Genomic DNA, 56113 nt, shown 5'->3' with positions numbered 1-56113 from the left:
CAGGCTCATCAACACGAACAAAATGTTACGGCGAACCATCAGGCCGACCAGGCCAAGGCAGAACAGGATGCCGGCGACCGCCAGACCATGCTCCAAGGGGATAGCAGGCATCGTCATTGCTCCTTGGCTTCGTTGCGGCCCAAGTGGAAGGCCGTGATGGCTGCGGCAAGCAGCAGCATCGAAGCCAGTTCGACCACCAGCAGGTACGGGCCGAACAGGCTGACGCCCACGGCTTTCGCATCCACGGTGGTGTGGCCGATGGCCTGGCCGCTCTGGTGAGCGAACAGCACATACAGCAGTTCACCCAGCAGCAGGGCTGCGAGGACAACCGGGCCGAGCCAGATGCCGGGCTTGAGCCAGACGCGTTCCTGGGCGACCGAAGCCGGCCCCAGGTTGAGCATCATCACCACAAACACGAACAGCACCATGATGGCGCCGGCATAGGCGATCACTTCCAGTACACCGGCGAACGGTGCGCCGAGGGCAAAGAAGGTCATGGCCACGGCGATCAGCGAAATGATCAGGTAGAGCAGGGCGTGCACGGGGTTGGTGTTGGTGATCACGCGAAGCGTGGACACCACTGCGATACCCGATGCGAAATAGAAAGCGAATTCCATCTTTCTTCCTTAAGGCAGCAAGCTCTTCACGTTGATCGGCTCGGCTTCGTTTTGTGCGGCGCCTTTTGGCTTACCGGCAACGGCCATACCTGCAACACGATAGAAGTTGTAATCAGGGTTTTTACCGGGACCAGAGATCAGCAGATCTTCTTTCTCGTACACCAGGTCCTGACGTTTGAACTCGGCCATCTCGAAATCCGGTGTGAGCTGGATCGCGGTGGTCGGGCAAGCTTCCTCGCACAGGCCGCAGAAAATGCAGCGCGAGAAGTTGATGCGGAAGAAGTCCGGGTACCAGCGACCGTCTTCGGTTTCAGCTTTCTGCAGGGAGATGCAACCTACCGGGCACGCCACGGCGCACAGGTTGCAGGCTACGCAACGCTCTTCGCCATCGGGGTCGCGGGTCAGTACGATGCGGCCGCGATAGCGCGGCGGCAGGTACACCGCCTCTTCCGGGTATTGCAGGGTGTCGCGTTTGCGAAAGCCGTGACCGAACACCATCACCAGGCTTCGCAACTGGGTACCGGTACCCTTAACGATGTCGCCAATATATTTGAACATGGGTCAAATCCTCACTGAACCGCGGCAGCCGGCGTGTTCAACAACACGACGGCAGCCGTCACCAGCAAATTGATCAGGGTCAGCGGCAGGCAGAATCTCCAGCTGAAATCCATCACCTGGTCATAGCGCGGGCGCGGAATCGAGGCGCGCAGCAGGATGAACAGCATGATGAAGAACGCGGTCTTCAGGAAGAACCAGAAGAAGGCCAACTGCGGCAGGATGCCGAACGGGCCGTGCCAGCCGCCGAAGAACAGCGTGACCAGCAGGGCCGAGATCAAGATGATGCCGATGTACTCACCGACGAAGAACATGCCCCATTTCATGCCGGCATATTCAATGTGGTAACCGTCGGCCAGTTCCTGTTCCGCTTCCGGCTGGTCGAAGGGGTGACGGTGAGTCACGGCCACGCCCGCGATGAAGAAGGTACAGAAGCCGAAGAACTGCGGAATGATGAACCACAGGTTCTGCGCCTGGTACTCGACGATGTCGCGCATGTTGAATGAGCCAACCTGCACCACGATGCCCATCAGTGCCAGGCCCATGAACACTTCATAGGAGACGGTTTGCGCCGAGGCGCGCAGGCTGCCGAGCAGGGCGAACTTGTTGTTGCTCGACCAACCGGCGAACAGCACCGCATACACCGACAAACCGGCCATGGCGAAGAAGAACAGCAGGCCAATGTTCAGGTCCGCCACGCCCCAGGTCGGGGTGATCGGGATGATCGCGAAGGCGATCAGCAAGGCGCTCATGGCCACGACCGGCGCGAGGGTGAAGATCACCTTGTCGGCGAACGGCGGGGTCCAGTCTTCCTTGAAGAACATTTTCAGCATGTCGGCGGCGATCTGGAACATGCCGAACGGGCCGACGCGGTTCGGACCGTAACGGTCCTGCCACCAGCCCAGCAGGCGACGTTCGACGAAGCTGAGCAGGGCGCCCGCGACGACCACGGCCAACAGGATCACGATGGCCTTGACCACCGAGATGATCACGTCGATCACTTCAGGAGTGAACCAAGTCATTGCGCTGCCTCCTGCAGACCGTCAACGGTGTGGCCAAAGATCGCTGGAGGAATCCCGGCGAGGCCTTTTGGCAGTGCAACCAGGCCGGCGCCCAGCTCGTCGTTGATGCGCAGCGGCAGACGCAGGGTCTGGCCGGCCACGCTCAGGCTGAGCAGGGCACCGTCGTTGACGCCCAGGCGGTCGGCTTCGGACTTGGCCAGCGACACGTAGGCTGCGGGGATGCGTTCTTGAACCGGCGCGGCCTTGGAAGAGGTTTCTTCGCTGCCGAACAGGTGGAAGAACGGCACGACCTGCCAGGTGCCCGGCGCCGGGTTGAACGGACGCGGTACCGCCGCGAACCAGTTCAGCGAATCGCCGCTGCTTTCGATCAGGCGGGTGCCCGGGTCGCCCGCGCGGATGTGACCACCGACTTCGTCCTGGAACTTGTTCCAGGCCTGCGGCGAGTTCCAGCCCGGCGACCAGGCAAACGGCACCTGCTGACGCGGTTCGGCCGAACCCGAGTAACCTTCCATGGAGAAGGCGAACGCGGTGTCGATGTCTTGCGGTGTACGCGGCTCATGCACGCTGATGTCGGCGCGCATGGCGGTGCGCCCGGAGTAGCGCAGCGGTTCACGGGCCAGTTTCAGGCCCTTGATGCGGAACGCGGCGGACGGTGCAGCGTCGACGATGCGTGCCAGTTGCGGCGCGCTCGCGGCGGTGGCGGCGGTGACGTGGTCGAGCTGGGTCCAGTCAATCGGCTGGTTCAGCAGGGTGGCGCGCAGGGCATGCAGCCAGCGCCAGCCTTCGTGCACCAGGATGCTGGCGTCCATGTACTTCGGATCGAACACCTGGAAGAAGCGCTGGGCGCGGCCTTCCTGGCTGACCAGGGTACCGTCGCCTTCGGCGAAGGTGGCGGCTGGCAGCACCAGGTCGGCACGCTCGCTGGTGGCGGTCTTCTGGTGGTCGGCAACGATCAAAACTTTGGCAGCGTCCAGCGCAGCGTCAACCTTGGCGGCAGCGGTGCGGGTGTACAGGTCGTTTTCCAGCACCACGATAGCGTCGGCATTGCCGTCGGTCACTGCTTGCAGCGCGGCATCCACGGACTCGCCACCGAGCATGGCCAGGCCGAGGCTGTTGGCTTCCGGCACGACCAAACTGATGGAGCCGTTCTTGTCGCGCAGTTTCAGGGCCTTGGCGATGTTGGCGGCGGCTTCGATCAGCGCCTTGGAACCCAGTGAGGTACCGGCAATGATCAACGGGCGCTTGGCCGCCAGCAGGGCGTCGGCGATGCGCTGGGCCAGTTCGACGGCTTCGCTGTCCAGGCCTTCGACGGCAGGCGCGCTGGCGTCGAGGGCGTGGGCCACGGCGAAACCGATACGGGCCAGGTCATCCGGTGCAGCGTGCACGCATTCTTCGGCAATATCGTCGAGCTTGGTTTCTGCCAGCGAGGCGATAAACAGCGGGTTCAGCGCGTGCTGGCCGATGTTTTTCACCGCCGCGTCGAGCCACGGCTGTACGCGCATGGCGTCGGCCATTTCTTCGGCCTTGCCTTTGACCGACTGGCGCAGCGACAGGGCGATGCGGGCGGCGGTCTGGGTCAGGTCTTCACCGAGCACGAAGATCGCATCGTGGTCTTCGATGTCGCGCATGTTCGGCACCGGCAGCGGGCTGTCGTTCAGCACCTGCAGGACCAGGCGGATGCGCTCCAGTTCACCGGCTTCGATGCCGCAGTAGAAGTGTTCGGCGCCGACCAGTTCGCGCAACGCGAAGTTGCTTTCGAGGCTGGCGCGGGGTGAACCGATACCGACGATATTACGCCCGCGCAACAGGTCGGCGGCTTTATCCAGCGCCGCGTCCAGGCTCAGCTTGGCGCCATCGGCCAGCAGCGGCTGGCGTGGGCGGTCTTCGCGGTTGACGTAGCCATAGCCGAAACGGCCACGGTCGCACAGGAAGTACTGGTTGACCGAACCGTTGAAGCGGTTTTCGATACGACGCAGTTCGCCGTAGCGCTCGCCCGGGGAGATGTTGCAACCGCTGGAGCAACCATGGCAGATGCTCGGCGCGAACTGCATGTCCCACTTGCGGTTGTAGCGCTCGGAGTGAGTCTTGTCGGTGAACACACCGGTCGGGCAGACCTCGGTGAGGTTGCCGGAGAATTCGCTCTCGAGCACGCCGTCTTCAACGCGACCGAAGTACACGTTGTCGTGGGCGCCGAATACGCCGAGGTCAGTGCCGCCGGCGTAGTCTTTATAGAAGCGCACGCAGCGGTAGCAGGCGATGCAGCGGTTCATCTCGTGGGAAATGAACGGGCCGAGGTCCTGGTTCTGGTGGGTACGCTTGGTGAAGCGATAGCGGCGCTCGTTGTGGCCGGTCATCACCGTCATGTCTTGCAGGTGGCAGTGACCGCCTTCCTCACAGACCGGGCAGTCGTGGGGGTGGTTGGTCATCAGCCATTCGACCACGCTGGCGCGGAACGCCTTGGATTCTTCATCGTCGATGGAGATCCAGGTGTTGTCGGTGGCTGGGGTCATGCAGGACATGACGATACGACCACGGGTGTCGTTCTCGTCGGTGTATTGCTTGACCGCACACTGGCGACAGGCACCGACGCTACCAAGCGCGGGGTGCCAGCAGAAATACGGGATGTCGAGGCCGAGTGACAGACATGCCTGTAACAGGTTGTCCGCCCCATCGACTTCGAGCGCTTTGCCGTCTACGTGGATAGTGGCCATGGTTCAAAGTTCTTCGTTGGCCCGTTGTCAGCGGGCGTGGCTAATGGAATCTTGTTATTCATGTGCATCAACACAGCCATCAAGGCGTCCGCACATGAGAAAAGCGAAGGGCACGGACCCTTCGCTTCTTTAAGCTCTACGCACCGACCATGGTCGGTGATACCACCTGAGTGAGTTCGCCCGCGCGGGTTGGCGCGATGCCGGCCTCGAATTCAGAGCGGAAGTATTTGATTGCGCTGCCCAATGGCTCCACGGCGCCCGGTGCGTGAGCACAGAAGGTCTTGCCTGGGCCGAGGAAACCGACCAGCCCGAGCAGGGTTTCGATGTCACCCTCGCGGCCTTCGCCGTTTTCCAGAGCCATCAGCAGCTTCACGCTCCACGGCAGGCCGTCGCGGCATGGCGTGCAGAAACCGCAGGATTCGCGGGCAAAGAACTGCTCCATGTTGCGCAGCAGCGAGACCATGTTCACGGTGTTGTCGACCGCCATGGCCAGGCCGGTGCCCATCCGGGTGCCCACCTTGCCGATGCCGCCGGCATACATCTGTGCGTCGAGGTGCTCGGGCAGCAGGAAGCCGGTGCCGGCGCCGCCTGGCTGCCAGGCTTTCAAGGTGTAGCCGTCGCGCATGCCGCCGGCGTAGTCCTCGAACAACTCGCGCGCGGTCACGCCGAACGGCAGTTCCCACAGGCCCGGGTTCTTGACCTTGCCGGAGAAGCCCATGAGCTTGGTGCCCATGTCTTCACTGCCTTCACGGGCCAACGATTTGTACCAGTCCACGCCGTCGGCGATGATCGCCGGCACGTTGCACAGGGTCTCGACGTTGTTCACACAGGTCGGCTTGCCCCACACGCCCACGGCGGCAGGGAAGGGTGGCTTGGAGCGCGGGTTGGCGCGGCGGCCTTCGAGGGAGTTGATCAGTGCGGTTTCTTCACCGCAGATATAACGCCCGGCGCCGGTGTGCACGAACAGTTCGAAGTCGAAACCCGAACCCAGGATGTTCTTGCCCAGCAGGCCCGCTGCCTTGGCTTCGGCCACGGCACGGTTGAGGTGCTTGGCGGCGGTGGTGTATTCGCCGCGCAGGAAGATATAACCCCGGTAGGTTTTCAGCGCGCGGGCGCTGATCAGCATGCCTTCGATCAGCAGATGGGGCAGTTGCTCCATCAGCATGCGGTCTTTCCAGGTGTTCGGCTCCATTTCATCCGCGTTGCACAAAAGGTAACGGATGTTGATGGATTCGTCTTTGGGCATCAGGCCCCACTTCACGCCGGTGGGGAAGCCTGCACCGCCGCGGCCCTTGAGGCCGGCGTCCTTCACGGTCTGGACGATATCGTCCTGGGCCATGTCGGCGAAGGCCTTGCGCGCGGCGGCGTAGCCGTTCTTGGCCTGATATTCGTCGAGCCATACCGGCTCACCGTCATCACGCAGGCGCCAGGTCAGCGGGTGGGTCTCGGCCGAACGCTTGATCAGGTTGGCCGGGCCGAAGGAAGTCAGGGTCATGGGTAGCCCTCGAGCAATTGGGTCACGCCAGCAGGCTGTACGTCACCGAATGTGTCGTCGTCGATCATCAACGCCGGCGCCTTGTCGCAGTTGCCCAGGCAGCACACCGGCAGCAGCGTGAAGCGGCCGTCGGCGGTGGTCTGGCCCAGGCCGATGCCCAGCTTGGCCTGGATTTCGCTGACCACGGACTCGTGGCCACCGATGTAGCAAACCATGCTGTCGCACACGCGAATGATGTGGCGGCCCACCGGCTGGCGGAAGATCTGGCTGTAGAACGTGGCCACGCCTTCAACGTCGCTGGCGGGGATGCCGAGGATCTCGCCGATGGCGTAGAGGGCGCCGTCCGGCACCCAGCCACGTTCCTTCTGGACGATCTTCAAGGCTTCGATCGACGCCGCGCGCGGGTCTTCGTAGTGATGCAGCTCGTGCTCGATGGCCGAGCGCTCGGTTTCACTCAGGGTGAAACGGTCTGTCTGGATAAGCGTGCTGTTCATGCTTAGCGGTCCACGTCGGCCATAACGAAATCGATACTACCCAGGTACGCAATCAAGTCCGCTACCATCTCGCCTTTGATCACCGAAGGGATCTGCTGCAAGTGCGGGAAGCTTGGGGTGCGAATCCGGGTGCGGTAGCTCATGGTGCCGCCATCGCTCGTCAGGTAATAACTGTTGATGCCCTTGGTCGCTTCAATCATCTGGAAGGACTCGTTGGCCGGCATCACCGGGCCCCACGAAACCTGCAGGAAGTGCGTGATCAGGGTCTCGATGTGCTGCAGCGTGCGCTCTTTGGGCGGCGGCGTGGTCAGCGGGTGATCCGCCTTGTACGGGCCGGCCGGCATGTTGCGCATGCACTGCTCGATGATCTTCAGGCTCTGGCGCATTTCTTCGACGCGCACGATGCAACGGTCGTAGGCGTCGCCATTGGCCGCCAGCGGCACTTCGAATTCGAAGTTCTGGTAGCCGGAGTACGGGCGCGCCTTGCGCAGGTCGAAGTCGCAACCGGTGGAACGCAGGCCGGCACCGGTGACGCCCCATTCCAGGGCCTCTTTGGTGTTGTATTGCGCGACGCCGATGGTACGGCCCTTGAGGATGCTGTTATCCAGGGCGGCCTTCTGGTACTCGTCCAGACGCTTGGGCATCCAGTCGATGAATTCCTTGACCAGGCGCTCCCAGCCGTTCGGCAGGTCGTGGGCCACGCCGCCGATGCGGTACCAGGCCGGGTGCAGGCGGAAACCGGTGACCGCTTCGATGACCTTGTAGGCGCGCTGACGGTCGGTGAAGGTAAAGAACACCGGGGTCATGGCGCCGACGTCCTGGATGTAGGTACCCAGGAACAGCAGGTGGCTGGTGATGCGGAAGAACTCGGCCATCATGATGCGGATGGTGTCGACGCGGTCCGGCACCTTGATACCGGCCAGCTTCTCGACCGAGAGCACGTACGGCAGGTTGTTCATCACGCCGCCGAGGTAGTCGATACGGTCGGTGTAGGGGATGAAGCTGTGCCAGGATTGACGCTCGGCCATCTTCTCGGCGCCACGGTGGTGGTAGCCGATGTCCGGGACGCAGTCGACGATTTCCTCGCCGTCCAGTTGCAGGATGATACGGAAGGCACCGTGGGCCGAAGGGTGGTTCGGGCCCAGGTTGAGGAACATGTAGTCCTCGTTGGTGCCGGAACGCTTCATGCCCCAGTCTTCCGGACGGAAGCGCGCGGCCTCTTCTTCAAGCTGCTGCTTGGCGAGGGTCAGGCTGAACGGGTCGAATTCGGTGGCGCGGGCAGGGTAGTCCTTGCGCAGCGGGTGACCTTCCCAGGTCGGCGGCATCATGATGCGCGTCAGGTGCGGGTGGCCCGGGAAGTCGATACCGAACATGTCCCAGACTTCACGCTCGTACCAGCTGGCGTTCGGCCAGATACCGGTCACGGTCGGGACGCTCAGGTCGCTCTCGCTCAGCGCGACCTTGATCATCACGTCGCTGTTACGTTCCAGCGACATCAAGTGGTAGAACACGGTGAAATCGGCGCCGCTCGGCAAGCCCTGGCGCTTGGTGCGCAGACGCTCGTCCACGCCATGCAGGTCATAGAGCATGACGTACGGCTTGGGCAGGTTGCGCAGGAAGCCCAGGACTTCGACAAGCCTGGCACGCGCCACCCACAGCACCGGCATACCGGTGCGTGTGGCCTGGGCGGTGAAGGCGTCAGGGCCAAAACGGTTATTGAGTTCGACAACCACATCCTGGTCGTCTGCCTTGTAAGGCGGGATATACAGAGCACTGCCTGTAGTCATGGTTTTTTATCGCTTTCGGTCAACGTAAAGAATGAAGCCAGGTTTTCGTTCTATAAAAAGAAGCGGGCTGGATCAGACTTCGTCGGGGCTGCGCAGGTTGGTGACTGCGATTCGCTGTTCGCGGCGCTGTTCCTTTTGGGACGGCATCTCGGCGCGGTACACGCCTTGATCGCCGACGACCCAGGACAGCGGGCGACGCTCCTTGCCAATCGATTCCTGCAACAGCATCAAGCCTTGCAGGAATGCTTCGGGACGGGGCGGGCAGCCAGGCACGTAGACGTCCACGGGCAGGAACTTGTCCACCCCTTGAACGACGGAGTAGATGTCGTACATGCCACCGGAGTTGGCGCACGAACCCATGGAGATCACCCATTTCGGTTCGAGCATTTGCTCATAGAGACGCTGGATGATCGGCGCCATCTTGATAAAGCAGGTACCGGCGATAACCATGAAATCCGCCTGGCGCGGCGATGCCCGGATAACCTCGGCGCCAAAGCGCGCGATGTCGTGGGGCGCCGTGAAGGCGGTGGTCATTTCCACGTAGCAGCACGAAAGGCCGAAGTTGTACGGCCACAGGGAGTTTTTACGCCCCCAGTTGACCGCGCCACTCAGCACGTCTTCCAGCTTGCCCATGTAGATGTTCTTGTGGACTTGGTCTTCTAACGGGTCGGAAACGGTTTCCCGTTCGCCGATGGGGTACTGCTCGTTAGGAGCATCCGGGTCGATCCTGGTGAGATTGTATTGCATCGCCAAAGCCTCATTGTTTCAGCTTCGCTTGCCGCTTGCGACGAGCTTCCGGAGCCCAGTCAAGGGCGCCCACTCGGAACAGGTAGACAAGACCTGCCAACAGAATTGCTATGAAAACGAGAGCTTCGACGAATCCGGTCCAGCCGCTTTCGCGGACGGACACAGACCAGGCAAAGAGAAAGAGGGCTTCGATATCGAAGATCACGAAGAGCATCGCGACCAGATAGAATTTGGCTGAGAGCCGCAAGCGGGCGCCACCTGTAGGTAGCATGCCGGACTCGAACGGTTCGTTTTTGCTGCGACCCCAGGCTTTTGACCCGAGGAGGCTGGAGACGCCGAGCATGAAGGCGCAAAGCCCCACAACACCGAGGAGGAAAATGGCAAAGCCCCAGTTGTGGGCCATGAGTCCTGTCGCGTCGGTCATGCTGGAAATCCTTAACAGAGAGCAAAGGTCTCTGAGCTCGAAAAAGTCACGATGCAGTGACGATATGTCGCACTGCAATCAATCGCGGTGATTTTATGGCTAAACACCGGGCAAGTAAAATTCCTGTGGCGAAATTATTCGGCGGAATAAGCACATAGTGCACCTTTATAGGGCTGTAGCCCTTACAGGGCGGGCATTAGCGGGCTTTTTATCAAATGTGTTTTGTTTAAGTGGTAACGAAGTTTTCTCATTCCAAATGATAATGAATATTGTTTGCGTGGGGTTTAAGCGAATGTTTCTCGTGTAGGGGGTAAGTTGCCGTTACTTGGTTGAGTGTCGCTTAGTTATGGGTGCGCATCTTTTAACTGATTTGATCCGGGCGGACACCGCTCTGGATCAATGTTTTTTGCAAAATCCCTTGTGGGAGGGGGCTTGCCCCCGATTGCCGGGTGTCAGTCAGCACATCGGTTGCTGGCCCCCCGCTATCGGGGGCAAGCCCCCTCCCACATGGGATTCGTGGTGCATCAGTAGATTATGTGCAGGCAAAAAAAACGCCCCGAACCAGTCGGGGCGTGATGGCTGTGCGGCACTGCGGTTAGGTCTTCCCTGGGGCCGCAGTGGCCGTGTACTCAGTCACTCAGTGGAACTGCTCTTCCTCGGTCGAACCGGTCAGCGCGGTCACGGACGAGGTGCCGCCCTGGATCACGGTGGTCATGTCGTCGAAGTAGCCGGTGCCCACTTCCTGCTGGTGCGCCACGAAGGTGTAGCCTTTGGCGGCGTCAGCGAATTCCTGCTCCTGCAGTTTCACGTAGGCGGTCATGTCGTTGCGGGCGTAGTCGTGCGCCAGGTTGAACATGCTGTGCCACATGTTGTGAATGCCGGCCAGGGTGATGAACTGGTGCTTGTAGCCCATGGCGGACAGTTCGCGCTGGAACTTGGCGATGGTCGCATCGTCCAGGTTCTTCTTCCAGTTGAAGGAAGGCGAGCAGTTGTAGGACAGCAGTTGGTCCGGGTATTCCTTCTTGATCGCTTCGGCGAAGCGACGCGCTTCGTCCAGGTCCGGCTTGGCGGTTTCGCACCAGATCAGGTCGGCGTACGGTGCGTAGGCCAGGCCACGGGCGATCGCCTGGTCGAGACCGGCGCGCACTTTATAGAAACCTTCCTGGGTGCGTTCGCCGGTGACGAACGGCTGGTCGTACGGGTCGCAGTCCGACGTCAGCAGGTCAGCGGCGTTGGCATCGGTGCGCGCCAGGATGATGGTTGGCGTACCGGCAACGTCAGCGGCCAAGCGTGCGGCGGTCAGCTTCTGTACGGCTTCCTGGGTCGGAACCAGCACCTTGCCACCCATGTGGCCGCATTTTTTCACCGAGGCCAGTTGGTCTTCGAAGTGCACGCCGGCGGCGCCTGCCTCGATCATGCTCTTCATCAGCTCGTAGGCGTTGAGTACGCCGCCGAACCCGGCTTCGGCGTCGGCCACGATAGGCGCGAAGTAGTCGATGTAGCCTTCGTCGCCCGGACCTTTACCGGCTTTCCACTGGATCTGGTCGGCACGACGGAACGAGTTGTTGATGCGCTTGACCACGGTCGGCACGGAGTCCACCGGGTACAGCGATTGGTCGGGGTACATGGATTCAGCGGAGTTGTTGTCCGCGGCCACTTGCCAGCCGGACAGGTAGATCGCCTGGATACCGGCTTTTACCTGCTGCACTGCCTGGCCGCCAGTGAGGGCGCCCATGCAGTTGACGAAATCTTTGTCGGGACGGAAGGACGGCTTGGCCCCCTGGGTGACCAGGTTCCACAGCTTTTCGGCGCCGAGTTTTGCAAAGGTGTGCTCAGGTTGGACCGAGCCACGCAGGCGGACGACGTCAGCAGCGGAATAAGCGCGGGTCACGCCTTTCCAGCGTGGGTTTTCAGCCCAGTCTTTTTCAAGGGCTGCAATTTGCTGTTCGCGTGTCAGTGCCATGTAGTTAAACCTCGTCGTCGCGTCTTGTAGGGTTCGAAGGCCCTTCCCAGGGCCCTTGATTAGCGGGAGCGAGGCCATCATGCACAGCCTTTTTGGGGGCGTCAAATGTTTTGTAGTGCTTTTTTTGGGGCACTACATATTTAGTCTAATACGACTCGCCAGTCAGTTTTTGGTGCTTCAGTTCAGCGTGTCGACCTTGACCCGCACCGTCAGGTCATCGCGGCCCTGAGTAGCGTAGCTGCGGGTTGTAGAGGATTTATCGGCCTGGGTCTCACGGTTGATGCCGGCCAGGGAAATCCATTCGCCCAGGCGGCCGTTGACAGTTGTGTCGGTACTTTGTACGTTCACTACATCGGGACGTTCCTGGCTCATGCGGTCACGGTTGGTACTGATGGCCAGGTGAACGGTCTCGCCGGTGACGCTGGCGGTCACGTAGAAACCCTGGGTGACGTTGCGATACTGGGTCTGGTTCTGCAGGCGACCGTAGCTGTCCTGCTGGGTCGTGGTCAGCGGTACGCTTTGGCCGACCTGGATCAGCGCAGGCACGCCTTCGCTGGCCTGTATCTGCTGGACGCCGCCGTCGCGGCTGGTGGTGCCGTAGCTGATGATACGGGTCTGGCTGTCGCCGCTGGTCTGCTGGTTGTTTTCATTGGTGTCGACGGTGATCAGCAGGCGCTTGGCCGGGGTGTCGAGTTGAGCGAGCAGGGTGCGCAGGCCTTCGATCTTTGCCGGCGCCGCGTTGACGATGAGCTGATTGCCATAGGCACTCACGGTGCCGTCCTTGCCGATAAAGTTCTGCGCCACGGGCAGCAGGTCGGCGCTGGTGCGGTTGCTCAGGTTGACCACTTCGGTGTCGGCCATGGCCGATGCGCTGGCAGCCAGGAGGAGGGCGGTGAGCAGGGTGCGTAGGGACATGTCCGTTATCTCTGCAATTCATTTGGCTTGGATAGTGCCAGTTTGTCGGCCCGGCGGGTCGCAAGTTGAATCGTAGACGGCAAAATGCCCTGGCAAGGCAGGGCATTTTTTGGTGTTGCTGAAATAGCTATCGGGGGCAAGCCCCCTCCCACATTTTGACCGAGTACATCTTCAAGTGTGGGAGGGGGCTTGCCCCCGATAGCCGCGACGCGGTCCCGGATCAGTCCCCGCGCACCATATCCACATGCGGAATCCCGACTTCAAGAAACTCATCACTGACAATCTTGAAACCCAGCCGCTCGTAGAACGGCGCCGCATACACCTGTGCACTGAGGAATTGCCGGCTCTGGCCGCGCTTCTCGGCCACGCCGATCACCGCTTCCATCAGCTTGTCGCCGACCTTCAGCCCGCGCCAGTCCTTGAGTACCGACACGCGGCCGATCTCGCCGCTGGGCAGCAGCCGAGCGGTGCCAATCGGGAAATCACCTTCGAACGCCAGAAAGTGCATTGCGCCAGCGTCGTCCGCGTCCCATTCCAGCTCGGGTGGAACCGATTGTTCAGCGATGAATACCGCTTCACGAATGCGCCGAATCTCGTCGATATCCTTTCGCCAGTCCGCGACACTTACGTGAATCCTATTCATCCGCAAACCCCAGGCTGCCTTGCTTGACCAGTTCGCACAGCAGGTCGCGGCCGTCTTCATCGGCCAGCCAGGCGCCGAGGTTCTCGCTGTGCAGGGCGTCTGCCGAGCACACCAGTTTCAACAGTTCGCGCAGTTTGCCCGGCAGGTAACGGCTCTGGCCGCTGGCGAACAGCAACACGTCGTCGTCCACTTCCGACCAGGCCAGGCGCGCACTCGGGTTGCGCGCCAGGATCGCGCCGTCTTGCAGGCTGCTGATGAAGTCGTCCTCGTCCAGCTCTTCGCCCGCCACCAGCTCCGGGTAGCGCGGTTCGGTCATGAACTGGCCGAACCAGGTCAGCAGCATGCGCTCGTCGCTCATGTGCTCGGCCAGCAGGCTCTTGAGGCGATCCAGCGCGTCGCTCTGAATCTGATGCGGGTCGCTGACCGGCTGGGCGTCGGCATCGGTGTAGCGCTCTTCGTCGGTCAGGTATTGGCTGAGGAAGTCGGTGAAGTGGGTCAGCACCTCGGCGGCACTCGGCGCACGGAAGCCTACCGAGTAGGTCATGCAGTCGTCTTCGGCAATGCCGAAATGCGCCAGGCGCGGCGGCAGGTAGAGCATGTCGCCCGGTTCGAGGACCCATTCGGCGCTTTCTTCGAATTCGGCGAGGATGCGCAGGTCGGCGTGCTGCAGCAGCGGGCTTTCAGAATTGCACATCTGGCCGATTTTCCAGTTGCGCTTGCCCTGGGCTTGCAGCAGGAACACATCGTAGTTATCGAAGTGCGGACCGACGCTGCCACCCGGCGCGGCGAAGCTGATCATCACATCATCGATGCGCCAGCTTGGCAGGAAGCGAAAATGCTCGAGCAGCTCGGCGACTTCCGGCACGAACTGATCCACTGCCTGTACCAGCAGGGTCCATTCACGCTCGGGCAGGGTGCTGAAGGCGTCTTCGGCGAACGGGCCGCGACGCAGCTCCCACGGACGTTCGCCGTGTTCGATCACCAGGCGCGACTCGACTTCTTCTTCCAGGGCCAGGCCGGCCAGTTCGTCGGCGTCGATCGGGCTTTCGAAGTCGGGGATGGCCTGGCGGATCAGCAGCGGTTTCTTCTGCCAGTAGTCGCGCAGGAATTCCCGTGCCGTGATGCCGCCCAGTAGTTGAAGAGGGATATCAGGATTCATGTGTAACCTATTGAAAAAAAGCACTTTTAAGACAGGAATAAAAACGCCCGGCGCGGCCGGGCGTCTCAAAGGGTCGTGCGATGATCAGATGCGCTTGGCTTGCTCTACAGCGTTACCGATGTAGTTGGCCGGGGTGAGCAGTTTCAGCTCGGCCTTGGCGGCGGCTGGCATGTCCAGGCCGTCGATGAAAGTTTGCAGCGCATCGGAGGTGATGCCCTTGCCGCGCGTCAACTCTTTGAGCTTCTCGTAAGGGTTTTCGATGTTGTAGCGGCGCATCACGGTCTGGATCGGCTCCGCCAGGACTTCCCAGCAGGCATCCAGGTCAGCGGCGATTTTCTGCTCGTTGAGCTCCAGCTTGCTGATGCCCTTGAGGCTGGCTTCGTACGCGATCACGCTGTGGGCAAAGCCCACGCCGAGATTGCGCAGTACGGTGGAATCGGTCAGGTCGCGCTGCCAGCGCGAGATCGGCAACTTGCTGGCCAGGTGCTGGAACAGGGCGTTGGCGATGCCGAGGTTGCCTTCGGAGTTTTCGAAGTCGATCGGGTTGACCTTGTGCGGCATGGTCGACGAACCGATTTCACCGGCAATGGTGCGCTGCTTGAAGTAGCCCAGGGAGATGTAGCCCCAGATATCGCGATCGAAGTCGATCAGGATAGTGTTGAAACGTGCGATCGCGTCGAACAGCTCGGCGATGTAGTCGTGGGGTTCGATCTGCGTGGTGTAGGGGTTGAAGCCCAGGCCCAGTTCGTCTTCGATAAAGGCGCGGGCGTTGGCTTCCCAGTCGATCTCGGGGTAGGCCGACAGGTGTGCGTTGTAGTTGCCCACGGCGCCGTTGATCTTGCCCAGCAGCGGCACGGCGGCGACTTGCGCGATCTGGCGCTCCAGGCGGTACACCACGTTGGCCAGTTCCTTGCCCAGGGTGGTCGGCGATGCCGGCTGGCCGTGGGTGCGCGAGAGCATCGGCACGGCGGCGAAGCGGATCGCCAGTTCGCGGATCGCTTCGGCGGTCTGGCGCATCAGCGGCAGCATTACGTCATCACGGCCTTCGCGCAGCATCAGGGCGTGGGACAGGTTGTTGATGTCCTCGCTGGTGCAGGCAAAGTGGATGAACTCGCTGACCTGGGCCAGTTCCGGCAGCTTGGCCGCTTGCTCTTTGAGCAGGTACTCGATGGCCTTGACGTCGTGGTTGGTGGTGCGCTCGATCTCTTTCACACGCTCGGCGTGCTCCAGGGAGAAGTTTTCCGCCAGGGTATTCAAGACAGCGTTGGCCTCGGCGGAAAACGCCGGCACTTCGCTGATGGCGGGGTGAGCGGCCAGGCGCTGGAGCCAGCGCACTTCAACCAGGACACGAGCACGGATCAAACCGTATTCGCTGAAAATAGGGCGCAGGGCCTGGGTTTTGCCGGCGTAGCGGCCGTCAACAGGGGAAACCGCAGTGAGCGAAGAAAGCTGCATGGGGTGTTCTCGGACAGTCGGGCAACGAAATGGGGCGCGTATCATACATGAAAAAATTCGCCGGTCCGTCGCCAACTGACCGGCGTATTACGCGTAACAGCGTGAAAAAGGTTTGCTGGTGCGACTTATTCGTTGCGCATCAACGGGTAAAGCTCTTTGAGCAATTTGCGTCGGCTGATCACCAACTGCCAACGATGACCGCCCAACTGGCGCCACAACCGTGCCGAACGAATCCCCGCCAGGAGCAGGGCGCGGATTTTCGAGGCGTTGTTCGGTTGCTGCAGGTTGCGCATGTCGCCGTGCACCTGGATGCGCTGGCGCAAGGTGCTCAAGGTGTCCTGGTACAGCGCGCCACAGGCTGCAATCACGTTTTCGTGGGCTGGGCCAAAATGTTCAACCTGGGATTGGATCTGCGGCAGGCGTTTGCCGATGGTTTCGAGCAGGTCGTCACGCTTGGCCAGCTGGCGCTCCAGGCCGAGCATCGACAGGGCGTAGCGCAAGGGTTCGCGCTGCAGGGTGCTGGGGTCGCGTTCCAGGGCGCCGATCAGGGCCCGGTAACCTTCACGCAAGGCCAGGTCGTCGCCGCCGTAGACTTCCAGGGTGTCCTTGGGGTCGCGGATCAACAGGCTGCCGAGCATGCAGGTCAGGCCTGCCTCGGTGACCTGGCCGGTCTTGGCGATCTTGTCCACCAGTACCGCAGCCAGAAATACGCCGCCAAGGGCCGTCAATTGCTCCTGGGTCGGGCTCATGCCGGGTTGCTCCAGGCTTGCGCGACTTCGATGACGCCGCCGCCCAGGCAGATTTCGCCGTCATAGAACACCACGGATTGGCCTGGAGTGACCGCACGTTGCGGGTCATCGAAGGTGGCGCGGTAACCCGTGGCGGTTTTTTCCAGGGTGCACGGCTGGTCGCTTTGGCGATAGCGTACTTTGGCGGTCAGCCGGCGCGGGGCGCTCAGGTCAATCGGGTTGACCCAATAGATGTCCGAAGCAAGCAGGGCGCCTGAGAACAGCAGCGGGTGTTCGTTGCCCTGGCCGACGATCAGCACGTTGTTTTCCAGGTCCTTGACCAGCACGTACCACGGCTCTTCACCGGCGTCTTTCAAGCCGCCAATGCCCAGGCCCTGGCGCTGGCCGATGGTGTGGTACATCAGGCCATGGTGACGGCCGATCACTTCACCGTCGGTGGTTTTGATTTCGCCCGGTTGTGCCGGCAGGTATTGCTTGAGGAAGTCGCTGAAGCGGCGCTCGCCGATAAAGCAGATGCCGGTGGAGTCCTTCTTCTTGGCGGTGGCCAGGCCGTGTTTCTCGGCGATCCTGCGCACTTCGGGCTTTTCCAGCTCACCGACCGGGAACAGGGTCTTGGCGATCTGTTCACCGCCGACGGCGTGCAGGAAGTAGCTCTGGTCCTTGTTCGGGTCCAGGCCCTTGAGCAGTTCGGTACGGCCATCGATGTCGCGGCGGCGTACGTAGTGGCCAGTGGCGATCAGGTCGGCGCCCAGCATCATGGCGTAGTCGAGGAACGCCTTGAACTTGATCTCGCGGTTGCACAGGATGTCCGGGTTCGGCGTACGGCCGGCCTTGTATTCGGCCAGAAAGTGCTCGAACACATTGTCCCAGTATTCGGCGGCGAAGTTGGCGGTGTGCAGCTTGATACCGATCTTGTCGCACACGGCCTGGGCGTCCGCCAGGTCGTCCATGGCGGTGCAATATTCCGTTCCATCGTCTTCTTCCCAGTTCTTCATGAACAGGCCTTCCACCTCATAACCCTGCTCCATGAGCAGAACGGCGGAAACGGAAGAATCCACGCCGCCGGACATGCCGACGATGACGCGCTTCTTTTGTGTGTCAGAAGGGGCTGGATCACGCATAGGGTTTCAACGGGTGTCTTGAAAAAGGACGCGATTCTAGCAGGCCTGGGCCCGCAAGGCTAAAGAGAAGGGCGGATCAATTCCAGGCTGTGACGCTGGCCGGCCAGATAATCATCGATACAGCGGATGATCAGCTCGCTGCGCCAGTCGTCGCGCAGGCCCATCAGCTCGTCCCGGGTCAGCCAGCGCGCGCGCAGGATGCCTTCGTCGAGTTGATAGTCCGGGTGATGTTTCAGCGCCTTGGCGATGAAACAGACCCGTTGATAGGTCACGCCGTTGCTCGGGGCGGTGTAGAGGTAGATGCCGACGATGCCAGTGGCTTCGACGTCCCAACCGGTTTCTTCGAGGGTTTCACGCACGGCGGCTTCGGTCAGGGTTTCGTTCGGGTCCAGGTGGCCGGCGGGCTGGTTGAGTACGGCACGGCCGCCCTTGAGTTCTTCGACCATCAGGAAACGGCCGTTGTCTTCGACGAGGGTGGCGACGGTGATGTGGGGGAGCCAGGTCATGGGATGCCTCTGGATTAAGGGAGGGGCGGTGCGTTCTTGGGTCAGGATTGTGCAGGCAATGTGGGAGCTTGCTCCTGTTGATGGCCTCAGGGCCGACCAGGATGTAGTGTCGATCCCGGTCCAAATGTGGGAGGGGGCTTGCCCCCGATGGCGGCCTCTGGCCCAGTGCGGCTAACCCGGCGTCCTGCCGGGTTACCCACGGATTCAAGCCTGCGTTCGGCCAGCGTGGTTTAACGGGGCGCCTGAGATCAAAAGCAGATCAAGAGCGGCTCGCTTCGCATCGTGGTTACGTTTGGGCGCGGCTGCGTTGTTAAGTGTACACCGCCGTCTGTAGGAGCGAGCTTGCTCGCGAAAAACCCACAGGCACTGCGCTCATTCAGAAAGCACGCGTTATCGTTGACGTTTTTCGCGAGCAAGCTCGCTCCTACAAAAAAGCCCTGACTGATTGGCGTTAGGGCAGGCCCATTTGACCCGGTTTCTTCAGTTGAACAGTGGAAACAGAAACCCCGGCACTCGGCCGGGGCTTCTTTGCATCGTTACAACCTTACTTCAACTTGGCAATCGCCGCATTGAGGGTGTTGCTCGGACGCATGGCCTTGCTGGTCAGCTCGGGGTTCGGCGCGTAGTAGCCGCCGATGTCCACTGGCTTGCCCTGTACGGCGTTGAGCTCGGCAACGATGGTTGCTTCGTTCGCGGCCAGGGTCTGGGCCAGTTCGCCGAACTGCGCTTGCAGGGCAGTGTCTTCGGTCTGGGCGGCCAGGGCCTGGGCCCAGTACAGCGCCAGATAGAAGTGGCTGCCGCGGTTGTCGATGTTGCCGACTTTGCGCGATGGCGACTTGTTGTTGTCGAGGAATTGGCCAGTGGCCTGGTCCAGGGTCTTGGACAGTACCAGGGCTTTCGGGTTGTTGTACGTCACACCCAAATGCTCGAGGGACGCGGCCAGGGCCAGGAACTCGCCCAGGGAATCCCAGCGCAGGAAGTTTTCTTCCACCAGTTGCTGCACGTGTTTCGGCGCCGAGCCGCCGGCGCCGGTTTCGAACAGGCCACCGCCGTTCATCAGCGGCACGATCGAAAGCATCTTGGCGCTGGTGCCCAGTTCCATGATCGGGAACAGGTCGGTCAGGTAGTCGCGCAGTACGTTACCGGTCACCGAGATGGTGTCCAGGCCCTTGCGGGTGCGCTCCAGGGTGAACTTCATCGCGTCGACCGGCGACATGATGCGGATGTCCAAACCTTCAGTGTTGTGGTCTTTCAGGTAAGCCTGAACTTTCTCGACCACGACGCCATCGTGCGCGCGCTGTGGGTCCAGCCAGAAGATGGCCGGGGTGTTGCTGGCGCGGGCGCGGTTGACGGCCAGTTTGACCCAGTCCTGGATCGGCGCGTCTTTGGTCTGGCACATGCGGAAGATGTCGCCGGCTTCGACCGACTGTTCCATCAGCAGCTTGCCCTGGCTGTCGGTGACGCGGACGACGCCGTCAGCCTTGATCTGGAAGGTCTTGTCGTGGGAACCGTACTCTTCGGCTTTCTTGGCCATCAGGCCAACGTTCGGCACGCTGCCCATGGTGGTTGGGTCGAAGGCGCCATTGGCCTTGCAGTCTTCGATGACGGCCTGGTAGATGGTGGCGTAGCAGCGATCCGGGATCACGGCCTTGGTGTCGTGCAACTGGCCGTCGGTGCCCCACATTTTGCCGGAGTCACGGATCATGGCCGGCATCGAGGCGTCGACGATCACGTCGCTCGGTACGTGCAGGTTGGTGATGCCTTTGTCGGAGTTGACCATCGCCAGCGATGGGCGAGCGGCGTAGACCGCCTGGATGTCCGCTTCGATCTGCGCCTGCTGGTCAGCCGGCAGCGCCTTGATACGGGCGTACAGGTCGCCGATGCCGTTGTTCAGGTTGAAGCCGATCTGCTCAAGCACGGTGGCGTGCTTGGCCAGGGCGTCCTTATAGAACTCGGCAACGATCTGGCCGAACATGATCGGGTCGGAGACCTTCATCATGGTGGCTTTCAAGTGAACCGACAGCAGCACGCCTTGCTTCTTGGCGTCTTCGATCTCGGCGGCGATGAATGCGCGCAGGGCTTTTTTGCTCAGCACGGCGGTGTCGATGATCTCGCCGGCCTGTACCGAGGTCTTTTCCTTCAGGACAGTGGCGGTGCCGTCTTGAGCGATCAGCTCGATTTTGACAGCGTCAGCGGCTTCGATCTGTACGGCTTTTTCGCTGCCGTAGAAGTCGCCATTGCTCATGTGGGCGATGTGCGACTTGGAGTCGGCAGCCCAGGCGCCCATTTTGTGCGGGTGCTTGCGTGCGTAGTTCTTGACCGACAGCGGTGCGCGGCGGTCGGAGTTGCCTTCGCGCAGTACCGGGTTCACGGCGCTGCCCTTGACCTTGTCGTAACGTGCACGGGTTTCTTTTTCCGCGTCGGTGGTTACGGTTTCCGGGTAGTCCGGCAGGGCGTAGCCCTGGGCCTGCAGTTCCTTGATCGCGGCTTGCAGCTGCGGGGTCGAGGCGCTGATGTTAGGCAGCTTGATGATGTTGGCTTCAGGCGTAACGGCCAGGTCGCCCAGTTCGGCGAGGTGGTCCGGGATGGCCTTGGCGCCCAGTTGCTCGGGGAAGCTTGCGAGGATGCGCGCGGCGAGGGAAATGTCGCGGGTTTCCACGGCAATATCAGCGGAAGCGGTGAAGGCCTCTACGATAGGCAGCAGTGAATAGGTGGCGAGGGCTGGGGCTTCGTCGGTGAAGGTGTAGATGATCTTCGAGCGGGTGGGCATATTCGGATTAACTCTCTTCTTTGCTGAAAGCGTGCGCAGAAACTCGAGATGCGCCGGGTGGAGCGCGTTCGTTCAAAGTCATCCATGAGCGAAATGTCGAGTGTTCTTCGCGGTGATGTTGGGTTGCATCAGTCGAGCGTCAAGCGTTTGGACTATTGTAATAGTCCTGCTTTCTGGCTGAAGGCTACTGTCTAGAGCGGTCAACCGTCGTGACTCTTTGGTCAGCGGCGGCATTATACATAGGTCGCTATGCTTACGCTGAGCCTTCATACAAAAGGTGGGTCGTCCATTGGTCTAAAGGTCGCAGGCGTGCCGGGTGCGGGCAATGTCGCACGTTGTGCTCAAGATTGGCGGTTTTCCCTTTGCTTTCAGGCTTGTAGGCGACAAGTTATGCTGTTTTCGACGCAAATGAGCATGGCGTGAGGTTTCAGTCGCCATTTATCTGGAGTAGGCTCGAACGCAGCCAGATGTTCAATCCATAGATGGAGTTCAGCATGGAATACAAGAAGATTCAGGTTCCGGCAGTCGGCGACAAAATCACCGTCAATGCAGACCATTCTCTCAATGTTCCTGACCAACCGATCATCCCGTATATCGAAGGAGACGGTATCGGCGTCGACATCAGCCCGGTGATGATCAAGGTGGTCGACGCTGCTGTTGAAAAGGCCTACGGCGGCAAGCGCAAGATCTCGTGGATGGAGGTGTATGCCGGTGAGAAGGCCACTCAAGTCTACGACCAGGACACCTGGCTGCCCCAGGAAACCCTGGACGCGGTCAAGGATTACGTGGTGTCCATCAAGGGCCCGCTGACCACCCCGGTCGGCGGCGGCATCCGTTCCCTGAACGTGGCCCTGCGCCAGCAACTCGACCTGTATGTGTGCCTGCGCCCGGTGCGCTGGTTCGAAGGCGTGCCCAGCCCGGTCAAGAAGCCCGGGGACGTGGACATGACCATCTTCCGTGAGAACTCCGAGGACATTTACGCCGGCATCGAGTGGAAGGCCGGTTCGCCCGAGGCGATCAAGGTGATCAAGTTCCTCAAGGAGGAAATGGGGGTTACCAAGATCCGTTTCGACCAGGACTGCGGGATTGGCGTCAAGCCGGTGTCGAAAGAGGGTACCAAGCGCCTGGCACGCAAGGCCCTGCAATATGTGGTGGATAACGACCGCGACTCGCTGACCATCGTGCACAAAGGCAACATCATGAAGTTCACCGAAGGTGCCTTCAAGGAATGGGCCTACGAAGTGGCGGCTGAGGAGTTCGGCGCGACCCTGCTCGATGGCGGGCCGTGGATGCAGTTCAAGAACCCCAGGACCGGCAAGAATGTGGTGGTCAAGGATGCAATCGCCGATGCGATGCTCCAGCAGATCCTGCTGCGTCCGGCTGAATATGATGTGATCGCCACGCTCAACCTCAACGGCGACTACTTGTCCGACGCCCTCGCGGCGGAAGTGGGCGGCATCGGTATCGCGCCGGGCGCCAACCTGTCGGACACCGTGGCCATGTTCGAGGCCACCCACGGCACGGCACCGAAGTACGCGGGCAAGGATCAGGTCAACCCGGGCTCATTGATTCTGTCGGCGGAAATGATGCTGCGACATATGGGTTGGGTCGAAGCGGCGGATCTGATTATAAAAGGCACCAACGGCGCTATTTCGGCCAAGACCGTGACGTATGACTTCGAGCGGCTGATGGAGGGGGCGACATTGGTGTCGTCGTCGGGCTTTGGTGATGCGTTGATCAAGCATATGTAAACGGGAAGAGCAACCGGCCACTCTGATGACTCAGGATGGCCGGTTTGCCTGTTAAGGTGTTGCTCGATGCTGGTCAGGCTGATTCTTGAGCAGGTACCTTTTTTGCGGCGTCTTCAGTGGAGACGGGCGCGCTGATATTCACAGCATGCAGGCCCTTGGGGCCTTGAATAATCTCAAAGCAGACAGGCTGACCCGCTTTGAGTGTCTTGTAGCCGTCCATCTGGATCGCTGAGTAATGCGCAAAAAGGTCGCCATCCTTTCCATCTTCAAGAATGAAGCCATAACCCTTGGCATTGTTGAACCACTTGACCTTACCACTAGCCATTCCCTTATCCCTCTGCACCAGACTCCATCACTGGAGTATCATCCCGTCTATCCGTCCTAACCCGAATAAATAAGGTTGACTGCGCGGACCTTTTTTACCCACTGTGGGCTCTATTGGTTGTAACACCGATTTGCCGATAGTCAAGGTGACCAAAGGGTTGGAGTTGAAAATCTGACAGGTCGCCCCCACCACTGTATTTGAACCACTGACGAACCTTTCTTTCCATGCATGCAAATAGCCAGATTCGACTAACATTCAATCAGGATCGCCCGGATCAGGAACATGACGACGACGGTTCTGCAGGCATTGCTGTTCAGGAGGCTAAGCCTGCTTTACAGGCGCCGCCGATGTACAAGGTGGTTTTGTTCAATGATGACTACACACCGATGGATTTCGTGGTCGAAGTGCTCGAGGTGTTTTTTAACCTGAACCGCGAGTTGGCGACCAAGGTAATGCTGGCCGTTCACACAGAAGGACGGGCAGTATGTGGAGTGTTTACCCGCGACATCGCCGAGACAAAGGCCATGCAGGTCAACCAGTACGCCAGGGAAAGCCAGCATCCGCTACTCTGTGAAATCGAGAAGGACGGTTAACGCCGACCACTTGGGTATGAGGTGAAGCTATGTTAAACCGCGAGCTCGAAGTCACCCTCAATCTTGCCTTCAAGGAGGCTCGTTCGAAGCGTCATGAATTCATGACCGTCGAACACCTGCTGCTGGCACTTTTGGATAACGAAGCTGCCGCCACCGTTCTACGTGCGTGCGGCGCCAACCTCGACAAACTCAAGCATGACCTGCAGGAGTTTATCGACTCCACGACGCCACTGATCCCCGTGCATGACGAGGACCGTGAGACCCAGCCAACCCTGGGCTTCCAGCGGGTATTGCAGCGTGCTGTCTTCCACGTACAGAGCTCCGGTAAGCGTGAAGTCACGGGCGCCAATGTGCTGGTGGCGATTTTCAGCGAGCAGGAAAGTCAGGCCGTGTTTCTGCTCAAGCAGCAGAGCGTGGCCCGTATTGATGTCGTCAACTACATCGCCCACGGCATCTCCAAGGTGCCCGGGCACGGCGATCATTCCGAGGGTGAGCAGGATATGCAGGACGACGAGGGCGGTGAGTCTTCTTCTTCAAGCAACCCGCTGGATGCCTATGCCAGCAACCTCAATGAACTGGCGCGCCAGGGGCGGATCGATCCGCTGGTGGGGCGTGAGCTGGAGGTTGAGCGCGTAGCGCAGATCCTCGCGCGTCGTCGCAAGAACAACCCATTGCTGGTCGGTGAAGCGGGCGTGGGTAAAACCGCGATTGCCGAGGGCCTGGCCAAGCGTATCGTCGACAACCAGGTGCCGGACCTGCTGGCCAACAGTGTCGTCTACTCCCTGGACCTGGGCGCATTGCTCGCCGGGACCAAGTACCGTGGCGATTTCGAGAAGCGCTTCAAGGCGCTGCTCGGCGAACTGAAAAAACGCCCGCAGGCGATCCTGTTCATCGACGAGATCCACACCATTATTGGTGCGGGTGCCGCGTCGGGCGGGGTGATGGATGCGTCCAACCTGCTCAAGCCGTTGCTGTCGTCGGGTGATATCCGCTGCATCGGCTCGACCACGTTCCAGGAGTTTCGCGGCATCTTCGAGAAAGACCGTGCCCTGGCGCGGCGCTTCCAGAAAGTCGATGTGTCCGAGCCTTCGGTTGAAGACACCATCGGCATCCTGCGCGGTCTCAAGGGGCGTTTCGAAGCGCACCATGGCATCGAGTACACCGATGAAGCCCTGCGTGCGGCGGCTGAGCTGGCGTCACGCTACATCAATGACCGGCATATGCCGGACAAAGCCATCGATGTGATCGACGAGGCGGGTGCCTATCAGCGCTTGCAGCCGGTTGAGAAGCGTGTAAAGCGTATCGACGTGCCGCAGGTCGAGGACATCGTGGCGAAGATCGCGCGGATTCCGCCTAAACACGTCAACAGTTCCGACAAGGAGCTGCTGCGTAATCTGGAACGTGATCTCAAGCTGACCGTATTCGGCCAGGATGCGGCCATCGACGCGTTGTCCACCGCGATCAAGCTATCGCGTGCGGGCCTCAAGTCGCCGGACAAACCAGTGGGTTCGTTCCTGTTCGCAGGCCCGACCGGCGTCGGCAAGACCGAGGCGGCGCGGCAGTTGGCCAAGGCCATGGGGATCGAGCTGGTACGCTTTGACATGTCCGAATACATGGAGCGTCATACCGTGTCGCGCCTGATCGGTGCGCCTCCGGGCTATGTCGGTTTCGACCAGGGCGGTCTGTTGACCGAAGCGATCACCAAGCAGCCGCATTGTGTATTGCTGCTCGATGAAATCGAGAAGGCCCACCCGGAAGTCTTCAACCTGCTGCTGCAGGTGATGGACCACGGCACCCTGACCGACAACAACGGGCGCAAGGCGGACTTCCGCAACGTGATCGTGATCATGACCACCAACGCCGGTGCCGAAACCGCTGCGCGGGCTTCGATCGGCTTCAGCCATCAGGATCACTCTTCCGATGCAATGGAAGTGATCAAGAAGAGCTTTACGCCGGAGTTCCGCAACCGTCTGGACACCATTATCCAATTTGGTCGCCTCAGTCATGAGGTTATCAAAAGCGTGGTGGACAAGTTCCTCACCGAACTTCAGGCGCAGTTGGAAGACAAGCGCGTGCAGTTGGAAGTCACCGAAGCGGCGCGCAGCTGGATTGCCGAAGGTGGCTACGATGCGGCAATGGGCGCACGCCCGATGGCGCGTCTGATCCAGGACAAGATCAAGCGGCCGCTGGCCGAAGAGATCCTGTTTGGCGAGCTTTCCGACCATGGCGGCGTGGTGCATATCGATCTGAAGGACGGCGAACTGACCTTCGACTTCGAAACCACGGCTGAAATGGCCTGATCGTTCTGCAGTAACGCAAAAGGCGCCGAAAGGCGCCTTTTTTATTTGAAATGCCGTCGTCAAATCAACGAAGGTCAAGTGTGGGAGGGGGCTTGCCCCCGATAGCGGTGGTTCAGCAGCAGATCAGTTGCCTGACACACTGCCATCGGGGGCAAGCCCCCTCCCACATTGGTTTTGGGTGTCAGGTAAATAACACACACACACAAAAACGCCCGGCATAACCGGGCGTCTTGTATTGACTTGCTTAGCGAGCGCGGTAAGTGATGCGCCCTTTGCTCAAGTCATAGGGCGTCAGCTCGACGCGCACTTTGTCACCGGTAAGAATACGAATGTAGTTCTTGCGCATCTTGCCGGAGATATGCGCGGTTACGACGTGCCCATTTTCCAACTCCACACGAAACATGGTGTTGGGCAGGGTGTCGACGACAGTGCCTTCCATTTCGAAGCTGTCTTCTTTCGACATGCAGTAAAGCCCTCGGTATCCAGTGAATGGCCCGGTGCAACTGCGCCAGGCAAAAGCGGCGTGCATTGTGCCCGAAAAAGGGTGTTCAAGCCAAGGGGTTCTAGTTAAGCGTTACCCATCTTTGATTAATCAGTAGCTCAATGGGCCGATATTGGGTCTTGTAGTTCATCTTTTTGCAGTTTTTGATCCAGTACCCGAGGTACACCGCCTCCAGTTCCAGGCGCAACGCTTCACCTATTTGCCAGAGAATCGCAAAGCGCCCCAGGCTGCGGCGTTCTTCGGCGGGCTCATAGAAGGTGTACACCGCCGACAGCCCGTTGGGCAGCAGGTCGGTCACCGCCACCGCCAGCAACCGTCCGTCGAGGCGAAACTCGTAGAAGCGCGAAAAAGGCAGGTCACGCACCAGGAACGTGGAAAATTGATCGCGGCTGGGCGGGAACATATCGCCGTCGGCATGGCGTTGTTCGATGTAGCGTTGATAGAGGTCGAAATATTCTTCGCTGTACTGCGGCTTGACCGCGTTTACCGTCAGGTCGGCGTTGCGCTTGAGAATGCGCTTCTGGTTGCGATCCGGTAAAAACTGCGCGACCGGGATGCGCGCCGGCACGCAGGCGTTGCAGTTCTGGCAGTGAGGCCGGTACAGGTGATCGCCGCTGCGCCGAAAGCCCATCTCCGACAGGTCGGCGTACACATGCACGTCCATCGGCTGGCTGGGATCGAGGAACAGTGTGGTGGCCTGCTCGTCGGGCAGATAGCTGCAAGAGTGGGCTTGAGTGGCATAAAACTTCAAGCGCGCCAACTCGGTCATGATCAACCCTCGGAATAAGCTTTGAAATAAGTGTAAGCCAGGTACGCGGATGGCGCCTAAGAAACCCACGGCCCCGAGCTGGGCTGGTCCAAATGATCGCGCAGATACCCGGCGAATTCGCTGCGCGGTATGCCGCGTGCGCCCAGGCTGTGCAGATGATCATTGGGCATCTGGCAGTCAATCAGCACAAACCCCCAGGCCTGCAATTGCCGGGTCAGCGTGACGAAGCCGAATTTCGAGGCGTTATCGGCGCGGCTGAACATGGATTCGCCAAAAAACAATTGGCCCATCGCCAGGCCGTACAGGCCGCCGACCAGTTCGCCCTGGTCCCAGACCTCCACGGAGTGCGCGTAACCACGCTGATGCAGCTCCAGATAGGCGCTCTGGATGCTTTCGGTGATCCAGGTGCCGTCCGCATACGCACGAGGCGCCGCGCAGGCCTGGATGACCGCTGCGAAATCCTGATCGAACGTCACGCTATAGCGCTGTTGACGCAATAATTTGCCCAGGCTGCGCGAGACGTGCAGCTCGTCGGGGAAGATCACCGTGCGTGGGTCGGGTGACCACCAGAGAATCGGCTGGCCTTCGGAGAACCAGGGAAAGCAGCCGTGGCGATAGGCCTGGATCAATCGTTCGGCCGACAGGTCGCCGCCAGCGGCAAGCAGGCCGTTGGGTTCGCGCATGGCCTTGGCCAGTGGCGGGAAGGTCAGGGTGTCGCGTTGTAACCAGGTCAGCATGGCATCCAGGCTTACGGAAGGGGAGGGGAGTGGCAGGTCGGGCGCCTGCCCCAGGACCTGATTATTGTCGACGCAGCGCCTCGGGGCCAGCGCAAATGGCTGCTCGGGCTGGTTTAGCGTGTAAGGGTGTTTCTGCAACTCTGCGTATAAGGTGCGGTCGTAATCGGGTCTGGCCAATGCAGGCCATTTGCCAAGCTTGCCTTGATTGGTAAATACAGCGCATAAGCCTTTGTCAGCAAAGACAATGCATGCTCAAATTGAACAGGCTGCTACACGTGAACGGCTCAGGCCGCCGGGTGATGGGCAAGTACGTGGCATCGCGCACGCAAACCCGTACAATGCGGCGTTCATGGCGTTATCGCCATTTCATCGATGGGTTCTGCAGTGTTAAAAAGTAGATTCAGCAACATTTGTCATTTTTCAGCTGCTCGGATAGAGCAGTCGTGTGCAGTCATTCAACAGATGGACGCGCTAAAAGGCGCAGGAAAAGACCCGTTTTGAAGAAATCCGCCGCAACACCCAAAGCAGCAGTCGTGCCGGCCTGGCGTCAGCACCTGCATTACCGACTCAAGGAAGGTGCGCTGATCGCAATCGGCGCGCTGTGCCTGTTCCTGATGATGGCCTTGCTCACCTATGGCAAGGACGATCCCGGCTGGAGCCATAACAGCAAAATCGATGACGTGCAGAATTTCGGTGGCCCGGTGGGTTCCTACAGCGCCGATATCCTGTTCATGATTCTCGGTTATTTCGCATACATCTTTCCGCTGTTGCTGGCGATCAAGACCTGGCAGATTTTCCGCCAGCGTCACGAGCCTTGGCAGTGGAGCGGCTGGCTGTTCTCCTGGCGCCTGATCGGTCTGGTGTTCCTGGTGTTGTCCGGCGCGGCCCTGGCCCATATCCATTTCCATGCACCGACCGGTCTGCCGGCGGGCGCGGGCGGGGCGCTGGGCGAAAGCCTGGGCGATCTGGCGCGGCGCACCCTGAATATCCAGGGCAGCACGCTGATGTTCATCGCGCTGTTCCTGTTCGGTCTCACGGTGTTCACCGACCTGTCGTGGTTCAAAGTGATGGACGTGACCGGCAAGATTACCCTTGACCTGTTCGAGTTGTTCCAGGGCGCCGCCAACCGTTGGTGGGCGGCGCGTGTGGAGCGCAAGCAGATGGTTGCGCAACTGCGTGAAGTGGACACCCGTGTCAACGAAGTGGTGGCCCCAAGCACGCCGGACCGCCGCGAGCAGGCCAAGGTCAAGGAGCGCCTGATCGAGCGTGAACAGGCCCTGAGCAAGCACATGTCCGATCGCGAGAAGCAGGTGCCGCCGGTGATCGCCCCCGCGCCGCCCAAGGCGCCCGAGCCCAGTCACCGCGTGCAGAAAGAGAAACAGGCGCCGCTGTTCATCGACAGCGCCGTCGAAGGCACCTTGCCGCCGATCTCGATTCTCGACCCGGCGGAAAAGAAACAACTCAACTACTCGCCCGAATCCCTGGCGGCCGTCGGCCACCTGCTGGAAATCAAGCTCAAGGAGTTCGGCGTCGAAGTGTCGGTGGACTCGATTCACCCGGGCCCTGTCATTACCCGTTACGAGATTCAGCCGGCCGCAGGCGTCAAGGTCAGCCGCATTTCCAACCTGGCCAAGGACCTGGCCCGCTCCCTGGCCGTGACCAGCGTGCGTGTGGTGGAAGTGATTCCCGGCAAGACCACCGTGGGTATCGAGATTCCCAACGAAGACCGCCAGATCGTGCGTTTCTCCGAAGTGCTGTCGACCCCGGAATACGACAACTTCAAATCGCCGGTCACCCTGGCCCTCGGCCATGATATCGGCGGCAAGCCGGTAATCACCGACCTGGCGAAAATGCCGCATCTGCTGGTGGCCGGTACCACCGGTTCCGGTAAGTCGGTGGGTGTGAACGCGATGATCCTGTCGATCCTGTTCAAGTCGGGCCCGGACGACGCCAAGCTGATCATGATTGACCCGAAAATGCTGGAGCTGTCGATCTACGAAGGCATTCCGCACCTGCTCTGCCCGGTAGTGACCGATATGAAGGACGCCGCCAACGCCCTGCGCTGGAGCGTCGCCGAGATGGAGCGTCGCTACAAGCTGATGGCGAAGATGGGCGTGCGTAACCTGTCCGGCTTCAACGCCAAGGTCAAGGAAGCCCAGGACGCCGGTACGCCGCTGACCGACCCGCTGTACAAGCGCGAGAACATTCACGACGAAGCTCCGCTTTTGACCAAGCTGCCGACCATCGTGGTGGTGGTCGACGAATTCGCCGACATGATGATGATCGTCGGCAAGAAGGTCGAAGAACTGATCGCACGTATCGCCCAGAAGGCCCGTGCGGCCGGCATCCACCTGATCCTCGCCACCCAGCGGCCGTCGGTGGATGTGATCACCGGCCTGATCAAGGCCAACATTCCTACGCGTATGGCGTTCCAGGTGTCGAGCAAGATCGACTCGCGGACCATCATCGACCAGGGCGGCGCCGAGCAACTGCTGGGCCACGGTGACATGCTCTACATGCCGCCCGGCACCAGCCTGCCGATCCGTGTCCACGGGGCGTTCGTTTCCGACGATGAAGTGCATCGCGTGGTGGAAGCCTGGAAACTGCGTGGCGCACCGGAATACAACGACGACATTCTCGCGGGCGTGGAAGAGGCCGGCAGCGGCTTCGACGGCGGCAGCGGGGGTGGCGACGATGACGCCGAAACCGACGCGCTCTACGACGAAGCCGTGGCGTTCGTGCTGGAAAGCCGCCGTGCCTCGATCTCCGCCGTGCAACGCAAGCTGAAGATCGGCTACAACCGCGCCGCCCGCATGATCGAAGCCATGGAACACGCCGGCGTCGTCACCGCAATGAACACCAACGGCTCGCGCGAAATCATCGCCCCCGGGCAGATGCGCGACTGATCCCGCGCCGCGTGGCAGCACGCGGCGCGCCCTGACTATTCAATGAGGACTCCCATGCGCATTATCCGCATGCTGTTGTTGCCGGCACTGGCCCTGACCGCCGTTTCGGCCCACGCTGACCCGGCTTCCGTGGCCAGTCTGAAGAACCTGCTGGACAAATCCCAGACCCTGACCGCGCGCTTTTCCCAGTTGACTCTGGACGCGGGCGGCACCCAGCTGCAGGAGACCGCAGGCGAAATGGCCGTGCAGCGTCCCGGCCTGTTCTACTGGCACACCGAAGGCAAGGCCGAGCAGACCATTGTGTCCGACGGCCAGAAAGTCACGCTGTGGGACCCGGACCTGGAACAGGCGACCATCAAGAAGCTCGACCCGCGCCTGAACCAGACGCCAGCGCTGCTGTTGTCCGGTGACGTGTCGAAAATCAACGACAGTTTCGACATCACCTCCAAGCAAGCCAGCAACGTGATTGAGTTCACGCTCAAGCCCAAATCCAAGGACACGCTGTTTGACACGCTGTCGCTGTCGTTCGGCAATGGTGTGATCAACAACATGCGCCTGGTCGACAGCGTCGGCCAGCGCACCGATATCCTATTCTCCGGGGTCAAGGCCAACCAGCCTGTGCCCGCTTCCAAGTTCAAGTTCGACATCCCCAAGGGTGCCGACGTGATCCAGGAATAAATTCCCCAGAGGTTTCAAACGCTGCCCATGGATCTGTTTCGAAGTGACCCGATTGCCCAGCCCCTGGCCGCGCGCCTGCGCTCGACCAACCTGGATGAGTACGTCGGTCAGGAACACCTGCTCGCTCGCGGCAAGCCCTTGCGTGAAGCCCTGGAGCAGGGTGCGCTGCACTCGATGATTTTCTGGGGGCCGCCGGGGGTGGGTAAAACCACCCTGGCACGGCTGCTGGCCAAGGTCTCGGATGCACACTTCGAAACGGTCTCCGCCGTGCTGGCCGGGGTCAAGGAGATCCGCCAGGCGGTGGAAGTCGCCAAGCAGCAGGCCGGGCAGTACGGCAAGCGCACCATCCTGTTTGTCGACGAAGTGCATCGCTTCAACAAGTCGCAGCAGGATGCATTCCTGCCGTACGTCGAAGACGGCACGTTGATATTCATCGGCGCCACCACTGAAAACCCGTCTTTCGAACTCAATAACGCGTTGCTCTCGCGGGCCCGGGTCTATGTGCTCAAGAGCCTGGACGAAGCGGCGATGCAGAAGTTGTTGCAGCGTGCCTTGAACGAAGACAAGGGCCTGGGCAAGCGCCAACTGAGCGTCAGTGAAGAGGGCTTCAAGATCCTGCTCACGGCCGCCGATGGCGACGGCCGGCGTTTTCTCAACCTGCTTGAGAACGCCTCGGACCTTGCCGAAGACGGCGGCGAGATTGGCGTCGACCTGCTGCAAAGTCTGCTGGGCGACACGCGTCGGCGTTTCGATAAGGGCGGCGAAGCGTTCTACGACCAGATATCGGCGCTGCATAAATCCGTACGCGGTTCCAACCCGGACGGCGCGCTGTACTGGTTCGCGCGCATGATCGACGGCGGTTGCGATCCGTTGTACCTGGCGCGCCGCGTGGTGCGCATGGCCAGTGAAGACATCGGCAATGCCGACCCTCGCGCCTTGAGCCTGTGCCTGGCCGCCTGGGACGTGCAGGAACGCCTCGGCAGCCCGGAAGGCGAACTGGCGGTGGCCCAGGCCATCACTTACCTGGCCTGCGCGCCGAAAAGCAACGCGGTGTACATGGGCTTCAAGTCGGCGCTGCGAGCGGCGGCCGAACATGGTTCCCTCGAAGTGCCGATGCATTTGCGCAACGCGCCGACCAAGCTGATGAAACAGCTGGGTTACGGCGATGAATACCGCTATGCCCATGACGAGCCGGACGCCTACGCGGCCGGCGAAGATTACTTTCCCGATGAGCTCGAGCCGCTGGCGCTCTATCAACCGGTGCCCCGTGGCCTGGAGCTGAAGATCGGCGAAAAGCTCAACCATCTGGCCCAACTCGACCGTCTCAGCCCCCGTCAGCGGAGAAAGTAGTGCTCAAGACGATTCTTGCCGTGTCCGCAGCCGGCATCGCTGGTACATTATTGCGTTTCGCCACCGGCACCTGGGTCAGCGCCCATTGGCCGAAGCATTTCTATGCGGCGACCCTGGCGGTCAACCTGGTGGGCTGCCTGATCATCGGGCTGTTGTACGGCTGGTTCCTGTTGCGCCCGGAAGTGCCGATTGAAATTCGCGCCGGCTTGATTGTCGGCTTTGTAGGCGGTCTGACGACCTTTTCATCCTTTTCACTGGATACGCTGCGCCTGCTGGAAAGCGGGCAGGCCCTGGTCGCCTTCGGGTACCTGGGCATCAGCGTGTTCGGCGGGCTGCTCGCCACCTGGGCCGGCCTGTCCCTGACCAAACTTTGATAAACGAGAGACCGACATGCTCGATTCCAAACTGTTACGTAGCAACCTTCAGGACGTAGCGGACCGCCTGGCATCCCGTGGCTTTGCCTTGGATGTTGCGCGCATCGAAGCGCTGGAAGAACAGCGCAAGACCGTCCAGACCCGCACCGAAGCACTGCAGGCTGAGCGGAATGCGCGTTCCAAATCCATCGGTCAGGCCAAGCAGCGCGGCGAAGACATCGCGCCGTTGATGGCGGACGTCGAGCGCATGGGCACCGAGCTGTCCGACGGCAAACTCGAGCTGGACAAAATCCAGTCCGAACTGGATTCGATCCTGTTGGGCATCCCCAATATTCCCCATGAGTCGGTGCCGATTGGCGAAGACGAAGATGGCAACGTCGAAGTGCGCCGCTGGGGCACGCCGAAAGCCTTCGATTTCGAGATCAAGGACCACGTGGCCCTGGGCGAATTGACCGGCGGCCTGGATTTCGAGACCGCCGCGAAAATGTCCGGCGCACGCTTTGCTTTGCTGCGCGGCCCGATCGCCCGCATGCACCGTGCCCTGGCGCAGTTCATGATCAACCTGCACACCGCCGAGCACGGTTACGAAGAAGCCTACACCCCTTACCTGGTGCAGGCGCCAGCGCTGATGGGCACCAGTCAGTTGCCGAAATTCGAGGAAGAGCTGTTCAAGATCAGCCGCGATGGTGACGCTGATCTGTACCTGATCCCGACCGCCGAAGTGTCGCTGACCAACATCGTTGCCGGCGAAATCCTCGATGCCAAGCAACTGCCGTTGAAGTTCGTGGCTCACAGCCCGTGCTTTCGCAGTGAAGCCGGTGCATCCGGTCGCGATACGCGCGGCATGATTCGCCAGCACCAGTTCGACAAGGTCGAGATGGTCCAAGTGGTCGAGCCTTCGACGTCGATGGAGGCGCTGGAAGGCCTGACCGCCAATGCCGAGCGCGTCCTGCAGCTGCTGGAGCTGCCGTACCGCGTACTGGCGCTGTGCACCGGCGACATGGGGTTCAGCGCCGTGAAGACTTACGACCTCGAAGTGTGGGTGCCGAGCCAGGACAAATACCGCGAGATTTCGTCGTGCTCCAACTGCGGTGACTTCCAGGCCCGGCGCATGCAGGCGCGGTTCCGTAATCCGGAAACCGGCAAGCCGGAGCTGGTGCACACCCTCAACGGTTCGGGCCTGGCCGTAGGCCGTACGCTGGTGGCCGTGCTGGAAAACTACCAGCAGGCCGACGGTTCGATCCGCGTGCCTGAGGTGCTCAAGCCGTACATGGGCGGCGTCGAGGTCATCGGCTAAATGGAATTTCTGCCGCTGTTTCATAACCTGCGCGGCAGTCGTGTGCTGGTCGTCGGTGGGGGGGAGATTGCCTTGCGCAAATCCCGCCTGCTGGCTGACGCCGGCGCAGTGCTGCGGGTGGTTGCTCCCCAGATCGAAGACCAGTTGCGTGAACTGGTACTGGGCAGTGGCGGGGACCTGATGTTGCGCGGTTATCAGGAGGCCGACCTCGACGGTTGCGTGCTGATCATCGCCGCCACCGACGACGAGCCACTGAACGCGCAGGTGTCCAGTGATGCCAAGCGTCGCTGTGTACCGGTCAATGTGGTGGATGCGCCGGCCTTGTGCAGCGTGATCTTCCCGGCGATCGTCGACCGTTCGCCGTTGGTGATTGCGGTGTCCAGTGGCGGCGATGCGCCGGTGCTGGCGCGCCTGATCCGCGCCAGGCTGGAGACCTGGATTCCGTCCACCTATGGCCAATTGGCCGGGTTGGCGGCGCGTTTTCGTGCCCAGGTCAAAGGCTTGTACCCGGATGTGCAGCAGCGTCGCGCGTTCTGGGAAGAAGTCTTCCAGGGCCCGATTGCCGACCGCCAATTGGCCGGGCAGGGCGCTGAGGCCGAGCGCCTGCTGGTCGAAAAGGTCAATGGCGCGCCGCCTTACGCACCGGGTGAGGTGTACCTGGTGGGCGCGGGCCCCGGCGATCCGGACCTGCTGACCTTCCGCGCCTTGCGCCTGATGCAGCAAGCCGACGTGGTGTTGTATGACCGTCTGGTGGCCCCGGCGATTCTGGAGCTGTGCCGCCGTGATGCCGAGCGCGTGTATGTCGGCAAGCGTCGCGCCGAGCATGCCGTGCCCCAGGATCAGATCAACCAGCAACTGGTGGACCTGGCCAAGCAAGGCAAGCGCGTGCTGCGTCTCAAGGGCGGCGACCCGTTCATTTTCGGGCGTGGCGGCGAAGAGATCGAGGAACTGGCGGCCCACGGCATTCCGTTCCAGGTGGTGCCCGGCATCACTGCGGCCAGTGGTTGCGCGGCGTATGCGGGGATTCCGCTGACGCACCGTGACTATGCGCAGTCGGTGCGCTTTATCACCGGTCACCTGAAAAACGGTACGTCGGACCTGCCCTGGCGGGACCTGGTGGGGCCGTCGCAGACCCTGGTGTTTTACATGGGCTTGATCGGTTTGCCGATTATCTGCGAACAGTTGATCCTGCATGGCCGCGCCGCCGATACGCCTGCAGCGTTGATCCAGCAGGGCACCACCTCCAACCAGCGTGTGTTCACCGGCACACTCGCCGACTTGCCGCGCATGGTGGCGGAGCATGAAGTGCATGCGCCGACATTGGTGATCGTGGGAGAGGTGGTGGTGTTGCGCGAGAAGCTCAAGTGGTTTGAAGGCGCTCAGTCCCAGGTGTAAGCCTCAAAAGCATCGGGGGCAAGCCCCCTCCCACATGGGTATGCATTCCAAGTGTGGGAGGGGCTTGCCCCCGATGAGCATAGGTATCTACACAATTTTGGTGAGACACCGCACCTGTGGCGAAGGAGCTAACGCGTATCTACCTGACGCTCCGAGTTCCAAATGTGGGAGGGGGCTTGCCCCCGATGGCGGCCTCTGGGCTGGCCGGGATGCTGGATTGGAACGAGTACATATCCGTTTCTGCGGTAACGGCTGCTTAGGGTTCCGCCCTGACGGCGGGTCACTTTGGAAAAGCCCCAAAGTAACCAAAGGGCTCTTGCCCCACCACTCGGCACCTCGCCTAGGCTCGGTGTGCCCGAACGCAGGCTTGAATCCGTGGGCCGCCGCAATGGGCCATCCATGGCCCAGTGCGGCTAACCCGGCGTCCTGCCGGGTTGCCCACGGATTCAAGCCTTCGTTCGGCCAGCGTGGTTTAACGGGGCGCCTGAGATCAAGATCAAAAGCAGATCAAGATCAAGAGCGACTCGCTTCGCATCGTGGTTACGGTTGAGCGCTACAGAGTTGTGTAGATACCTATGCCCCCATGATCCGGATCAGCGCCACACACCTTTGCCACTCAAACGCTCCCGATCATGCCCAGCATCAAACCGCTGCAACGGCCCCTTCGGCACAATCCCCGTCGGATTGATCGTCCGATGGCTGGCATAGTAATGCCCCTTGATATGCTCGAAATCCACCGTCTCGGCCACGCCCGGCCACTGATACATCTCCCTTAGCCAGTTCGACAGGTTCGGATAATCGGCAATCCGCCGCAGGTTGCACTTGAAGTGGCTGTAATACACCGCATCAAAACGAATCAGCGTGGTGAACAGCCGTACATCCGCCTCGGTCAGGTATTCGCCGGCCAGGTAGCGATGCTCGCCCAAGTGATGTTCCAGGTGATCAAGCTCGGCAAATACATCATCAAACGCGCTTGCATAAGCCTGCTGCGACGTGGCGAACCCGGCGCGGTAAACGCCGTTGTTCACGGCGGGGTAGATGCGTTCGTTCAGCGTGTCGATGGTCGAGCGCAATGCCTGCGGGTAGAGATCCAGGGTATTGCCGGTCAGTTCATTGAAGGCGCTGTTGAACATGCGGATGATCTCCGCCGATTCGTTGCTGACGATGCGCTTGAGCTTTTTGTCCCACAACACCGGCACCGTGACGCGCCCGGTGTAGTCAGCGGTGTCGGCGGTGTAGCGCTGGTGCATGAAGTCGAAACCGTCCAGTGCGTCGCCGCTTGAGCCGTGAGCCTTGTCGAAGGTCCAGCCGTTTTCCAGCATCAGCCAACTGACCACCGAGACGTCGATCAGGCTTTCCAGGCCCTTGAGCTTGCGCAGGATCAGGGTGCGGTGAGCCCAGGGACAGGCCAGGGAAACGTAGAGGTGATAGCGTCCGGCCTCGGCCTTGAAACCGCCTTCGCCGCTCGGGCCGGGCTGGCCGTCGGCGGTCACCCAGTGACGACGTTGCGCCTGTTCGCGCTGGAAAGCGCCATCTGCGCTACTTTCGTACCACTGGTCTTTCCAGTGTCCTTCGATCAGCAAACCCATGACTGGCTCCTTGGCTAATAAGCGTTGGAGCCCAGTCTAAAGGGATGAGTTCGAACTAAAAGCGCAAAGACCGGAGGTGAATGATCGATTAAATCGATTTGTCTCGCGCTTCCCAGTATTGCTGTGCCAGTTCGAACGCTTGCTCGCGGGCGTGTCCCAGGCCGCGCAAGGCCAGGGCCATGGTCGCGATCAGCGCCAGTTGCGGGTAGCTGTCCTCGACGTCGCCACGCCACAGGGCGTTCAGATGCTCGGGCTCCAGGGTCGCAGGTTTGACGTGGCGCTGGGCGGAGAGGGCGGGCCATTCTTCGTCCCAGCTCTGGCCGCCGGTGGTGCCATACAGGTGGCTGAGGGTGTCGGGGTTGATCTCGATCTCGCCGCCGTCACCCTTGACCACAATCACGTTGTCGCCCAGCAAGCCACTGGCATCGCGGTGCACGCCCTGGTAACCCGGGTGGAAAATGCTTTGCAGGCCGCATCGGGCATTCAGCGGGTTGAGCAGGCGGGCCAGGGAGTGGATCGGCGAGCGCAGGCCCAGGGTGTTGCGCAGGTCGATCATGCGCTGCAACTGGGGCGCCCAGTCGCCCAGCGGGATAAATGCCAGGTTGCCATGTGCATACGCCGCCTCGACCTGTTGCCAATTGCGGCACAGCGGTATGTGCAAGCGCTCCAGCAACTGCTCGGTGTACAAGCGCCCCGCCGTATGCGCGCCGCCGCCGTGCATGAGGATGCGCACACCCTGTTGCGCCAGGCATTTGGCCGCCAGCAGGAACCAGGGCAAGTGGCGCTTTTTGCCGGCGTAGGTCGGCCAGTCGATATCCACATTCAGTGCGGGCGGGTTCAACCGCTCGCGTACCGCTTCGGTGAAGCCGGCGAGCTCCTCCGGGCTTTCTTCCTTGTGCCGCAGCAGCATGAGGAACGCGCCCAGCTGGGTGTCTTCGACTTTTTCGTCGAGCAGCATGCCCATGGCTTGCCGCGCTTCCTCACGGGTGAGGTTGCGGGCGCCGCGCTTGCCCTTGCCCAGGATGCGCACGAAAGGCGCAAACGGATGTTCTTCAGGCGTCGAGAGGGTCAGGGGGGCAAAATCGGTCATAAGCAATTCGTCGGCCTGGGCAGGCCCGCCAGCTTGGCGGCGAGTTTGGCGGGAGTGCCGTTGAACAGTTTATTGAGGTGCAGGCTGTTGCCCTTTTGCGGGCCGAGCTTCAAGGCGGTGTACTTGATCAGCGGGCGCGTGGCGGGGGACAGCTGGAATTCGCTATAGAACTGGCGCAGCAACAGGAGGATTTCCCAGTGGTCCGGGGTCAGTTCCACGGCTTCGGCGGTGGCCAGGGCGTGCGCCACCTCATCGGACCAGTCATCCAGGTCGACGAGGTAGCCGTCCTTGTCCAGTGCCAGGTTACGCGTGCCGACGGTCAGTGTGTTCATAACCAGCTGTTGACCTTGCCATAGTCGATCGACAGCTGCACGAACCCCGGATAGTCGACGCTGTCGGCCCAGTCCGGGAGCGGCAGGTTGCGTGCCTGCAGGTCTTCAGCCAGCACAAACACTTTTACCCCCCTGGTTTGCAGCGCTGCGTTGTGCAGGCCGTAGGCGCCGTCGCCGCACAGCAGGATGGCATCCGCGTTGCCGCACACACGCAGGCAACTGTCCAGACGGCTGTCGGTAAAGGGGGAGTGGCTCACCACATGTAGAGTCGACATCAGAGGGTAATCACCTGATCGTAACGGTCAATCAGCCTGGAAATGGCCTGGCTGTCCAGGGCCTGCGCATTGTCCGGTGGCGGCAGCCCGCGTGCGGACAGGCTGTGGCCGCAGGCGAACACGTCATCGATGCCGAACAGACCCAGCGCCTGCAGGTTGGCGCTCAGATCCTTTTGTTGCACGGCCCTGGCGTCCTGGTGCCGCGCCAGCTGGAACACGCCGTCGTCCAGAAACAGCAGGCCGATAGGCAGATCGAACGCGCCTCCGGCCAGCACGATATCCAGCGCTTCGCGCGCGCTGGGGCCGGACCACGGCGCCTGGCGGCTGATGATCAGCAATGATTTGGCCATGTCACGCACCTCCAAAACAGATCAGGCGGTCGGCGTCCTGGATCGCATCATGCAACTGCCCCAGGCCCGACAAGGCCCAGGGCGCGTCCAGGTTCACCGCGCTGCGTTGATAGCGCGTGGCTTCCTCGGCATTGAGCACGCCACGGCGCAAGGCGGCGGCGATGCACACGACGCCGTCGAGTTGGTGGGTGCCGACAAATTCGCGCCACTGGCGCGCGATGTCCTGCTCGTCCTGGGGCGCGACGATATTATTGGAGGCGCTGTACACGCCATCCTGATAAAAAAACAGCCGCACAATCTCATGCCCGCCGGCCAGGGCCGCCTGGGCGAACAACAGGGCGCGGCGCGAGGCGGGCGCGTGGGCGGCGCAAAACACTGCAATCGCGAACTTCATGGAACACTCTGCGAACAAACGTGGGCCAATGATAAAGCCGCCGCGCCGAAAAAGCCCGCCGTGATCAAAACGGTCACTGCGCTTGATCGTTCTGACGATTGCCGCCGGCACCGAAGGCTGACTACGCTGTGGCCAGTCCAATCGCAAACGGAGTTTGTATGTCAGGTCCCTTGGCGTCCCTCAAAGTGCTGGATTTTTCCACCCTGTTGCCCGGCCCGTTCGCCTCGCTGATGCTGGCGGACATGGGCGCCGACGTGCTGCGCATCGAATCGCCGACGCGGCCGGACCTGTTGCGCGTGTGGCCGCCCCATGATCACGGCACGTCCGCGAGCCATGCCTATCTCAATCGCAACAAGCGCAGCCTGGCGCTGGACCTCAAGCGGGACGAGGCGCTGCAGATCGTCTTCGAGCTGGTCAAGGGCACCGATATTCTCATCGAACAGTTCCGCCCCGGGGTCATGGACCGTCTGGGCCTGGGGTACGACGCACTGAAGGCGATCAACCCCAGGCTGATCTATGTGTCGATCACCGGCTACGGCCAGACCGGCCCCTACAGGGACCGCGCCGGTCACGACATCAACTATCTCGCTGTCGCCGGCGTGGCCAGCCACACCGGGCGGCGGGACAGTGGGCCGTTGCCGCTGGGCGTGCAACTGGCGGATGTGGGCGGCGGGTCCCTGCATGCGGTGGTGGGCGTGCTCGCGGCGGTGGTTGCGCGGCAGCACAGCGGCGTCGGTCAATATCTGGATGTGAGCATGACCGACTGCTCGTTCAGCCTGAACGCCATGGCCGGCGCGGGTTACCTGGCCTGCGGGGTGGAGCCGGCGCGGGAAAATCACGTGCTCAATGGCGGCAGTTTTTACGATTACTACCGCACCCGTGACGGGCGCTGGATGTCGGTGGGCAGCTTGGAACCGGCTTTCATGCAGCAGCTGTGTGAAACCCTGGGGCGGCCGGAGCTGGCGGTGCACGGGCTGAAGCCCGAGCAGCAGCCGGCATTCAAGCGGGCGTTGCAGGTGGAGTTTGAGAAACGCAGCTTTGACGAGCTGTGCGCGTTGTTTGCGGGCGTGGATGCGTGTGTGGAACCGGTGTTGAGCGTGAGTGAAGCGCTGGCGCATCCGCAGCTGCAGGCGCGCGGGTTGATCAGCCAGGTGCCGAGGGGCGATGGTTCGACCCAGGCGCAGATGGCCTGCCCGCTGAAGTTCTCCGAGGGGTTGCCGGCGCCACGGCATATCGGGGCTGCGGTCGGGGCGCACAGTGATGAAGTGTTGGCGGAGTTGGGGTTGAGTGCTCAGCGGATTGCGGATTTGCGGCAGGCCAAGGTGATTGGGTGACTGTTCTGGCCTCGTCGGGGGCAAGCCCCCTCCCACCTTTGATTTGTGAATGCATTCAAAATGTGGGAGGGGCTTGCCCCCGGTGAGGCTCACTCCACCCGAGTCTCCCCAGTGAACACAAGAGTACTCCGGCACCGCCGACACAAGTACCGCCGTCCCTGGCCGACCATCCCATGACGCTGGGCTGAAAACGCAAAGTCACTGTCGGCACACGGGCACCGGTAGATATAGCGAGTCACTTGGCGTCGCTTGACCGCATAGGTGTGGCAACGGTCCGGCGGCAGTTCGTAGACCCCACGCATGATCAACTGCCATTCCTCTCCATGGGGCTGGATGCGCTCGCCAAACAGTTGGTGGGCAATCAGGTGCGCCACTTCGTGGGCCACGGTCTGCTTGAGGAAGTGATGGCTGTTTTCTTGGTAGAGCTGAGGGTTGAAGCGCAGCAGGTTTTCGTGCAAATGCGCGACACCGGCTTTCTGGCCCCGCAGCTTGAGGCTGACGGTGGGGCGTTTGAAGCTTCGTTTGAAAAAGGATTCGGCTTGCAGGAAACACTCTTCGACGCGGGTATTGAGTTGCTCGGGCATGCTGTACATATCTCCAGAGACGCCCAGTATGCCGCAAAGCAGGGGGGTTCCGAATCTCTCAGGCGCCGAATGGTCATGACTGACGCACAAAGCCACCTTTTCGGTGGCTTTGCCTGCATGCCTGGGGCTCAACTGGTGTAGATGGGCCCGACGCCCAGGCCCCAGACGATCACGGTAAACGCCATGATCGCCACCAGCACCACCAGGCCCACGGCCAATACCGAGCTGGAGAACAGAAAGCCTTCATCCGGGTCGATACTCATGAACGTCGGCAAGCCCACATACAGCAGATACACCGTGTAGCAGATCGCTGCGGTCCCCACCACCATACCCAGCCACATGTGCGGATAGAGCGCCGCCAGCCCGCCGATAAACAGGGGCGTCGCGGTATAGGTGGCGAAGGCCACGCAACGCGCCATGCTGGGGTTGGCGTCATAGGTGCGGGCCATCCAGTGAATGAACGCGCCCATCACCGCCACACCGCCCAGCATGGCGGCGTACGACATCAGGGTCATCCACAGCGCGCTTTCCTGGGTAAGCATGACCGGGGCGCGGTTGCCGATGACCCAGCCGACCCGGGTGGTGCCGATAAACGCGGAAATGGCGGGGATCGCTGCGAGAACCAGCGTGTGAGTGAGGTACATGTGGCTGATGCTTTCTTCTTTATCGCCACGAATTTCCCGCCATTCCTGATCGGGATGGGTAAACAGCCCCACGACGTGATGGATCATGCCAGTCACTCCTGTCGTTATTCCTATCGCCCCCATCGGAGCGCCCACCGGCCAACTGGCCTGCAAGGTCTGGATAGTTGTGCGACCTCACGTCGCAGTATAGGAAGTGATACCCGGGAAAACTGTAGGGCCTTTAGAGTAAATCGCGCTGTAAACACGAGGCTTAATCGCCGCTGGGTCTGTCGATGGCAACACTATCCAGTGTGGGAGGGGGCTTGCCCCCATGGCAGTGTGTCAGTCGAGGTAGTTGCTGCTGATACACTGCCATCGGGGGCAAGCCCCCTCCCACATTGGAACTCGGTCGTTCATGAAGGTAAAATGCCCGGCTTTTCGTCACACACCTTTAGCGGATCCAAGCGCCATGGGCACTCTTACGGTCAACCAGAACAAACTGCAAAAACGCCTGCGTCGCCTGGCCGGTGAAGCGGTCGCCGACTTCAACATGATCGAGGAGGGCGACAAGGTCATGGTCTGCCTCTCCGGCGGCAAGGACAGCTACACCCTGCTCGACGTGCTGCTGCACCTGCAAAAGGTCGCACCGATCAAGTTCGAGATCGTTGCCGTCAACATGGACCAGAAGCAGCCCGGCTTTCCCGAACATGTGCTGCCGGCCTACCTGAAAGCGCTGGGCGTCGAGTACCACATTGTCGAGAAAGACACGTACTCGGTGGTCAAGGAACTGATCCCGGAAGGCAAGACCACCTGCTCGCTGTGCTCGCGCCTGCGACGTGGCACGCTCTATACCTTTGCCGATGAGATCGGCGCGACCAAGATGGCCCTGGGGCATCATCGCGACGACATCGTCGAAACCTTCTTCCTGAATATGTTCTTTAACGGTTCGCTCAAGGCCATGCCGCCCAAACTGCGCGCCGATGACGGACGCAACGTGGTGATCCGCCCGCTGGCGTATTGCAACGAGAAGGACATCCAGGCTTATTCCGACTTCAAGCAATTCCCGATCATTCCGTGCAACCTGTGCGGCTCCCAGGAAAACCTGCAGCGCCAGGTGGTCAAGGACATGCTGCAGGAGTGGGAGCGCAAGACCCCGGGGCGCACCGAGAGTATTTTTCGCAGCCTGCAGAATGTGATCCCGTCGCAACTGGCCGATCGCAACCTGTTCGACTTCGCCAGCTTGAAAATCGATGAGACGGCCGCCTCGCGTTTCGTCAATGTAGTGAACCTCTGAGCCGCATCGAGGCTCTAGTACACGGCGCTTGCGGGCGCCGTTTTCCATTCAACTGCCAGGAGAGGGCATGCGCGATTACAAGTGGCTGCACGAATATTGTCTGAACCGCTTCGGTTCGGCGGCCAAGCTGGAAGCCCATCTGCCTGTGCCCAAGACGCCGGCGCAATTGCGCAAGATCAGCGATGATCGCTACCTGTCGACCCTGGCGCTGCGAGTCTTTCGTGCGGGCTTGAAACACAGTGTGGTCGACGCGAAATGGCCCGCGTTCGAGCAGGTGTTTTTCGGTTTTGATCCGGAAAAAGTCGTACTGATGGGCGCTGAACATCTGGAACGGCTGATGCAGGACACGCGCATCATCCGCCACCTGGGCAAGCTCAAGAGTGTGCCGCGCAATGCGCAGATGATTCTGGATATCGAGCAGGAGAAGGGCAGTTTCGGTGCGTTTGTCGCCGAGTGGCCGGTGACCGATATCGTCGGGTTATGGAAATACCTGAGCAAGCACGGTCACCAGTTGGGCGGCCTGTCGGCACCGCGCTTTTTACGTATGGTCGGCAAGGATACCTTTGTGCCGAGCTACGATGTGGTGGCGGCGCTGAATGCGCAGAAGATCGTCGACAAGGCACCCACCAGCCTGCGCGACCTGGCGGCCGTGCAGGCTGCTTTCAACCAGTGGCATGCCGAGAGTGGGCGGCCGATGTGCCAGTTGTCGATGATGCTGGCCTACACCGTCAACCACTGATCGTTGATCGTTCCCACGCTCTGCGTGGGAACGATCGTCAGAGTGTGTCAATCGGCGAGTCGTCGATTCAACTGATGCCGCCAGCGCACATACAACAGCGCCGTACAAAACACCGCCAGGCTCGCCAGCATTTCCAGCACTCCGAAGCCCTGGCGGTTCGGGTCATACGCGGCCAGTGCGCCCTTGATGAAATACAGGTTCACCACAAAGCACATCCACGAATGCCCACGCGCGCTGCCCGTGATCATCCCTGGCGCCAGCACCAGCAGCGGCACCAGTTCGATCAGCAGGATCACCCACGGGCGCGCCCCGTGCAGGTCGGCGACGAACAGGTAATAGGCGCACAACAAGCCCACCAGGCCGAAAAACGCCAGCAGACTCAGTGCGCGCGCCAGCTTGACCCGTGGTTCCAGCCACGCCTGGGACGGCAGGACCTTAGGCTTTCTGGCCAACGCCGTTCTCCAGCAGTGTGGCGGTCTTGGCCAGGCGCAGGCCCAGGGCGCGGCACAAACTGATTTCATGCGGGTCGAGCAGACGCTTGCCGTCAGGCCCGGCGTGGTGGCTGGCGCCATAGGGCGTGCCGCCGCCCTGGGTGTCGAGCAACGCCTGTTCGCTGTAGGGCAGGCCGGTGATCAGCATGCCGTGGTGCAGCAGCGGCAGCAGCATCGACATCAGCGTGGTCTCCTGGCCGCCGTGCAGGCTGGCGGTGGAGGTGAACACGCCGGCGGGCTTGCCGACCAGGGCGCCGGTGAGCCACAGGTTGCTGGTGCCGTCGAGGAAGTACTTGAGCGGCGCGGCCATGTTGCCGAAGCGCGTCGGGCTGCCCAGGGCCAGGGCCGAGCAGTGTTTCAGGTCATCCAGGCTGGCATACAGCGCGCCCTCGTCCGGGATACTCGGCGCCACGGCCTCGCACTCGGTGGAGATCGCCGGCACGGTGCGCAGCCGGGCTTCCATGCCGCCCTGCTCGATGCCCCTGGCAATCTGCCGGGCCATTTCGCTGACCGAGCCATTGCGGCTGTAATACAACACCAGCACGTAGGGCGCAGTCACGGCAGGATCTCCAGCACGTTTTCCGGCGGGCGGCCAATGATGGCTTTATCGGCGGTTTCCAGGATAGGGCGTTCCATCAACTTGGGGTGTGCGGCGATGGCGGCGATCAGTTGCGCTTCGCTGAGGCTGGTGTCGGCCAGGTTGAGGCTTTTGTATTCATCTTCGCCGGTGCGCAACAATTGGCGGGCACTGAGGCCAAGTTTGGCCAGCAGGGCCTTCAATTGCGCCGCGTTCAGCGGCGTTTCCAGATAGCGCACCACGGTTGGCGTGAGGCCGCGAGCTTCGAGCAGTTCAAGCGCACCGCGGGATTTCGAGCAGCGCGGGTTGTGATAAAGCGTCAGATCGGTCATGTGCGGGTCGCATCTTGCGTAAGGTGGCGGGTATTCTACCCGTGCTGGCGCCTGTCCTTAAACCGTCAGAGGCGATAGGCCGCAGCCAACGTTCATTTTTGCGAAGGATTACCCCATGACAAGGCGACTGATCGGTGCATTGGCGATCATCACAACCCTGCTGCTCAGCGGCTGCGGTAACGATTACGGCGTTGATCAGTACGGCCAGAAAGTGCCGGCCGAACGCCTGGACAAGCAGTGGCTGGTGGTCAATTACTGGGCCGAATGGTGTGGCCCGTGCCGTACGGAAATTCCCGAGCTCAATGCCCTGGCCGAACAATTGAAAGCGCAGAACGTGGGCGTGTTCGGGGTCAACTTCGACAATGTGCAGGGTGAGGAGCTCAAGGCTGCCAGCGACAAGCTGGGCATCAAGTTCACCGTGCTGGCGCAGAACCCGGAGGGCATCTTCGATATTCCGCGCAGCGAGGCGCTGCCGGTGACCTACATCATCGATGACCAGGGCAAGGTGCGCGAGCAACTGATGGGGGAGCAGACGGCAGAGGGCGTGTTGGCCAAACTCAAGGCCCTGCGCGGTTAAAGTGTGGGAGGGGGCTTGCCCCCGATAGCGGTGTGTCAGTCACTGTATCTGCTGGCTGATACACCGCCATCGGGGGCAAGCCCCCTCCCACATTTGTGCCTCATCAATTCTGGACGGGTGGTGTCAGCCTTGTTCAAGCCACAAGCGAATCGGCTTGCCCTCGGCGGGCCAGAACCGCGTCTGCTCGATCGGCGAGATATCCCAGCGCTGTACGCCTTGCAGGGCCTGGAAGAAGCGGTGCTCCTGCTCCATCAGCGCCTCGGCGCACAGTTTGCGGGTGCTGCCGATCAGGCCGAAGCTGAGCTTGTCGCCTTCAAGGGTGTACGGCGCAAACCAGTGGTTGCAGCCGCCATTGCCATAGGCGCGACCATCGGCACCGAGGGTCACGGTCAGGTGCGCGTAGTCCATCAACGGCCGCTCGCCGATCCACTCCACTGCATAGCTGTGATCCTGCTTGAGCTTGACCGCATCGCCGGCGCAGCCACTCAGGGCCGTACCCATGGCGGCGAGCAGCAGCAGGCCCTTCATTGCGCGGCCTGCTGGCATTTCGGGCAGCGGTGCCGGTCGCCTTCGCTGGCCCAACCGAGCGCTTTGATGCGGGCATTGGCGGCCGGTTGCAGCGGCTCTTTGGTGAGCTTGGTTTCCACCGCGAATTCGAACTCCAGCACGCTGTCGCAGCTGTCGCAATTGACCTTCCAGGTGTGAATCTCCAACTCGCCGAATTTCGGCCCCTGGGCCATGGCGACCCATTGGCCCGCCGGGCGGATGGAATAGCGCGCGTCACCTTCCACGGTCAGGCGCATCGACAGGGTTTTGCTGCCGCGCAGGGTGACGATCAGCACGTCGCCATGCTTGATCGAACCACCGTTGCCGGTGACTTGATAACGCCCCGGCACCAGGGCGCGGCATTCGATCAGGGTGTGTTGCGGGCTCAGCAAGCTGAAGCGGAAATCGTGTTCGGCCATGGATCCTCCAAATAGGCGCGGCATCCTATCACGGGTGCCGGACTATCATGAGCCTGGTATGTGACCGCTGATCATCCCTCGACGAGGTTCTGCGCGCGGCCGTCGGCCCACGCCGCAATATTGGCCAGTGTAGTGCCAGCAATCGCCGCCAGTGCCTCGCGGGTCAGGAAGGCCTGGTGGGCGGTGATGATCACATTGGGGAAGGTCAGCAGGCGGGCGAGCACGTCGTCTTGCAGGGGCAGGTCCGAGCGGTCCTCGAAAAACAGCTGGGCCTCTTCTTCATAGACATCCAGCCCCAGGTAACCGAGTTGGCCGCTCTTGAGCGCTTCCACCAGCGCTGGCGTGTCGACCAGGCCACCGCGGCCGGTATTGATCAGCATGGCGCCCGGTTGCATGTGGGCCAGGGTGCCGGCGTTGATCAGGTGCCTGCTGTCGGCCGTCAGCGGGCAATGCAGGCTGATGACCTGCGCCTCGGCGAGCAGTTCGGGCAGGCTCACGTAGCGCGCGCCCATGGCCTGGACCTCAGGGTTGGGGAAGGGGTCGTGGGCCAGCAACCGGCAGCCGAAACCGCTCATGATCCTGGCGAAGGTGGCGCCGATCTGCCCGGTGCCGACCACGCCGACGGTTTTGCCGACCAGGTCGAACCCGGTGAGCCCGTGCAGGCTGAAATCGCCATCGCGGGTGCGGTTGTAGGCGCGGTGCAGGCGCCGGTTCAGCGCCAGCACCAGCGCCACGGCATGCTCGGCCACGGCGTGGGGCGAGTAGGCCGGTACGCGCACCACGCTCAAGCCCAGGCGCTTGGCGGCGCGCAGGTCGACATGGTTATAGCCGGCCGAGCGCAACGCAATCAGGCGCGTGCCACCTTTGGCCAGTTGCTCGAGTACCGGGGCGCTGAGGTCATCATTGATAAAGGCGCAGACCACCTCGTGGTGTTCGGCCAGGGCCACGGTGTCGAGGTTGAGACGGGCGGGTTGGAATTGCAGCTCGATGCCCTGTGGGGGTGGCTCAGCGCTAAAACTGTCGCGGTCGTAGGGTTGGCTGCTGAAAAGAATGACGCGCATTAAAAGAGGCTCCCTGCGATTTACAAGTGAAAAATGCCTGTAGGAGCGAGCTTGCTCGCGAAAAACGTCAACGATAACGCGAGCTTCCTGAATGAGCGCGGTGCCTGGGAGTTTTTCGCGAGCAAGCTCGCTCCTACAGGCATCAAGGCAAGCCCCACCTGAACATAGCGTCAGGCGCTGACCCGCGCTTCACTGGCCAACCGTGCAATTGCCATGTCCAATTCATCCAGCGCAGCCATGGCCTTGGCGTCGTCCTGCTTGAGCAGGGTTTCGGCGCGCTGGCAGGCCGCGCGCAATTGCGGCACGCCGCAGTAGCGCGTGGCGCCATGCAGGCGATGGACGCGTTCGATCAGGGCATGATTGTCATTGGCTTCACGGGCGACCGTGATCGCCAGGCGATCGGCTTCCAGGGAGGCCAGCAGCATGGCGAGCATGTCGGCCGCCAGGTCGGCCTTGTTGGCGGCCAGGCGCAAGCCTTCCTCATGGTCCAACACCAGCAGTTGCACGCCTGGGCCGGGGCCTTCGGGAACGCGTTCCGGCCCTTGGTTGCGCAGGGCCAGGCCGGTCCATTTCAGCACCACCTGGGCCAGTTGCCGCTCGCTGATGGGTTTGGTCAGGTAATCGTCCATGCCGCTTTGCAGCAGGGCGCGTTTTTCGTTGGCCATGGCATGGGCGGTGAGGGCGACCACCGGCAGCGGCGTGCCATGGCGCTCGCTTTCCCATTGGCGAATCGCTTCGGTACTCTGGCGCCCGTCCATGCCCGGCATCTGCACGTCCATCAATACCAGATCGAAGGTTTCCTGCTTGACCGCGTCAATGGCCGCATAGCCGCTTTCCACGGCCATGACCTTGGCGCCCATATCTTCAAGCAGGGTTTGCACGAGCAACAGGTTCGCCGGGTTATCGTCCACGCACAGCACGCGCGGCGCACGGCTGGACAATGGCTCGCCCGGTTCGCTGCGCAAAGGGCGCGGGCTGATCAGGTCGGCCAGGGACCGGCGCAGCTTGCGCGTACACGCGGGCTTGGCCTGCAACTGGCTGTTGGGGTTGGGCACCGATTGGTTGAACAGCATCTGCTCGGTCGTCGGGCACAGCACCAGCACCTTGCAGCCCAGGTGTTCGAGGTCCCACAAGTGCTGGTTGAGGCGCTCGGGCGGGATGTCGTTGGCGGTGACGCCGAGCACCGCCAGGTCAATCGCCTGTTCGGTCTGGTGCGCGCTGGTAATGCCGTTGGTCAGGCTTTCCAAGGTGTTGAACGGGGTCACCTCCAGGCCGCAGTCTTCCAACTGGTGTTGCAGGGCCTGGCGCGCCAGCTCGTGGTTCTCCAGCACGGCCACGCGGCGTCCGAGCAGCGGCGCGCTGGGCAAGTCTTCAACGTCGTCGCGGGTCTTGGGCAGGTTCAGGCTGATCCAGAACTCCGAGCCTTCGCCCGGTGTGCTGTCAACCCCGATCTCGCCGCCCATCTGTTCGATCAGGCGCTTGGAGATCACCAGGCCCAGGCCGGTGCCACCCGGTTGGCGCGACAGCGAATTGTCCGCCTGGCTGAAGGCCTGGAACAGCGCACGCACGTCCTGGTTAGAGAGGCCAATGCCGGTGTCCTGCACGCTGATGCGCAACTGCACGCTGTCTTCCTGTTCGTCCTCGATCATCGCGCGGGCAACAATGGTGCCTTCGCGGGTGAACTTGATCGCGTTGCTGATCAGGTTGGTCAGGATCTGCTTGAGGCGCAGCGGGTCGCCCACCAGTGACAGCGGCGTGTCACGGTAGACCAGGCTGACCAGTTCGAGCTGTTTGGCGTGGGCGGCGGGAGCGAGGATGGTCAGGGTGTCTTGCAGCAGGTCGCGCAGGTTGAAGGGCACGCTGTCGAGCACCAGTTTGCCGGCTTCGATCTTCGAGAAGTCGAGGATTTCGTTGATGATGCCCAGCAGGTTGTCGGCGGATTTTTCGATGGTGCCCAGGTAATCCAACTGACGCGGCGACAATTCGCTTTTTTGCAGCAAGTGGGTGAAGCCCAGGATGCCGTTGAGCGGGGTGCGGATCTCATGGCTCATATTGGCCAGGAATTCCGATTTGATCCGGCTGGCTTCCAGGGCTTCCTTGCGGGCCAGGTCCAGCTCGATGTTCTGGATCTCGATGGTTTCCAGGTTCTGGCGCACATCCTCGGTGGCCTGGTCGATGCTGTGTTGCAATTCCTCCTGGGCGTTTTGCAGGGTCTCGGCCATGCGGTTGATGCCCGACGCCAACTGATCCAGTTCCTGGCTGCCCAACGGTGGCAGGCGGGTTTCCAGGTTGCCGTCCTTGAGCTGGGCCACGGCTTGCTTGATCTGGCCGATCGGCGAATTGATGGTGCGGCTGATGCGCAGGGCCAGCGCCGCGGTGCAGATCAAGCCGATGGCGATCAGCAGCAGGCTGGCGAACAGGCTGCGATAGCCGCGCAGCAACATGCCATTGTGGGACAGCTCCACCTCGACCCAGCCCAGCAGACGGTCGGACTCATCCGGAATCAGCTCGCCCGCCAGGTTGCGATGGTGGCCAAACACGGGCATCAGGTAGCGGGTGGCATCATTGCCGGTGCGCTGCAGCAGGTGCGAACTGTTGCCAGTGGGCGGTTGATTGAGCATGGTCGGGCCGGCATGGGCCAGGGACGAGCGGTCCGGCGCCAGGATCGATACCGTACGCACATCCGGTTGTTCCAGGGATTGGGTTGCGATGCGTTCCAGCAGGTCCGTGTTCCTGCTGCTCAGGGCGGGTGCGACCAGCGGCGCCAACTGCTCGGCGATCATTTCGCCGCGTTGCAGCAATTGCGTCTGCAGTTCAGAGAGCTGCATCCAGGTGAAGTAGCCTCCCAACAGCAGGGCCATCAGGCTGGTCGGCAATAAAGTCAGCAACAGTACGCGGCCTTTTATTCCCATTCTTCTAAGCACGCCACTCTCCTGCTACCACATTGATATCAATCATCCACGCAGGCATCCGGCCCACGCCACGTGCGCAGTGTAGCCATTTGCGCCCTCGGGAATCTCGTAAATTAGTGACATGTAGCAATCTTCGGGCGATTCGGCGCCGGCCGGCGTCTGGCGTCTGGCGGAAGGATCTGGGGGAGAGGTACCGATGAGGCTGACTTGGAACGTATCTTCGCGCCCTTTATCCGGTTGGACGGTTCACCGTCCGGGCTTGCGCATTGCGCGCAGGGCCTGCGCGTACCTCTGCACCTGCCTGCCCGTTAGCCCTCAGCGGCGGCGCAGTTTGCGTTTTTTCCACTGGTGCGCGACCCACCAGCGCCAATATCCCATGGTCAGGCAGTAGGCCAGGGCACCCAATACCAACCCGCAGACCACCGAGCCCAGCAGGAATGGTTGCCACATCGTGCTCAACTCGCCGCTGATCCATTCCCAGGTCAGGTTATCGGGCAGGCTGCGTGGCGGCACGTTCATCAACCAGGCGCCGGTCATGTAGGTGCAGAAAAACACCACCGGCATCGTCACCGGGTTGGTCAGCCACACCAGGCTGACGGCAATCGGCATGTTGCCGCGCACCACAATCGCCAGGATCGCGGCCAGCAACATCTGCAACGGGATGGGGATAAACGCGGCAAACAACCCCACGGCCATGGCGCGAGCCACCGAGTGCCGGTTCAGGTGCCAGAGGTTCGGATCATGCAGCAGGGTGCCAAGAAACTGTAATGACTTATGTTCCCTGATACTGCTGGGGTCGGGCATGTACCGTTTGAATAAGCGCCGGGGCATAGGGGGTCCAGGTCAGTTCGAGGGGCAAGTATGCGCGTATTCTATAAACAGAAAATTCAGACTTTGTGACAAAACATCAAAGGCGCCCCTGGGAACTCCGGCTAAGACTGAATGAGTCATTGAAAGGAATGATTCATGAGGACAGGGATGTTCGCGCTCGCGCTGGGGTTACTGACCCTGCGCTTTCTTCCGGCGTTGCCGCCCACCGGATGGCTGTTGGCCATGCTGGTGTTGGCCTTGATGCTGCTGCCGTTTCGCACCTATCCGCTGGCGTTTTTCCTGCTGGGCTTGAGCTGGGCTTGCATCAGCGCGCAGTGGGCACTGGATGACCGATTGCGCCCGGCGCTGGACGGCGAGACGCGTTGGGTGGAGGGGCGTGTGGTCGGGTTGCCGCAACAGACGGACACCGGCGTGCGCTTTGAACTGGCCGACAGCCGGTCGCGCAAAGCCCGGCTGCCCAAGCGCATCCGGGTGTCATGGCACGGCGGGCCGCCGGTGCGCAGTGGGGAACGCTGGCGCTTGGCTGTCACCCTCAGGCGGCCGTCCGGCCTGCTCAATTTTCATGGCGTCGACCACGAGGCATGGCTGCTGGCGCAACGCATTGGGGCCACGGGCTCGGTGAAAGACGGCCAGCGCCTGGCGCCGGCCCGCAACGCCTTGCGCGACAGCCTGCGTCAACGCCTGATGGCCACCGATGCGCAAACCCATGAGGCCGCCCTGGCGGCGTTGGTGCTGGGTGACGGCTCCGGGCTGCGAGCGGAGCAATGGCAGGTGTTGCAAGACACCGGCACCGTGCATTTGTTAGTCATTTCCGGTCAACACATCGGCTTGCTGGCCGGGCTGATCTACGCACTGGTGGCCGGGATGGCCCGTTACGGATGCTGGCCGCGCCACCTGCCATGGCTGCCGTGGGCGTGCGGCCTGGCCTTTGCCGCAGCGCTGGGTTACGGCCTGCTGGCGGGGTTTGGCGTGCCGGTGCAGCGCGCCTGCGTGATGGTCGGGCTGGTATTGCTGTGGCGGCTGCGCTTTCGGCATTTGGGCGCATGGTGGCCGTTGTTGCTGGCATTCAATGGCGTACTGCTGCTTGAGCCGCTGGCCAGTCTGCAGCCGGGCTTCTGGTTGTCATTTGCGGCGGTTGCGGTCCTGATCCTGACGTTCGGTGGACGGCTGGGCCCCTGGGGTCTCTGGCAGGCGTGGACGCGTCCCCAGTGGCTGATTGCTATCGGCCTGTTTCCAATCCTGCTGGTGCTGGGTTTACCCATCAGCCTCACTGCGCCATTGGCCAATGTGTTCGCCGTACCCTGGATCAGTCTAGTGGTGTTGCCTTTGGCGCTGCTCGGCACGGCGCTGCTGTGGGTGCCAGTGATCGGTGACGGCCTGCTTTGGTTGGCCGGCGGGGCGCTGGAAGGGTGGTTCAAGGTGCTGGCCCTGCTGGCCGGGCAGTTGCCGGCCTGGACGCCGGCCCAGGTGCCGCTGGTGTATTGGCTGGTCAGCCTGCTGGGTGCGCTGATGCTGCTACTGCCCAAGGGGGTGCCGTTTCGGTTGCTGGGCTGGCCCATGCTGTTGCTGGCGGTGTTTCCTCCCAGGGAGTCGATACCCCACGGGCAGGTGAGGGTGGTGCAGCTGGATGTCGGCCAGGGGCAGGCGCTGATCCTGCGCACCCGCAATCATGCGCTGCTTTACGATGCCGGTCCGCGTTCCGGGGCGGTCGATCTGGGCGCACGCGTGGTTTTGCCGTCATTGAAAAAGCTCGGCATAGAGCGGCTGGACATGCTGCTGCTGAGCCATGCCGATGCCGATCACGCTGGTGGCGCGGCAGCGATAGCCCGTGGTTTGCCCATCGCACGCGTGGTAGGCGGCGAAACCGAGGGGTTGCCGGCTTTTCTGGGGACCGGGCCCTGTATCAGTGGCGAGCGGTGGGAGTGGGATGGTGTGTCCTTCGTGTTGTGGCAGTGGTCCGGCGCCATAAGTGGCAATCCAAAGTCCTGTGTGTTGCAGGTGCAGGCCAAGGGTGAACGGCTGTTGCTCACCGGCGATATCGACAGCGCAGCGGAGCGCGCCTTGCTTGATACGCCGCTGGCAGTGCCAACCGATTGGCTGCAAGCGCCCCATCATGGTAGCCGCAGCTCGTCATCCAGGCCCTTTGTACAGCGGCTTGCGCCCAGGTCGGTGCTGATTTCCCGGGGCCGGGGCAACGCCTTCGGTCATCCTCATTCGCAAGTGATAGAGCGCTATCAGGCCCAGGGCAGCCGACTATACGACAGCGCCGAACACGGGGCCGTGCGGGTTCAGTTGGGTGCCTTCCAGCCCGCCATTGTTGCGCGCAGTCAACGCCGGTTCTGGCGCGAACCGTTGCCGTAATCCGGCGTTACCAAACACCACGGGCTGCGACAGCCTGGTCTGCGGCCAACGAACCCTGCCGCCGAACCTATATGATAAAGTGGCGCACTTTTTCGAGGGGGCATTCACTGTGTGGGAATTGGTCAAATCCGGCGGCTGGATGATGTTGCCGATCATCATGAGTTCCATCGCCGCACTCGGCATCGTCGCCGAACGCCTGTGGACCCTGCGCGCCAGTCGCGTCACCCCCGAGCACCTGCTGGGGCAAGTCTGGGGCTGGATCAAGAACAAGCAGCTCGACAAGCAGAAGCTCAAGGAGCTGCGCGCCAATTCGCCGTTGGGTGAAATCCTCGCCGCCGGCCTTGCCAACTCCAAGCATGGTCGCGAGATCATGAAAGAATGCATCGAGGAAGCGGCCGCGCGGGTGATCCATGAACTGGAGCGCTACATCAACGCCCTCGGCACCATCGCCGCCATGGCGCCGCTGCTCGGTTTGCTGGGCACGGTGCTGGGCATGATCGACATTTTCAGCTCGTTCATGGGCTCGGGTATGAGCACCAACGCCGCCGTGCTGGCCGGAGGTATTTCCAAGGCATTGATCACCACGGCCGCGGGCCTGATGGTGGGTATTCCTTCGGTCTTCTTCCACCGTTTCCTACAGCGGCGCATCGATGAACTGGTGGTCGGCATGGAACAGGAAGCCATCAAGCTGGTGGAAGTGGTACAGGGCGACCGTGATGTGGACCTGGTCGAGGACAAAGCGTGAAATTTCGCCGCAAGCAACGGGAAAATGTCGATATCAACCTCGCGTCGCTGATTGACGTGGTGTTTATCCTGCTGCTGTTTTTTGTCGTCACCACCACGTTTACCCGGGAAACCCAGCTGCGCGTCGACTTGCCCGAAGCCGTCAGCGGCTCGCCGGCCGAAGACCAGCAGGTCAAGCAACTGGACATTGCCATCAGCGCCGATGGGGTGTTTTCGGTGAACAACCAGTTGCTGGAGAAAAACGACCTGGCCAGCCTGATGCAAGCCTTGCAGAAGGAATCCGGCGGCGATACCAGCCTGCCACTGTCGATCAGTGCCGACGGCAAGACCCAGCATCAGGCGGTGATCACCGCGATGGACGCCGCCGGCAAGCTCGGTTTCAGTCATCTGCGCATGACCACCGTCGAGGCGGCGAGCCCACCCTGATGGCCATGTCCGATCGTTTGCTCAAGGCCTGGTATGAGGGCCATCCGGCGCTTGTGCTGTTACGGCCGCTGGAGTCGTTGTATCGCCGGGTCGTGCAGCGCAAGCGCGCGCGCTTCCTGGCG

Annotated in this window: 56 protein-coding genes (2 of these 56 only partly in view); 17 read left to right on the top strand and 39 right to left on the bottom strand. The window is 61.5% G+C overall.

All coding sequences use genetic code 11. The features are described from left to right. The 19 genes from nuoK to BOP93_RS16055 all read right to left on the bottom strand — a co-directional run. A protein-coding gene (gene nuoK / locus BOP93_RS16145) for an NADH-quinone oxidoreductase subunit NuoK (protein WP_003174727.1) crosses the window boundary here: on the bottom strand, positions 1-111 show its beginning. Its footprint begins 198 nt before the window's first position; only the first 111 of its 309 coding nucleotides appear in the window; it begins with the start codon at positions 109-111; its stop codon lies off the left edge, out of view. A gap of 2 nt (positions 112-113) precedes the next feature. Further along, entirely contained in the window at positions 114-617 is a 504-nt protein-coding gene (gene nuoJ / locus BOP93_RS16140) for an NADH-quinone oxidoreductase subunit J (RefSeq protein ID WP_065884950.1), read from the bottom strand. Positions 618-626: 9 nt separating this feature from the next. Beyond that, complete coding sequence (gene nuoI, locus BOP93_RS16135; protein WP_003174725.1) at positions 627-1175, bottom strand: NADH-quinone oxidoreductase subunit NuoI; 549 nt, start codon at positions 1173-1175, stop codon at positions 627-629. 11 nt (positions 1176-1186) lie between these two features. After that, a complete protein-coding gene (gene nuoH, locus BOP93_RS16130; RefSeq protein WP_003174724.1) occupies positions 1187-2194 on the bottom strand; it encodes an NADH-quinone oxidoreductase subunit NuoH in 1008 nt (335 codons plus the stop codon). Then, positions 2191-4905: an NADH-quinone oxidoreductase subunit NuoG gene (gene nuoG / locus BOP93_RS16125; protein ID WP_104503412.1), complete on the bottom strand. Its 2715-nt coding sequence runs from the start codon at positions 4903-4905 to the stop codon at positions 2191-2193. Before nuoG ends, nuoH begins: the two co-directional genes overlap by 4 nt. A 136-nt stretch (positions 4906-5041) precedes the next feature. Further along, entirely contained in the window at positions 5042-6400 is a 1359-nt protein-coding gene (nuoF, locus tag BOP93_RS16120) for an NADH-quinone oxidoreductase subunit NuoF (protein ID WP_065933914.1), read from the bottom strand. Then, the gene (nuoE, locus tag BOP93_RS16115) at positions 6397-6894 is read right to left on the bottom strand and encodes an NADH-quinone oxidoreductase subunit NuoE (RefSeq protein ID WP_003232080.1); all 498 of its coding nucleotides are present in this window, start codon (positions 6892-6894) and stop codon (positions 6397-6399) included. The genes nuoF and nuoE overlap by 4 nt, the downstream gene beginning before the upstream one ends. A 2-nt stretch (positions 6895-6896) precedes the next feature. After that, positions 6897-8681, bottom strand: a complete 1785-nt coding sequence (gene nuoC, locus BOP93_RS16110; protein ID WP_104503411.1) for an NADH-quinone oxidoreductase subunit C/D — start codon at positions 8679-8681, stop codon at positions 6897-6899. Between the two features lie 72 nt (positions 8682-8753). Next, the gene (locus BOP93_RS16105) at positions 8754-9428 is read right to left on the bottom strand and encodes a NuoB/complex I 20 kDa subunit family protein (protein WP_003174719.1); all 675 of its coding nucleotides are present in this window, start codon (positions 9426-9428) and stop codon (positions 8754-8756) included. Between the two features lie 10 nt (positions 9429-9438). After that, positions 9439-9852 carry an NADH-quinone oxidoreductase subunit A gene (locus BOP93_RS16100; protein ID WP_003192109.1) on the bottom strand — a complete coding sequence of 138 codons (414 nt, stop codon included), beginning with the start codon at positions 9850-9852 and terminating at the stop codon, positions 9439-9441. 637 nt (positions 9853-10489) lie between these two features. Next, on the bottom strand, positions 10490-11815 hold the full coding sequence (gene aceA, locus BOP93_RS16095) for an isocitrate lyase (protein ID WP_025858968.1): 1326 nt from the start codon (positions 11813-11815) through the stop codon (positions 10490-10492). Between the two features lie 177 nt (positions 11816-11992). Beyond that, positions 11993-12730 (bottom strand): secretin N-terminal domain-containing protein, encoded by a 738-nt coding sequence (locus BOP93_RS16090; RefSeq protein ID WP_104503410.1) that lies wholly within the window; start codon positions 12728-12730, stop codon positions 11993-11995. Between the two features lie 220 nt (positions 12731-12950). Next, a complete protein-coding gene (locus BOP93_RS16085) occupies positions 12951-13373 on the bottom strand; it encodes a GNAT family N-acetyltransferase (protein ID WP_065884955.1) in 423 nt (140 codons plus the stop codon). Next, positions 13366-14532 (bottom strand): cupin domain-containing protein, encoded by a 1167-nt coding sequence (locus BOP93_RS16080; RefSeq protein WP_104503409.1) that lies wholly within the window; start codon positions 14530-14532, stop codon positions 13366-13368. Before BOP93_RS16080 ends, BOP93_RS16085 begins: the two co-directional genes overlap by 8 nt. Positions 14533-14616: 84 nt before the next feature. Beyond that, positions 14617-15987, bottom strand: a complete 1371-nt coding sequence (gene purB, locus BOP93_RS16075; protein WP_065884957.1) for an adenylosuccinate lyase — start codon at positions 15985-15987, stop codon at positions 14617-14619. A gap of 125 nt (positions 15988-16112) precedes the next feature. Further along, positions 16113-16736 (bottom strand): high frequency lysogenization protein HflD, encoded by a 624-nt coding sequence (gene hflD / locus BOP93_RS16070; protein ID WP_017137510.1) that lies wholly within the window; start codon positions 16734-16736, stop codon positions 16113-16115. Next, positions 16733-17857 carry a tRNA 2-thiouridine(34) synthase MnmA gene (gene mnmA / locus BOP93_RS16065; RefSeq protein WP_065884958.1) on the bottom strand — a complete coding sequence of 375 codons (1125 nt, stop codon included), beginning with the start codon at positions 17855-17857 and terminating at the stop codon, positions 16733-16735. The genes hflD and mnmA overlap by 4 nt, the downstream gene beginning before the upstream one ends. 59 nt (positions 17858-17916) lie before the next feature. Next, positions 17917-18363 (bottom strand): NUDIX hydrolase, encoded by a 447-nt coding sequence (locus BOP93_RS16060; RefSeq protein ID WP_065894941.1) that lies wholly within the window; start codon positions 18361-18363, stop codon positions 17917-17919. 544 nt (positions 18364-18907) lie between these two features. After that, positions 18908-21133 (bottom strand): NADP-dependent isocitrate dehydrogenase, encoded by a 2226-nt coding sequence (locus BOP93_RS16055; protein ID WP_065894942.1) that lies wholly within the window; start codon positions 21131-21133, stop codon positions 18908-18910. 494 nt (positions 21134-21627) lie between these two features. On the opposite strand from BOP93_RS16055, the gene icd reads away from it, so the two are divergent. Further along, entirely contained in the window at positions 21628-22884 is a 1257-nt protein-coding gene (gene icd / locus BOP93_RS16050) for an NADP-dependent isocitrate dehydrogenase (protein WP_104503408.1), read from the top strand. A gap of 73 nt (positions 22885-22957) precedes the next feature. Here the strand turns inward: icd and cspD are convergent, their stop codons facing one another. Beyond that, on the bottom strand, positions 22958-23209 hold the full coding sequence (gene cspD, locus BOP93_RS16045) for a cold shock domain-containing protein CspD (protein ID WP_104505303.1): 252 nt from the start codon (positions 23207-23209) through the stop codon (positions 22958-22960). Positions 23210-23433: 224 nt separating this feature from the next. Between cspD and clpS the strand changes: the two genes are divergently transcribed. Both clpS and clpA read left to right on the top strand, forming a co-directional pair. Next, positions 23434-23802, top strand: a complete 369-nt coding sequence (gene clpS, locus BOP93_RS16040; RefSeq protein ID WP_005789091.1) for an ATP-dependent Clp protease adapter ClpS — start codon at positions 23434-23436, stop codon at positions 23800-23802. 29 nt (positions 23803-23831) lie between these two features. Continuing rightward, positions 23832-26102 carry an ATP-dependent Clp protease ATP-binding subunit ClpA gene (gene clpA, locus BOP93_RS16035; RefSeq protein ID WP_065884964.1) on the top strand — a complete coding sequence of 757 codons (2271 nt, stop codon included), beginning with the start codon at positions 23832-23834 and terminating at the stop codon, positions 26100-26102. A 244-nt stretch (positions 26103-26346) separates the two neighbouring features. Here the strand turns inward: clpA and infA are convergent, their stop codons facing one another. The 3 genes from infA to aat form a co-directional block, all read right to left on the bottom strand. Then, complete coding sequence (gene infA, locus BOP93_RS16030; protein ID WP_002553999.1) at positions 26347-26565, bottom strand: translation initiation factor IF-1; 219 nt, start codon at positions 26563-26565, stop codon at positions 26347-26349. A gap of 100 nt (positions 26566-26665) precedes the next feature. Beyond that, positions 26666-27373 (bottom strand): arginyltransferase, encoded by a 708-nt coding sequence (locus BOP93_RS16025; RefSeq protein ID WP_065884965.1) that lies wholly within the window; start codon positions 27371-27373, stop codon positions 26666-26668. Positions 27374-27429: 56 nt separating this feature from the next. Further along, complete coding sequence (gene aat, locus BOP93_RS16020) at positions 27430-28110, bottom strand: leucyl/phenylalanyl-tRNA--protein transferase (protein WP_065933910.1); 681 nt, start codon at positions 28108-28110, stop codon at positions 27430-27432. Between the two features lie 497 nt (positions 28111-28607). Here aat and BOP93_RS16015 point away from each other — a divergent pair, with 497 nt between their 5' ends. From BOP93_RS16015 to cysG, 6 genes are read left to right on the top strand one after another with little or no spacing between them, the layout of a single operon-like run. Next, on the top strand, positions 28608-31016 hold the full coding sequence (locus tag BOP93_RS16015) for a DNA translocase FtsK (RefSeq protein ID WP_065884967.1): 2409 nt from the start codon (positions 28608-28610) through the stop codon (positions 31014-31016). A gap of 54 nt (positions 31017-31070) precedes the next feature. Further along, positions 31071-31694: an outer membrane lipoprotein chaperone LolA gene (lolA, locus tag BOP93_RS16010; protein WP_104503407.1), complete on the top strand. Its 624-nt coding sequence runs from the start codon at positions 31071-31073 to the stop codon at positions 31692-31694. A gap of 27 nt (positions 31695-31721) precedes the next feature. Further along, the gene (locus BOP93_RS16005) at positions 31722-33044 is read left to right on the top strand and encodes a replication-associated recombination protein A (RefSeq protein ID WP_065894945.1); all 1323 of its coding nucleotides are present in this window, start codon (positions 31722-31724) and stop codon (positions 33042-33044) included. Continuing rightward, positions 33044-33418, top strand: a complete 375-nt coding sequence (crcB, locus tag BOP93_RS16000; protein ID WP_057721801.1) for a fluoride efflux transporter CrcB — start codon at positions 33044-33046, stop codon at positions 33416-33418. The genes BOP93_RS16005 and crcB overlap by 1 nt, the downstream gene beginning before the upstream one ends. Positions 33419-33434: 16 nt before the next feature. Beyond that, positions 33435-34715 carry a serine--tRNA ligase gene (gene serS / locus BOP93_RS15995; protein WP_104503406.1) on the top strand — a complete coding sequence of 427 codons (1281 nt, stop codon included), beginning with the start codon at positions 33435-33437 and terminating at the stop codon, positions 34713-34715. Next, on the top strand, positions 34716-36110 hold the full coding sequence (gene cysG, locus BOP93_RS15990; protein WP_104503405.1) for a siroheme synthase CysG: 1395 nt from the start codon (positions 34716-34718) through the stop codon (positions 36108-36110). Positions 36111-36703: 593 nt separating this feature from the next. Here cysG and BOP93_RS15980 read toward each other — a convergent pair. The 6 genes from BOP93_RS15980 to tusD all read right to left on the bottom strand — a co-directional run bounded on the left by BOP93_RS15980 (position 36704) and on the right by tusD (position 40140). Next, positions 36704-37699: a glutathione S-transferase family protein gene (locus BOP93_RS15980; protein WP_104503404.1), complete on the bottom strand. Its 996-nt coding sequence runs from the start codon at positions 37697-37699 to the stop codon at positions 36704-36706. A gap of 88 nt (positions 37700-37787) precedes the next feature. Next, the gene (locus BOP93_RS15975) at positions 37788-38789 is read right to left on the bottom strand and encodes a glycosyl transferase family protein (RefSeq protein ID WP_104503403.1); all 1002 of its coding nucleotides are present in this window, start codon (positions 38787-38789) and stop codon (positions 37788-37790) included. Further along, positions 38786-39121 (bottom strand): TusE/DsrC/DsvC family sulfur relay protein, encoded by a 336-nt coding sequence (locus BOP93_RS15970; RefSeq protein WP_104503402.1) that lies wholly within the window; start codon positions 39119-39121, stop codon positions 38786-38788. Before BOP93_RS15970 ends, BOP93_RS15975 begins: the two co-directional genes overlap by 4 nt. Continuing rightward, on the bottom strand, positions 39118-39396 hold the full coding sequence (gene tusB / locus BOP93_RS15965) for a sulfurtransferase complex subunit TusB (RefSeq protein WP_065894951.1): 279 nt from the start codon (positions 39394-39396) through the stop codon (positions 39118-39120). Before tusB ends, BOP93_RS15970 begins: the two co-directional genes overlap by 4 nt. Continuing rightward, positions 39396-39746, bottom strand: coding sequence for a sulfurtransferase complex subunit TusC (gene tusC, locus BOP93_RS15960; RefSeq protein ID WP_104503401.1), 351 nt, complete (start codon positions 39744-39746; stop codon positions 39396-39398). The genes tusB and tusC overlap by 1 nt, the downstream gene beginning before the upstream one ends. A 1-nt stretch (position 39747) precedes the next feature. Continuing rightward, positions 39748-40140 carry a sulfurtransferase complex subunit TusD gene (gene tusD, locus BOP93_RS15955; protein WP_065884976.1) on the bottom strand — a complete coding sequence of 131 codons (393 nt, stop codon included), beginning with the start codon at positions 40138-40140 and terminating at the stop codon, positions 39748-39750. Positions 40141-40298: 158 nt separating this feature from the next. Here tusD and BOP93_RS15950 point away from each other — a divergent pair, with 158 nt between their 5' ends. Then, positions 40299-41474, top strand: coding sequence for a CaiB/BaiF CoA transferase family protein (locus BOP93_RS15950; protein WP_104503400.1), 1176 nt, complete (start codon positions 40299-40301; stop codon positions 41472-41474). Positions 41475-41563: 89 nt separating this feature from the next. Here BOP93_RS15950 and BOP93_RS15945 read toward each other — a convergent pair whose 3' ends face one another. Both BOP93_RS15945 and BOP93_RS15940 read right to left on the bottom strand, forming a co-directional pair. Further along, positions 41564-42058: a SprT family zinc-dependent metalloprotease gene (locus tag BOP93_RS15945; RefSeq protein ID WP_104505302.1), complete on the bottom strand. Its 495-nt coding sequence runs from the start codon at positions 42056-42058 to the stop codon at positions 41564-41566. Between the two features lie 128 nt (positions 42059-42186). Then, positions 42187-42789 carry a Yip1 family protein gene (locus BOP93_RS15940; protein WP_057721811.1) on the bottom strand — a complete coding sequence of 201 codons (603 nt, stop codon included), beginning with the start codon at positions 42787-42789 and terminating at the stop codon, positions 42187-42189. Between the two features lie 361 nt (positions 42790-43150). Between BOP93_RS15940 and ttcA the strand changes: the two genes are divergently transcribed. Then, positions 43151-43975 carry a tRNA 2-thiocytidine(32) synthetase TtcA gene (gene ttcA, locus BOP93_RS15935; RefSeq protein WP_065884978.1) on the top strand — a complete coding sequence of 275 codons (825 nt, stop codon included), beginning with the start codon at positions 43151-43153 and terminating at the stop codon, positions 43973-43975. Between the two features lie 67 nt (positions 43976-44042). Beyond that, entirely contained in the window at positions 44043-44714 is a 672-nt protein-coding gene (locus BOP93_RS15930) for a DNA-3-methyladenine glycosylase I (protein ID WP_104503399.1), read from the top strand. 47 nt (positions 44715-44761) lie between these two features. Here the strand turns inward: BOP93_RS15930 and BOP93_RS15925 are convergent, their stop codons facing one another. The 3 genes from BOP93_RS15925 to arsC are packed head-to-tail and all read right to left on the bottom strand — an operon-like array spanning position 44762 to position 46114. Further along, on the bottom strand, positions 44762-45166 hold the full coding sequence (locus BOP93_RS15925) for a DUF2069 domain-containing protein (RefSeq protein WP_065894956.1): 405 nt from the start codon (positions 45164-45166) through the stop codon (positions 44762-44764). Continuing rightward, entirely contained in the window at positions 45150-45764 is a 615-nt protein-coding gene (gene wrbA, locus BOP93_RS15920) for an NAD(P)H:quinone oxidoreductase (protein ID WP_065884980.1), read from the bottom strand. Before wrbA ends, BOP93_RS15925 begins: the two co-directional genes overlap by 17 nt. Further along, a complete protein-coding gene (arsC, locus tag BOP93_RS15915) occupies positions 45761-46114 on the bottom strand; it encodes an arsenate reductase (glutaredoxin) (protein WP_104503398.1) in 354 nt (117 codons plus the stop codon). Before arsC ends, wrbA begins: the two co-directional genes overlap by 4 nt. Before the next feature lie 115 nt (positions 46115-46229). On the opposite strand from arsC, the gene BOP93_RS15910 reads away from it, so the two are divergent. Further along, complete coding sequence (locus BOP93_RS15910) at positions 46230-46691, top strand: TlpA disulfide reductase family protein (RefSeq protein WP_065894959.1); 462 nt, start codon at positions 46230-46232, stop codon at positions 46689-46691. Positions 46692-46814: 123 nt separating this feature from the next. Here BOP93_RS15910 and BOP93_RS15905 read toward each other — a convergent pair whose 3' ends face one another. The 5 genes from BOP93_RS15905 to BOP93_RS15885 all read right to left on the bottom strand — a co-directional run bounded on the left by BOP93_RS15905 (position 46815) and on the right by BOP93_RS15885 (position 52460). Further along, positions 46815-47219, bottom strand: coding sequence for an META domain-containing protein (locus BOP93_RS15905; protein ID WP_104503397.1), 405 nt, complete (start codon positions 47217-47219; stop codon positions 46815-46817). Next, on the bottom strand, positions 47216-47656 hold the full coding sequence (locus BOP93_RS15900; protein WP_104503396.1) for a hypothetical protein: 441 nt from the start codon (positions 47654-47656) through the stop codon (positions 47216-47218). Before BOP93_RS15900 ends, BOP93_RS15905 begins: the two co-directional genes overlap by 4 nt. A gap of 71 nt (positions 47657-47727) precedes the next feature. Then, positions 47728-48717 carry a 2-hydroxyacid dehydrogenase gene (locus BOP93_RS15895; protein WP_104503395.1) on the bottom strand — a complete coding sequence of 330 codons (990 nt, stop codon included), beginning with the start codon at positions 48715-48717 and terminating at the stop codon, positions 47728-47730. A gap of 170 nt (positions 48718-48887) precedes the next feature. After that, positions 48888-51641 carry a response regulator gene (locus BOP93_RS15890; protein WP_104503394.1) on the bottom strand — a complete coding sequence of 918 codons (2754 nt, stop codon included), beginning with the start codon at positions 51639-51641 and terminating at the stop codon, positions 48888-48890. Positions 51642-51944: 303 nt separating this feature from the next. After that, a complete protein-coding gene (locus BOP93_RS15885; protein ID WP_065894963.1) occupies positions 51945-52460 on the bottom strand; it encodes a DUF2062 domain-containing protein in 516 nt (171 codons plus the stop codon). Positions 52461-52595: 135 nt separating this feature from the next. On the opposite strand from BOP93_RS15885, the gene BOP93_RS15880 reads away from it, so the two are divergent. From BOP93_RS15880 to lpxK, 4 genes are all read left to right on the top strand, one after another. Then, entirely contained in the window at positions 52596-54821 is a 2226-nt protein-coding gene (locus BOP93_RS15880) for a DNA internalization-related competence protein ComEC/Rec2 (RefSeq protein WP_104503393.1), read from the top strand. A 109-nt stretch (positions 54822-54930) separates the two neighbouring features. Beyond that, on the top strand, positions 54931-55566 hold the full coding sequence (locus BOP93_RS15875; protein ID WP_104505301.1) for a MotA/TolQ/ExbB proton channel family protein: 636 nt from the start codon (positions 54931-54933) through the stop codon (positions 55564-55566). Further along, the gene (locus tag BOP93_RS15870; protein ID WP_065884989.1) at positions 55563-55991 is read left to right on the top strand and encodes an ExbD/TolR family protein; all 429 of its coding nucleotides are present in this window, start codon (positions 55563-55565) and stop codon (positions 55989-55991) included. Before BOP93_RS15875 ends, BOP93_RS15870 begins: the two co-directional genes overlap by 4 nt. Then, positions 55991-56113: the 5' end (the start) of a tetraacyldisaccharide 4'-kinase gene (lpxK, locus tag BOP93_RS15865; protein ID WP_104503392.1), read on the top strand. Its footprint extends 888 nt past the window's final position; 123 of the gene's 1011 nt are visible here — the first part of the coding sequence; it begins with the start codon at positions 55991-55993; the stop codon falls past the right edge of the window. The genes BOP93_RS15870 and lpxK overlap by 1 nt, the downstream gene beginning before the upstream one ends.

The sequence above is a fragment of the Pseudomonas orientalis genome (genome assembly GCF_002934065.1).
Lineage (GTDB): Bacteria > Pseudomonadota > Gammaproteobacteria > Pseudomonadales > Pseudomonadaceae > Aquipseudomonas > Aquipseudomonas orientalis_A.
The sequence above is the reverse complement of the archived record's forward strand: the minus strand, read 5'-3'. Positions and strand labels throughout refer to the sequence as shown.

Excerpts from the sequence above, each read along its gene's own strand:
- mnmA (WP_065884958.1), bottom strand. The coding sequence starts at position 17,857 with ATGCGTGATCCAGCCCCTTCTGACACACAAAAGAAGCGCGTCATCGTC.
- BOP93_RS15900 (WP_104503396.1), bottom strand. The coding sequence starts at position 47,656 with ATGGCCGAACACGATTTCCGCTTCAGCTTGCTGAGCCCGCAACACACC.
- BOP93_RS15945 (WP_104505302.1), bottom strand. The coding sequence starts at position 42,058 with ATGCCCGAGCAACTCAATACCCGCGTCGAAGAGTGTTTCCTGCAAGCC.
- BOP93_RS15930 (WP_104503399.1), top strand. The coding sequence starts at position 44,043 with ATGCGCGATTACAAGTGGCTGCACGAATATTGTCTGAACCGCTTCGGT.
- BOP93_RS15975 (WP_104503403.1), bottom strand. The coding sequence starts at position 38,789 with ATGACCGATTTTGCCCCCCTGACCCTCTCGACGCCTGAAGAACATCCG.
- cspD (WP_104505303.1), bottom strand. The coding sequence starts at position 23,209 with ATGGCTAGTGGTAAGGTCAAGTGGTTCAACAATGCCAAGGGTTATGGC.
- infA (WP_002553999.1), bottom strand. The coding sequence starts at position 26,565 with ATGTCGAAAGAAGACAGCTTCGAAATGGAAGGCACTGTCGTCGACACC.
- clpS (WP_005789091.1), top strand. The coding sequence starts at position 23,434 with ATGCATGCAAATAGCCAGATTCGACTAACATTCAATCAGGATCGCCCG.
- nuoJ (WP_065884950.1), bottom strand. The coding sequence starts at position 617 with ATGGAATTCGCTTTCTATTTCGCATCGGGTATCGCAGTGGTGTCCACG.
- BOP93_RS15980 (WP_104503404.1), bottom strand. The coding sequence starts at position 37,699 with ATGGGTTTGCTGATCGAAGGACACTGGAAAGACCAGTGGTACGAAAGT.
- BOP93_RS16060 (WP_065894941.1), bottom strand. The coding sequence starts at position 18,363 with ATGACCTGGCTCCCCCACATCACCGTCGCCACCCTCGTCGAAGACAAC.
- nuoH (WP_003174724.1), bottom strand. The coding sequence starts at position 2,194 with ATGACTTGGTTCACTCCTGAAGTGATCGACGTGATCATCTCGGTGGTC.
- BOP93_RS15950 (WP_104503400.1), top strand. The coding sequence starts at position 40,299 with ATGTCAGGTCCCTTGGCGTCCCTCAAAGTGCTGGATTTTTCCACCCTG.
- nuoC (WP_104503411.1), bottom strand. The coding sequence starts at position 8,681 with ATGACTACAGGCAGTGCTCTGTATATCCCGCCTTACAAGGCAGACGAC.
- BOP93_RS15905 (WP_104503397.1), bottom strand. The coding sequence starts at position 47,219 with ATGAAGGGCCTGCTGCTGCTCGCCGCCATGGGTACGGCCCTGAGTGGC.
- hflD (WP_017137510.1), bottom strand. The coding sequence starts at position 16,736 with ATGAGCCCGACCCAGGAGCAATTGACGGCCCTTGGCGGCGTATTTCTG.
- aat (WP_065933910.1), bottom strand. The coding sequence starts at position 28,110 with ATGCTGACCTGGTTACAACGCGACACCCTGACCTTCCCGCCACTGGCC.
- nuoF (WP_065933914.1), bottom strand. The coding sequence starts at position 6,400 with ATGACCCTGACTTCCTTCGGCCCGGCCAACCTGATCAAGCGTTCGGCC.
- BOP93_RS15895 (WP_104503395.1), bottom strand. The coding sequence starts at position 48,717 with ATGCGCGTCATTCTTTTCAGCAGCCAACCCTACGACCGCGACAGTTTT.
- BOP93_RS16005 (WP_065894945.1), top strand. The coding sequence starts at position 31,722 with ATGGATCTGTTTCGAAGTGACCCGATTGCCCAGCCCCTGGCCGCGCGC.
- tusD (WP_065884976.1), bottom strand. The coding sequence starts at position 40,140 with ATGAAGTTCGCGATTGCAGTGTTTTGCGCCGCCCACGCGCCCGCCTCG.
- icd (WP_104503408.1), top strand. The coding sequence starts at position 21,628 with ATGGAATACAAGAAGATTCAGGTTCCGGCAGTCGGCGACAAAATCACC.
- lolA (WP_104503407.1), top strand. The coding sequence starts at position 31,071 with ATGCGCATTATCCGCATGCTGTTGTTGCCGGCACTGGCCCTGACCGCC.
- BOP93_RS16085 (WP_065884955.1), bottom strand. The coding sequence starts at position 13,373 with ATGAATAGGATTCACGTAAGTGTCGCGGACTGGCGAAAGGATATCGAC.
- BOP93_RS16080 (WP_104503409.1), bottom strand. The coding sequence starts at position 14,532 with ATGAATCCTGATATCCCTCTTCAACTACTGGGCGGCATCACGGCACGG.
- serS (WP_104503406.1), top strand. The coding sequence starts at position 33,435 with ATGCTCGATTCCAAACTGTTACGTAGCAACCTTCAGGACGTAGCGGAC.
- BOP93_RS16090 (WP_104503410.1), bottom strand. The coding sequence starts at position 12,730 with ATGTCCCTACGCACCCTGCTCACCGCCCTCCTCCTGGCTGCCAGCGCA.
- BOP93_RS15970 (WP_104503402.1), bottom strand. The coding sequence starts at position 39,121 with ATGAACACACTGACCGTCGGCACGCGTAACCTGGCACTGGACAAGGAC.
- BOP93_RS15885 (WP_065894963.1), bottom strand. The coding sequence starts at position 52,460 with ATGCCCCGGCGCTTATTCAAACGGTACATGCCCGACCCCAGCAGTATC.
- BOP93_RS15940 (WP_057721811.1), bottom strand. The coding sequence starts at position 42,789 with ATGATCCATCACGTCGTGGGGCTGTTTACCCATCCCGATCAGGAATGG.
- aceA (WP_025858968.1), bottom strand. The coding sequence starts at position 11,815 with ATGGCACTGACACGCGAACAGCAAATTGCAGCCCTTGAAAAAGACTGG.
- ttcA (WP_065884978.1), top strand. The coding sequence starts at position 43,151 with ATGGGCACTCTTACGGTCAACCAGAACAAACTGCAAAAACGCCTGCGT.
- purB (WP_065884957.1), bottom strand. The coding sequence starts at position 15,987 with ATGCAGCTTTCTTCGCTCACTGCGGTTTCCCCTGTTGACGGCCGCTAC.
- nuoE (WP_003232080.1), bottom strand. The coding sequence starts at position 6,894 with ATGAACAGCACGCTTATCCAGACAGACCGTTTCACCCTGAGTGAAACC.
- BOP93_RS16105 (WP_003174719.1), bottom strand. The coding sequence starts at position 9,428 with ATGCAATACAATCTCACCAGGATCGACCCGGATGCTCCTAACGAGCAG.
- BOP93_RS16100 (WP_003192109.1), bottom strand. The coding sequence starts at position 9,852 with ATGACCGACGCGACAGGACTCATGGCCCACAACTGGGGCTTTGCCATT.
- nuoI (WP_003174725.1), bottom strand. The coding sequence starts at position 1,175 with ATGTTCAAATATATTGGCGACATCGTTAAGGGTACCGGTACCCAGTTG.
- BOP93_RS16025 (WP_065884965.1), bottom strand. The coding sequence starts at position 27,373 with ATGACCGAGTTGGCGCGCTTGAAGTTTTATGCCACTCAAGCCCACTCT.
- nuoG (WP_104503412.1), bottom strand. The coding sequence starts at position 4,905 with ATGGCCACTATCCACGTAGACGGCAAAGCGCTCGAAGTCGATGGGGCG.
- BOP93_RS15910 (WP_065894959.1), top strand. The coding sequence starts at position 46,230 with ATGACAAGGCGACTGATCGGTGCATTGGCGATCATCACAACCCTGCTG.
- clpA (WP_065884964.1), top strand. The coding sequence starts at position 23,832 with ATGTTAAACCGCGAGCTCGAAGTCACCCTCAATCTTGCCTTCAAGGAG.
- BOP93_RS16055 (WP_065894942.1), bottom strand. The coding sequence starts at position 21,133 with ATGCCCACCCGCTCGAAGATCATCTACACCTTCACCGACGAAGCCCCA.
- tusB (WP_065894951.1), bottom strand. The coding sequence starts at position 39,396 with ATGTCGACTCTACATGTGGTGAGCCACTCCCCCTTTACCGACAGCCGT.
- BOP93_RS15880 (WP_104503393.1), top strand. The coding sequence starts at position 52,596 with ATGAGGACAGGGATGTTCGCGCTCGCGCTGGGGTTACTGACCCTGCGC.
- cysG (WP_104503405.1), top strand. The coding sequence starts at position 34,716 with ATGGAATTTCTGCCGCTGTTTCATAACCTGCGCGGCAGTCGTGTGCTG.
- tusC (WP_104503401.1), bottom strand. The coding sequence starts at position 39,746 with ATGGCCAAATCATTGCTGATCATCAGCCGCCAGGCGCCGTGGTCCGGC.
- arsC (WP_104503398.1), bottom strand. The coding sequence starts at position 46,114 with ATGACCGATCTGACGCTTTATCACAACCCGCGCTGCTCGAAATCCCGC.